This window comes from Gaetbulibacter sp. M240 (assembly GCF_043876815.1).
GTDB lineage: Bacteria > Bacteroidota > Bacteroidia > Flavobacteriales > Flavobacteriaceae > Gaetbulibacter_A.
The window spans coordinates 230686-288356 of sequence record NZ_JBAWKA010000004.1 but is presented as its reverse complement, the minus strand read 5'-3'; the positions used below and the strand labels follow the sequence as shown (position 1 = coordinate 288356).

General features: G+C 35.4%; 59 protein-coding genes (2 of these 59 only partly in view). 29 read left to right on the top strand and 30 right to left on the bottom strand.

What is annotated here, in order from left to right; genetic code table 11:
* Positions 1 to 464: the 3' portion of a DUF2461 domain-containing protein gene (locus V8G61_RS12535; RefSeq protein ID WP_394876114.1), read on the top strand. The gene continues 214 nt to the left of window position 1, outside the view; only the last 464 of its 678 coding nucleotides appear in the window; its start codon lies off the left edge, out of view; its stop codon occupies positions 462 to 464.
* 3 nt (positions 465 to 467) lie between these two features.
* Here V8G61_RS12535 and V8G61_RS12530 read toward each other — a convergent pair whose 3' ends face one another.
* Positions 468 to 884: a glyoxalase gene (locus V8G61_RS12530; protein WP_394876113.1), complete on the bottom strand. Its 417-nt coding sequence runs from the start codon at positions 882 to 884 to the stop codon at positions 468 to 470.
* Between the two features lie 118 nt (positions 885 to 1002).
* Between V8G61_RS12530 and V8G61_RS12525 the strand changes: the two genes are divergently transcribed.
* The 5 genes from V8G61_RS12525 (at position 1003) to leuB (ending at position 6251) form a co-directional block, all read left to right on the top strand.
* Complete coding sequence (locus V8G61_RS12525; RefSeq protein ID WP_394876112.1) at positions 1003 to 1389, top strand: acyl-CoA thioesterase; 387 nt, start codon at positions 1003 to 1005, stop codon at positions 1387 to 1389.
* A gap of 247 nt (positions 1390 to 1636) precedes the next feature.
* Complete coding sequence (gene leuC, locus V8G61_RS12520; RefSeq protein WP_394876111.1) at positions 1637 to 3031, top strand: 3-isopropylmalate dehydratase large subunit; 1395 nt, start codon at positions 1637 to 1639, stop codon at positions 3029 to 3031.
* A 30-nt stretch (positions 3032 to 3061) separates the two neighbouring features.
* The gene (leuD, locus tag V8G61_RS12515; RefSeq protein WP_394876110.1) at positions 3062 to 3658 is read left to right on the top strand and encodes a 3-isopropylmalate dehydratase small subunit; all 597 of its coding nucleotides are present in this window, start codon (positions 3062 to 3064) and stop codon (positions 3656 to 3658) included.
* Between the two features lies 1 nt (position 3659).
* Positions 3660 to 5183: an alpha-isopropylmalate synthase regulatory domain-containing protein gene (locus tag V8G61_RS12510; protein ID WP_394876109.1), complete on the top strand. Its 1524-nt coding sequence runs from the start codon at positions 3660 to 3662 to the stop codon at positions 5181 to 5183.
* Between the two features lie 9 nt (positions 5184 to 5192).
* Positions 5193 to 6251, top strand: a complete 1059-nt coding sequence (leuB, locus tag V8G61_RS12505) for a 3-isopropylmalate dehydrogenase (RefSeq protein WP_394876108.1) — start codon at positions 5193 to 5195, stop codon at positions 6249 to 6251.
* A gap of 57 nt (positions 6252 to 6308) precedes the next feature.
* Here the strand turns inward: leuB and V8G61_RS12500 are convergent, their stop codons facing one another.
* Entirely contained in the window at positions 6309 to 7634 is a 1326-nt protein-coding gene (locus V8G61_RS12500; protein ID WP_394876106.1) for a mechanosensitive ion channel family protein, read from the bottom strand.
* Entirely contained in the window at positions 7631 to 7918 is a 288-nt protein-coding gene (locus V8G61_RS12495) for a DUF3817 domain-containing protein (RefSeq protein WP_394876104.1), read from the bottom strand. Before V8G61_RS12495 ends, V8G61_RS12500 begins: the two co-directional genes overlap by 4 nt.
* A 279-nt stretch (positions 7919 to 8197) precedes the next feature.
* Here V8G61_RS12495 and V8G61_RS12490 point away from each other — a divergent pair, with 279 nt between their 5' ends.
* Together V8G61_RS12490 and V8G61_RS12485 are read left to right on the top strand one after the other, a co-directional pair.
* Positions 8198 to 9907, top strand: a complete 1710-nt coding sequence (locus V8G61_RS12490; protein WP_394876102.1) for a M66 family metalloprotease — start codon at positions 8198 to 8200, stop codon at positions 9905 to 9907.
* A gap of 102 nt (positions 9908 to 10009) precedes the next feature.
* On the top strand, positions 10010 to 10885 hold the full coding sequence (locus tag V8G61_RS12485) for a helix-turn-helix transcriptional regulator (RefSeq protein ID WP_394876099.1): 876 nt from the start codon (positions 10010 to 10012) through the stop codon (positions 10883 to 10885).
* Positions 10886 to 10895: 10 nt separating this feature from the next.
* On the opposite strand, the gene V8G61_RS12480 is transcribed toward V8G61_RS12485, so the two are convergent.
* From V8G61_RS12480 to V8G61_RS12470, 3 genes are all read right to left on the bottom strand, one after another.
* On the bottom strand, positions 10896 to 11276 hold the full coding sequence (locus V8G61_RS12480) for a hypothetical protein (protein ID WP_394876098.1): 381 nt from the start codon (positions 11274 to 11276) through the stop codon (positions 10896 to 10898).
* Positions 11277 to 11376: 100 nt separating this feature from the next.
* Positions 11377 to 11748 carry a rhodanese-like domain-containing protein gene (locus V8G61_RS12475; protein WP_394876097.1) on the bottom strand — a complete coding sequence of 124 codons (372 nt, stop codon included), beginning with the start codon at positions 11746 to 11748 and terminating at the stop codon, positions 11377 to 11379.
* Positions 11749 to 11781: 33 nt separating this feature from the next.
* Positions 11782 to 12150 (bottom strand): DsrE family protein, encoded by a 369-nt coding sequence (locus tag V8G61_RS12470; protein WP_394876096.1) that lies wholly within the window; start codon positions 12148 to 12150, stop codon positions 11782 to 11784.
* A 250-nt stretch (positions 12151 to 12400) separates the two neighbouring features.
* On the opposite strand from V8G61_RS12470, the gene V8G61_RS12465 reads away from it, so the two are divergent.
* From V8G61_RS12465 to V8G61_RS12450, 4 genes are all read left to right on the top strand, one after another.
* Positions 12401 to 12892: a MarR family winged helix-turn-helix transcriptional regulator gene (locus V8G61_RS12465; RefSeq protein ID WP_394876095.1), complete on the top strand. Its 492-nt coding sequence runs from the start codon at positions 12401 to 12403 to the stop codon at positions 12890 to 12892.
* 11 nt (positions 12893 to 12903) lie between these two features.
* Positions 12904 to 13659 (top strand): hypothetical protein, encoded by a 756-nt coding sequence (locus V8G61_RS12460; RefSeq protein ID WP_394876094.1) that lies wholly within the window; start codon positions 12904 to 12906, stop codon positions 13657 to 13659.
* A 10-nt stretch (positions 13660 to 13669) separates the two neighbouring features.
* Complete coding sequence (locus V8G61_RS12455) at positions 13670 to 14065, top strand: RidA family protein (protein ID WP_394876092.1); 396 nt, start codon at positions 13670 to 13672, stop codon at positions 14063 to 14065.
* Positions 14066 to 14135: 70 nt separating this feature from the next.
* Entirely contained in the window at positions 14136 to 14564 is a 429-nt protein-coding gene (locus V8G61_RS12450; protein ID WP_394876090.1) for a peptidylprolyl isomerase, read from the top strand.
* A 114-nt stretch (positions 14565 to 14678) separates the two neighbouring features.
* Here the strand turns inward: V8G61_RS12450 and V8G61_RS12445 are convergent, their stop codons facing one another.
* The 5 genes from V8G61_RS12445 to V8G61_RS12425 all read right to left on the bottom strand — a co-directional run bounded on the left by V8G61_RS12445 (position 14679) and on the right by V8G61_RS12425 (position 18429).
* On the bottom strand, positions 14679 to 15380 hold the full coding sequence (locus V8G61_RS12445) for a LytR/AlgR family response regulator transcription factor (RefSeq protein WP_394876089.1): 702 nt from the start codon (positions 15378 to 15380) through the stop codon (positions 14679 to 14681).
* The gene (locus V8G61_RS12440; protein WP_394876088.1) at positions 15370 to 16428 is read right to left on the bottom strand and encodes a sensor histidine kinase; all 1059 of its coding nucleotides are present in this window, start codon (positions 16426 to 16428) and stop codon (positions 15370 to 15372) included. Before V8G61_RS12440 ends, V8G61_RS12445 begins: the two co-directional genes overlap by 11 nt.
* Positions 16425 to 17090, bottom strand: coding sequence for a hypothetical protein (locus V8G61_RS12435; protein WP_394876087.1), 666 nt, complete (start codon positions 17088 to 17090; stop codon positions 16425 to 16427). The genes V8G61_RS12440 and V8G61_RS12435 overlap by 4 nt, the downstream gene beginning before the upstream one ends.
* 161 nt (positions 17091 to 17251) lie before the next feature.
* Complete coding sequence (locus V8G61_RS12430) at positions 17252 to 17866, bottom strand: hypothetical protein (protein WP_394876085.1); 615 nt, start codon at positions 17864 to 17866, stop codon at positions 17252 to 17254.
* Between the two features lie 53 nt (positions 17867 to 17919).
* On the bottom strand, positions 17920 to 18429 hold the full coding sequence (locus V8G61_RS12425) for a porin family protein (protein ID WP_394876083.1): 510 nt from the start codon (positions 18427 to 18429) through the stop codon (positions 17920 to 17922).
* 270 nt (positions 18430 to 18699) lie between these two features.
* Here V8G61_RS12425 and V8G61_RS12420 point away from each other — a divergent pair, with 270 nt between their 5' ends.
* Positions 18700 to 19446 (top strand): DUF6090 family protein, encoded by a 747-nt coding sequence (locus tag V8G61_RS12420; RefSeq protein ID WP_394876081.1) that lies wholly within the window; start codon positions 18700 to 18702, stop codon positions 19444 to 19446.
* Between the two features lie 2 nt (positions 19447 to 19448).
* Here V8G61_RS12420 and V8G61_RS12415 read toward each other — a convergent pair whose 3' ends face one another.
* On the bottom strand, positions 19449 to 20096 hold the full coding sequence (locus V8G61_RS12415; protein ID WP_394876079.1) for a hypothetical protein: 648 nt from the start codon (positions 20094 to 20096) through the stop codon (positions 19449 to 19451).
* 235 nt (positions 20097 to 20331) lie between these two features.
* On the opposite strand from V8G61_RS12415, the gene V8G61_RS12410 reads away from it, so the two are divergent.
* The 10 genes from V8G61_RS12410 to V8G61_RS12365 all read left to right on the top strand — a co-directional run bounded on the left by V8G61_RS12410 (position 20332) and on the right by V8G61_RS12365 (position 33857).
* Positions 20332 to 23019 (top strand): DUF2339 domain-containing protein, encoded by a 2688-nt coding sequence (locus V8G61_RS12410; protein WP_394876077.1) that lies wholly within the window; start codon positions 20332 to 20334, stop codon positions 23017 to 23019.
* A gap of 152 nt (positions 23020 to 23171) precedes the next feature.
* Positions 23172 to 23501, top strand: a complete 330-nt coding sequence (locus V8G61_RS12405) for a hypothetical protein (RefSeq protein WP_394876076.1) — start codon at positions 23172 to 23174, stop codon at positions 23499 to 23501.
* 77 nt (positions 23502 to 23578) lie between these two features.
* Positions 23579 to 25939 (top strand): TonB-dependent receptor, encoded by a 2361-nt coding sequence (locus V8G61_RS12400; RefSeq protein WP_394876074.1) that lies wholly within the window; start codon positions 23579 to 23581, stop codon positions 25937 to 25939.
* A 22-nt stretch (positions 25940 to 25961) separates the two neighbouring features.
* Positions 25962 to 26513: a type 1 periplasmic binding fold superfamily protein gene (locus V8G61_RS12395; protein WP_394876072.1), complete on the top strand. Its 552-nt coding sequence runs from the start codon at positions 25962 to 25964 to the stop codon at positions 26511 to 26513.
* 206 nt (positions 26514 to 26719) lie between these two features.
* Positions 26720 to 27418, top strand: a complete 699-nt coding sequence (locus V8G61_RS12390) for a hypothetical protein (protein ID WP_394876069.1) — start codon at positions 26720 to 26722, stop codon at positions 27416 to 27418.
* A 161-nt stretch (positions 27419 to 27579) separates the two neighbouring features.
* Positions 27580 to 28962 (top strand): AAA family ATPase, encoded by a 1383-nt coding sequence (locus V8G61_RS12385; protein WP_394876068.1) that lies wholly within the window; start codon positions 27580 to 27582, stop codon positions 28960 to 28962.
* Between the two features lie 3 nt (positions 28963 to 28965).
* Positions 28966 to 29904 (top strand): DUF4435 domain-containing protein, encoded by a 939-nt coding sequence (locus V8G61_RS12380; RefSeq protein WP_394876067.1) that lies wholly within the window; start codon positions 28966 to 28968, stop codon positions 29902 to 29904.
* A gap of 242 nt (positions 29905 to 30146) precedes the next feature.
* On the top strand, positions 30147 to 31202 hold the full coding sequence (locus V8G61_RS12375) for a nuclease-related domain-containing protein (RefSeq protein WP_394876066.1): 1056 nt from the start codon (positions 30147 to 30149) through the stop codon (positions 31200 to 31202).
* A gap of 69 nt (positions 31203 to 31271) precedes the next feature.
* Positions 31272 to 32093 carry a hypothetical protein gene (locus V8G61_RS12370; protein WP_394876065.1) on the top strand — a complete coding sequence of 274 codons (822 nt, stop codon included), beginning with the start codon at positions 31272 to 31274 and terminating at the stop codon, positions 32091 to 32093.
* A 366-nt stretch (positions 32094 to 32459) separates the two neighbouring features.
* Positions 32460 to 33857 carry an ice-binding family protein gene (locus tag V8G61_RS12365; RefSeq protein WP_394876064.1) on the top strand — a complete coding sequence of 466 codons (1398 nt, stop codon included), beginning with the start codon at positions 32460 to 32462 and terminating at the stop codon, positions 33855 to 33857.
* Positions 33858 to 33970: 113 nt separating this feature from the next.
* Here the strand turns inward: V8G61_RS12365 and V8G61_RS12360 are convergent, their stop codons facing one another.
* The 14 genes from V8G61_RS12360 to V8G61_RS12295 all read right to left on the bottom strand — a co-directional run bounded on the left by V8G61_RS12360 (position 33971) and on the right by V8G61_RS12295 (position 47118).
* Positions 33971 to 35263 (bottom strand): HlyD family secretion protein, encoded by a 1293-nt coding sequence (locus V8G61_RS12360; protein WP_394876063.1) that lies wholly within the window; start codon positions 35261 to 35263, stop codon positions 33971 to 33973.
* Between the two features lie 10 nt (positions 35264 to 35273).
* Positions 35274 to 37472: a peptidase domain-containing ABC transporter gene (locus tag V8G61_RS12355; RefSeq protein WP_394876062.1), complete on the bottom strand. Its 2199-nt coding sequence runs from the start codon at positions 37470 to 37472 to the stop codon at positions 35274 to 35276.
* Positions 37473 to 38789: an amidohydrolase family protein gene (locus V8G61_RS12350; protein ID WP_394876060.1), complete on the bottom strand. Its 1317-nt coding sequence runs from the start codon at positions 38787 to 38789 to the stop codon at positions 37473 to 37475.
* A gap of 64 nt (positions 38790 to 38853) precedes the next feature.
* Complete coding sequence (locus V8G61_RS12345; RefSeq protein WP_394876057.1) at positions 38854 to 39672, bottom strand: tetratricopeptide repeat protein; 819 nt, start codon at positions 39670 to 39672, stop codon at positions 38854 to 38856.
* Positions 39673 to 39690: 18 nt separating this feature from the next.
* On the bottom strand, positions 39691 to 40806 hold the full coding sequence (locus V8G61_RS12340; protein WP_394876055.1) for a hypothetical protein: 1116 nt from the start codon (positions 40804 to 40806) through the stop codon (positions 39691 to 39693).
* A gap of 17 nt (positions 40807 to 40823) precedes the next feature.
* On the bottom strand, positions 40824 to 41537 hold the full coding sequence (locus V8G61_RS12335; RefSeq protein ID WP_394876052.1) for a type II CAAX prenyl endopeptidase Rce1 family protein: 714 nt from the start codon (positions 41535 to 41537) through the stop codon (positions 40824 to 40826).
* Positions 41538 to 41549: 12 nt separating this feature from the next.
* Positions 41550 to 42146, bottom strand: a complete 597-nt coding sequence (locus V8G61_RS12330) for a CPBP family intramembrane glutamic endopeptidase (protein ID WP_394876051.1) — start codon at positions 42144 to 42146, stop codon at positions 41550 to 41552.
* 52 nt (positions 42147 to 42198) lie between these two features.
* Positions 42199 to 42405, bottom strand: coding sequence for a hypothetical protein (locus V8G61_RS12325; RefSeq protein WP_394876050.1), 207 nt, complete (start codon positions 42403 to 42405; stop codon positions 42199 to 42201).
* Between the two features lie 137 nt (positions 42406 to 42542).
* The gene (locus V8G61_RS12320) at positions 42543 to 43220 is read right to left on the bottom strand and encodes a hypothetical protein (RefSeq protein WP_394876049.1); all 678 of its coding nucleotides are present in this window, start codon (positions 43218 to 43220) and stop codon (positions 42543 to 42545) included.
* 223 nt (positions 43221 to 43443) lie between these two features.
* The gene (locus V8G61_RS12315) at positions 43444 to 44499 is read right to left on the bottom strand and encodes an NAD(P)-dependent alcohol dehydrogenase (protein WP_394876048.1); all 1056 of its coding nucleotides are present in this window, start codon (positions 44497 to 44499) and stop codon (positions 43444 to 43446) included.
* Between the two features lie 7 nt (positions 44500 to 44506).
* Complete coding sequence (locus V8G61_RS12310; RefSeq protein ID WP_394876047.1) at positions 44507 to 44932, bottom strand: OsmC family protein; 426 nt, start codon at positions 44930 to 44932, stop codon at positions 44507 to 44509.
* Positions 44933 to 44967: 35 nt separating this feature from the next.
* Positions 44968 to 46071 (bottom strand): alkene reductase, encoded by a 1104-nt coding sequence (locus V8G61_RS12305; RefSeq protein ID WP_394876046.1) that lies wholly within the window; start codon positions 46069 to 46071, stop codon positions 44968 to 44970.
* A gap of 134 nt (positions 46072 to 46205) precedes the next feature.
* Positions 46206 to 46784 carry a Crp/Fnr family transcriptional regulator gene (locus tag V8G61_RS12300; protein ID WP_394876045.1) on the bottom strand — a complete coding sequence of 193 codons (579 nt, stop codon included), beginning with the start codon at positions 46782 to 46784 and terminating at the stop codon, positions 46206 to 46208.
* Positions 46785 to 46842: 58 nt separating this feature from the next.
* Positions 46843 to 47118 carry a DUF4834 family protein gene (locus V8G61_RS12295; RefSeq protein WP_394876044.1) on the bottom strand — a complete coding sequence of 92 codons (276 nt, stop codon included), beginning with the start codon at positions 47116 to 47118 and terminating at the stop codon, positions 46843 to 46845.
* A gap of 146 nt (positions 47119 to 47264) precedes the next feature.
* Between V8G61_RS12295 and V8G61_RS12290 the strand changes: the two genes are divergently transcribed.
* On the top strand, positions 47265 to 48266 hold the full coding sequence (locus tag V8G61_RS12290) for a transporter (protein ID WP_394876043.1): 1002 nt from the start codon (positions 47265 to 47267) through the stop codon (positions 48264 to 48266).
* A 29-nt stretch (positions 48267 to 48295) separates the two neighbouring features.
* Positions 48296 to 49417, top strand: coding sequence for a GTP cyclohydrolase (locus tag V8G61_RS12285; protein ID WP_394876042.1), 1122 nt, complete (start codon positions 48296 to 48298; stop codon positions 49415 to 49417).
* Positions 49418 to 49468: 51 nt separating this feature from the next.
* Here V8G61_RS12285 and V8G61_RS12280 read toward each other — a convergent pair whose 3' ends face one another.
* The 3 genes from V8G61_RS12280 to V8G61_RS12270 all read right to left on the bottom strand — a co-directional run bounded on the left by V8G61_RS12280 (position 49469) and on the right by V8G61_RS12270 (position 54152).
* Positions 49469 to 50728: an aminotransferase class I/II-fold pyridoxal phosphate-dependent enzyme gene (locus V8G61_RS12280; protein WP_394876041.1), complete on the bottom strand. Its 1260-nt coding sequence runs from the start codon at positions 50726 to 50728 to the stop codon at positions 49469 to 49471.
* A gap of 237 nt (positions 50729 to 50965) precedes the next feature.
* On the bottom strand, positions 50966 to 52006 hold the full coding sequence (locus V8G61_RS12275) for a PLP-dependent cysteine synthase family protein (protein WP_394876040.1): 1041 nt from the start codon (positions 52004 to 52006) through the stop codon (positions 50966 to 50968).
* A 76-nt stretch (positions 52007 to 52082) separates the two neighbouring features.
* The gene (locus V8G61_RS12270) at positions 52083 to 54152 is read right to left on the bottom strand and encodes a S9 family peptidase (protein ID WP_394876039.1); all 2070 of its coding nucleotides are present in this window, start codon (positions 54150 to 54152) and stop codon (positions 52083 to 52085) included.
* A gap of 135 nt (positions 54153 to 54287) precedes the next feature.
* Here V8G61_RS12270 and V8G61_RS12265 point away from each other — a divergent pair, with 135 nt between their 5' ends.
* Positions 54288 to 54611 (top strand): YbaB/EbfC family nucleoid-associated protein, encoded by a 324-nt coding sequence (locus tag V8G61_RS12265; protein ID WP_394876037.1) that lies wholly within the window; start codon positions 54288 to 54290, stop codon positions 54609 to 54611.
* A gap of 2 nt (positions 54612 to 54613) precedes the next feature.
* Here the strand turns inward: V8G61_RS12265 and V8G61_RS12260 are convergent, their stop codons facing one another.
* Complete coding sequence (locus V8G61_RS12260; protein ID WP_394876036.1) at positions 54614 to 55633, bottom strand: threonine aldolase family protein; 1020 nt, start codon at positions 55631 to 55633, stop codon at positions 54614 to 54616.
* Between the two features lie 200 nt (positions 55634 to 55833).
* Here V8G61_RS12260 and prfB point away from each other — a divergent pair.
* The 3 genes from prfB to arsC form a co-directional block, all read left to right on the top strand.
* A protein-coding gene (gene prfB, locus V8G61_RS12255; protein WP_394876035.1) for a peptide chain release factor 2 occupies positions 55834 to 56944 on the top strand; the annotation gives its coding sequence in 2 pieces (ribosomal slippage) (positions 55834 to 55896 and positions 55898 to 56944; 1110 coding nt in all).
* A complete protein-coding gene (locus V8G61_RS12250; RefSeq protein ID WP_394876034.1) occupies positions 56941 to 57561 on the top strand; it encodes an HAD family hydrolase in 621 nt (206 codons plus the stop codon). Before prfB ends, V8G61_RS12250 begins: the two co-directional genes overlap by 4 nt.
* On the top strand, positions 57558 to 57671 hold the 5' end (the start) of the coding sequence (arsC, locus tag V8G61_RS12245; protein ID WP_394876033.1) for an arsenate reductase (glutaredoxin). The gene runs 228 nt beyond the window's last position; 114 of the gene's 342 nt are visible here — the first part of the coding sequence; its start codon is at positions 57558 to 57560; its stop codon lies off the right edge, out of view. The genes V8G61_RS12250 and arsC overlap by 4 nt, the downstream gene beginning before the upstream one ends.

Here is a 57671-nt window from a genome sequence, read left to right as displayed (position 1 = left end):
AAAATAAAATGCCTTATAAAACCCATTTAGCCTGCTCGTTCCGACGCTTAAAACCAGAATTGCGAGGTGGTTACTACCTTCATATAAAACCAAATAATGAAAGTTTTATCGCAACAGGGTTTTGGGATCCGAATAAAGATGATCTCATGCGGATTCGTAAAGAATTTGAAATAGATGCAACTGAGATCAAAGCGATTATGGAAAAGGAATCCTTTAAATCGGTTTGGGGCACCATTAAGGGCGACGAGCTAAAAACGGCACCCAGGGGTTTTGATAAAGGTCATGAGGCCATTGACCTTATTAAAAAGAAACAATTCGTTTTTACTAAAAAATTTACCGATGAGGAAGTGATGCACCCCGACTTTCTTAAAAATGTGGATGCGTCATTTAAGGCTATTCGTCCTTATTTCGATTACATGAGTGATGTGCTTACGACCGACCTCAATGGTGTATCGTTATTATAAAAACTAAACAGCAGCTAAATAATCCGGCTTTTCAAAAAGTTGAATGTTGCTGATGATGCGGTCCTTTACCAAATTCATCATACGCTTATTTAAAGCCGATGAGTTTTTGATGTACAAAGCGTATTCATCAACAGTAAATTGCCCAATGATCATACCTTTTAAAGAGTTTCGGAATTTCATATCCTTATGGATCGCGTTTTCAATATAATCCAATCGCCTTTCCATCGATAAACCATAAAATACGGCTTTGTGTTTGTTGATGTAGTTTCTGAAAACTATAACAACCAAATCATTCTGAAGCTTAATTACAGGGCGTAAAACGGCGTTCTGAAAATACTCATCGTCGCTCATGTTATCTGTGATTTTTGCTGAAGGGATCTCGGGGCGCATTTGGGATAAATTTAAATCTCGCTGAGTCATAATGTAGATTTTCAATAAAAATATTGATTTAAAAATCCAATATAGCTATTCAAAATTCTAATTATTAACCGGGTTATTAACAAGACGTTTTTGTTACCTTTAAAAAAAGTATGATTTTATGAGATTTCACACCAGAAAATGGGTAAAACCTGAAGACTTAAATCCAAATGGCACCCTGTTCGGCGGACGCTTATTAGAGTGGATCGATGAGGAGGCCGCCTTATATTCTATTATTCAGCTTGAAAATCAACGTGTGGTAACCAAATATATAAGCGAGATCGATTTTAGAGCCACAGCAAAACCTGGCGATATTATTGAAATTGGTATTGAAGTCGTAAAATTTGGCAGGGCTTCGATTACACTAAGTTGTGAGGTTAGAAACAAAATGACCCAAGAAACCATTATTACCATTTCGAACATTGTAATGGTTAATATGGGTGAAGATGGTAAAGCCAAACCACATGGAAAAACCGAGGTGGAATATGTTTCCAAGCGACTTGAATAAAAATTCTTATTGGAATTAATTTTTTTAGTTGACAATCGTAAAATATAGCATTGTACAATTTTCATCAATCCTTGAGATCTATTGAATTTATTAAGATTTTTAATGCGATCATTAAGGATTACATAAAAATGTTGAGCATCGTAGTTTGTCTCTCTTATTTAAGGGCAAAAACAGTCCTTATTTTATAAATTTGCAAGCTATAGATGCCAATAAATTAAAGAAAAATTAAACATAATTATAGATTTTTATGAGCAAGACATTATTTGATAAAGTTTGGGATTCTCATGTGGTACGAAAAATTGAAGGGGGTCCTGATGTATTTTTCATCGATCGCCATTTTATCCATGAGGTAACCAGTCCCGTTGCTTTTCTAGGTCTTAAAAAACGAGGTCTTAGTGTGTTGTACCCTGAGCGTACCTTTGCAACCGCCGATCACAACACACCAACCATTAATCAGCATTTACCTGTAGAAGACCCTTTGTCCGCCAATCAGTTAAAAGCACTGGAGGATAATTCCAACGAATATGGTATCAGTCACTGGGGATTAGGTCATAAAAAGAACGGTATTGTTCATGTCGTTGGACCAGAGAACGGCATTACGTTCCCGGGCGCAACCATTGTGTGTGGTGATTCACATACGTCAACACATGGTGCCTTCGGAGCTATTGCCTTTGGTATTGGAACATCTGAAGTTGAAATGGTATTGTCCACGCAATGTATCATGCAACCTAAGCCCAAGAAAATGCGGATTAATGTTAACGGCAAACTTGGTAAGGGTGTAACCCCAAAAGATGTTGCGCTTTATATTATTTCTCAGTTAAGCACCTCTGGAGCAACTGGATATTTTGTGGAATATGCAGGGGATGTTTTTGAAAATATGACCATGGAAGGCCGTATGACCGTTTGTAACCTTTCAATAGAAATGGGAGCTCGTGGTGGTATGATTGCACCAGATGAGACTACTTTTGCCTATCTAAAAGATAAACCGCTATCACCGAAAGGTGAGGCCTGGGATGAAGCTGTGGCACATTGGAAAACCCTCAAAACGGAAGACGACGCTACCTTTGATAAGGAAATAACCTTTCATGCGGCAGAGATCGAACCAATGATTACCTATGGAACAAATCCTGGAATGGGGATTGGTATTTCACAGTTTATACCAGAAGCAGAAACCTTAGATGGTAATGTTGCAACGTTTAGAAAATCTTTGGAATACATGGGATATGATGAAGCTGAGTCCATGTTAGGAAAAACAGTAGATTATGTCTTTTTAGGAAGTTGTACCAACGGTCGCATTGAAGATTTTAGAGCTTTCGCCTCTATTGTGAAAGGAAAGAAGAAAGCAGATCATGTAACGGCCTGGTTAGTACCTGGTTCGCATGAAGTAGAGGATAAAATTAAGGAAGAAGGTATTTTGGATATTATTACCGAAGCTGGTTTTACCTTGCGCCAACCGGGATGTTCAGCATGTTTGGCTATGAATGATGATAAAATTCCTGCGGGAAAATATGCTGTAAGTACTTCTAACAGGAATTTTGAAGGACGTCAAGGGCCTGGTGCCAGAACTATGTTGGCTAGTCCTTTAGTAGCTGCAGCAGCTGCAGTTACTGGTGTTGTAACCGATCCAAGAGACTTACTTTAATTAAAATAAATTACAGAAAGAAAACATAATATGGCTTACGATAAATTTAATGTATTAACTAGTACAGCAGTTCCATTACCTCTGGAGAATGTCGATACCGATCAAATTATTCCTGCGCGCTTTTTAAAAGCAACAGAGCGTAAAGGGTTTGGTGATAATTTATTCAGAGACTGGCGTTACAATAACGATGGTTCACCAAAAGAAAACTTTGTACTAAACAATCCCATTTATAGTGGTAAGATTTTAGTAGGAGGAAAGAACTTCGGGTCAGGTTCATCCCGTGAACATGCGGCTTGGGCCGTATACGATTACGGATTCCGTTGTGTTGTTTCCAGCTTCTTTGCCGATATCTTTAGAAATAACTGTTTGAATGTAGGGGTATTGCCAGTTCAGGTAAGTCCTGAATTTTCAGAACAGATATTCGAAGAGATTTATAAAGACCCAAATACTCAAATTGAAGTCAATCTTCCAAATGAAACGATAACCATTTTATCTACCGGAGCTCAGGAATCTTTTGAGATCAACAGTTACAAGAAAGAGAACATGTTGAATGGTTTTGATGACATTGATTACTTACAAAACATTAAAGGTGAAATAGAATCGTTCGCTAACGAATTACCTATGTAATATGAGCGCAAAGCGACGTATTGAAATAATGGATACGACACTCCGTGATGGTGAGCAAACCTCCGGTGTGTCGTTTTCTGCTTCTGAAAAGTTAACCATAGCGAAGCTCCTTTTAGAGGAACTTAAGGTAAATCGCATTGAAATTGCATCTGCCAGAGTTTCAGAAGGTGAATTTCAGGCGGTAAAGGATATTACGGACTGGGCTAGCGTAAATGGCTTTATCAATGCTGTAGAAGTACTCACTTTTGTAGATGGCGGAGTTTCCATCGACTGGATGCTAAAAGCAGGAGCAAAGGTTCAGAACCTCTTAACCAAAGGTTCATTAAATCATTTAAAATACCAGCTTAAAAAGACTCCAGATCAACACTTTAAGGATATAGAAGAAAATATTTCCTTAGCGCTGAGTAAAGGCGTGGAAACCAATGTTTACCTAGAAGATTGGAGCAACGGAATGCGTAATTCCAAAGACTATGTTTTTGGTTTTTTAGCTTTTTTGGCAACGCAACCGGTGAAACGTATTATGTTGCCGGATACGCTAGGTGTATTGACTCCAAAAGAAGCTTTTGATTTTATCAAGGAAATTCGCGACACTTATCCGGATGTGCATTTTGATTTTCATGCCCACAATGACTACGATCTGGGTGTTGCTAATGCCGTGGAAGGTATTCGTGCCGGAGCTAATGGGTTACATCTTACCATCAACGGCATGGGAGAACGGGCGGGAAATGCACCTATGGCAAGTACCATCGCTGTTATCAATGATTTTCTTCCTGATGTTGAAACCACTATAAACGAAAAAGGTTTGTTTACAGTAAGTAAACTGGTTGAAACTTTTTCAGGTGTTTTTATTCCGGCAAACAAGCCGATTATTGGAGCCAATGTATTTACACAAACAGCCGGTATTCATGCTGATGGTGATAACAAAAAGAATCTTTATTTCAGTGACCTTATGCCAGAACGATTTGGCAGAAAACGTCAATATGCACTCGGTAAAGCCTCGGGTAAGGCCAATATTCAAAAGAACTTACAAGAACTTGGCCTTAAGTTAAATGATGACGATATTAAAAAAGTAACACAGCGTATTATTGAATTGGGTGATAAAAAGCAGGTTGTAACCAAGGAAGATCTACCCTATATCATTTCGGATGTGTTAGACCGGAATTACGAAGAGAAGGTTAAAGTGAATTCTTACGTATTGACCCACGCTAAAGGTTTAAGGCCTTCAACCTCCGTTTCACTTACGATCAACGGGAACTCGTTTGAAGAAAGTGCGCAGGGTGATGGACAGTTCGATGCTTTTATGAATGCGATCAAATCGGCTTTTAAAAAGCAAAAAATGCAACTCCCCACGCTCATTGATTATGCGGTTCGAATTCCTCCCGGAAGTCACTCCGATGCCCTATGCGAAACTATTATAACATGGAAAGCTAACGACAAGGAATTTAAAACCCGTGGTTTGGATTCCGATCAAACGGTATCTGCAATTATTGCCACAGAAAAAATGCTAAACATTATTACAAACTAAAAAAACAACATGAAATTTAATATTGCCCTTTTAGCCGGAGACGGTATTGGACCGGAAGTTATAGAACAAGCTGTAAAAGTGAGTGATGCCGTAGCCAAAAAATTTGGTCACGAGATCACCTGGAAACCAGCTTTAACTGGTGCGGCAGCTATTGACGCCGTTGGCGAACCGTACCCCGATGAAACACATAACATATGTACAAGTTCAGATGCTGTTTTATTTGGAGCTATTGGTCACCCACGATTCGATAATGATCCTTCAGCCAAAGTGCGTCCAGAGCAGGGTCTGCTTAAAATGCGTAAAAAATTAGGGCTTTTCGCTAATGTTCGTCCAACCTTTACATTTCCGTCTCTAATTGATAAATCGCCTTTAAAAAGAGAACGTATCGAAGGTACTGATTTGGTGTTTTTACGTGAGCTTACCGGAGGTATTTATTTTGGTGAAAAAGGCCGTCGCGATGGAGGGGAAACCGCTTTTGACAATTGCGTATATACCAGAGAGGAAGTAAAACGCTTGGCTAAAAAAGGATTTGAACTTGCCATGACCCGAACTAAAAAATTATGCTGCGTGGATAAGGCCAACGTATTGGAAACGTCACGTTTATGGCGTGAAACGGTACAAGCTATGGAAAAAGATTATCCTGAAGTTACAGTAAGTTACGAATTTGTTGATGCTGTAGCCATGCGATTGGTACAATGGCCAAATAGCTATGATGTTTTAATCACAGAAAACCTGTTTGGAGATATATTAACCGATGAGGCTTCTGTTATTTCCGGTTCCATGGGATTAATGCCTTCAGCTTCGATGGGCTCGGATATCGCTTTATTTGAGCCGATACACGGATCGTACCCTCAGGCAACAGGATTAAATATTGCCAACCCTATGGCAACCGTATTATCTGCAGCCATGATGTTTGAAATGGCATTTAATTTACCGGAGGAAGGAAAAGCTATTCGTGATGCCGTAAATAAAGCACTTGCTGAAGGAATTGTAACCGAAGATCTAGCCAATGGCGATAAATCTTATGGAACTAAAGAAGTGGGAGACTGGCTAGCCGCTAACATCTAAATCATAATCATTTTGAATAAAAAAGGATGCCTGAGTAAAGCATCCTTTTTTTTTATTCTATTTTTTTAAACTAAGATCTTTAAAAGAAGTACTACTTGGTAGTTCAAATATTTCCAGTTCGAAATAAGGTAAAGCAGCAATGAGGTGATCGAAAATATCGGCCATGATGTATTCGTAATTCTCCCATCGCTTATCGCTACTGAAAACATAAATTTCTAAGGGGATGCCTTGAGGTGTGGGGGCCAGTTGCCGAGCCATAATCATCATGTCCTTATTTACCGCTGAATGATTATTCAAATAGGAATCGATATATTTTCGAAACACACCAATATTGGTTAGGTTCCTGCCATTTATCAATAGACTTTTATCAATTTGTTGTTCCGAATTATGAGCTTTAATATCTTCTTGTCTTGATTCGATATAAGCATTTAGTAACTGAATTTTTTTAAGCTTTTCAGCTTCTTCGTCCGAAAGGAACTTAACACTTTCCTGTTTAATAATCAGGGCTCGCTTAATACGTCTACCGCCCGATTCGGTCATACCACGCCAATTCTTGAAAGAATCTGAAATCAGGGCATAGGTTGGAATAGTCGTTATGGTTTTGTCAAAATTTTGAACTTTTACGGTCGCTAAGGTAATTTCAATCACATCCCCATCGGCGCCGTATTTTTCAAAAGTAATCCAATCACCAATTCGGACCATATCATTGATGGACACCTGAATACTGGCAACAAAACCTAAAATGGTATCCTTAAATACCAATATTACAACCGCAGAAATAGCTCCTAAGCCAGTTAAAAAGTGTAAAAATGGAATACCCGTAATAATTGCTATGGCAGATAAAATACCACCAAGCCAAGCAAAGATCATGAATACCTGAATATAACTGTCTATGGGTTTATCCATAAAACGTTCCAGCGTTTTAAGGTAATCTTTAAACGTATTCAGGATACTACGAATAACCCAAAGCGTTAAAAGAATGGCGAAAACCTGTAAAGCTTTCTCCAGAATGGCTTCTGTATGGGGGAAATCTGAGAATACCCCGGGAACAAAAGCAATGGCGATTAATAATGGGATGATATGAGCTAGGTTTCGGGGCGTTTTGTTTTTTACTAAAAGATCATCAAAATTGGTTTTTGAACGTTCCGCGAATCTGGAAAAGGCGCCAATGAGGATTTTTCGAATAACAAAATCAGTAATAAAAATGATCAACAATAAAACGATTATCAATATGGCTATGTTGAGATAAACAGCAATTGTTTCAGAAACTTTCAGCTCTATTAAATAATCATAAATCCAATGTTTCCATGGAAAATCTGATACAGCTTTTGTGTCGATTTTTGTATCGATGTTATCTTGAATTAAAATACTATTGCGTATCATTTCGTTTGTATGTATTTTTTATCAACATAAAAAGTTCCAAAAGGAATAATAGAGGCTACCAATACGATCAAAAAATCTTTTTTCGGCCAATCAAAATCAGGTTTTATCATAATAGCTATAATGATATATCCAATAAATAAGAGGCCATGTGGCATACCCAACATTTTTACATATTGCGGTTCACCAGCGAGATATTTTACAGGTGTTGCAAAAAACAATAACAATATATAAGAAAGGCCTTCAAGAAAGGCAACCATTCGAAATATATTACGGAATGTAAACATGATCTGAAATTTTATACAAAAGTACAATAGAAGAATCAAAGCACCATATAATCTTCGATATGGTTTTTATAAAGGTGATAAAAAAGAAATATTGTTAAAAGTTCGACAAAAGGAAAGAACTAACACCTATTTCAATATTTAAAAACCTATTAATCAATATTTAAAAATTTTTCATTTATTTTCCCTAAGAAAGTTAAAGTTTAGCTAAAAAATTAAACGCTACTTTAATTTTTTCATCATTAATTATCTATTAAAAAAACCCTTAAATCTACCTACATTATGAAACCCCCAATGACCTATTTTAAAGGGCTCATTTTTCTATGCAGCCTCATCCTAATTCAACATTGTAAAAACCAGGATCTTGATGACGCCGTTCTATCGGGTGATCCCATATCAGAAAATGCGCCTTTTGGAGCCGTATTTTTTGCCCAAACTCACGTTCAACAACCGGAAGACGAACTTTTTAAATTAGTTAGCAACAGAGCCACATTAATAAAAGTTAATTTTACGACACATATTGGTGAATCGGCGCCGGATGTTAATGCTATTATAAATTTAAACGGAACAACCGAAACCATTAATTTATCAGGGCCTTCAACATTGACGGAAGCGATCGATCTCCGCTATGGTGCCATTCAACATAAATTCGAAAATAGTTTTGCCGCAATCATTCCTAAAGAATTTGTGCAACCCGGGCTGCGCCTTACTATTCAAGCCGGAAGTGACACTATGGAGTTCAACGATTTAACCATCGGAGCACCAAACCATGTGATCATGAATATGTTTGACGCCCATTTTTTTCAAGATTCACCGGGTGATTATCCAAAAGGTTGGCTTGAAGAGATACGTTCTAAATGGCCGGTTTCCGGAGTTACACTAAGACATTTTCCAAATATGCTGTTCACTGAATTAACCATACCTCCACGAAAAGATGTTGGTGCTCCTGCCTCCAGGGTAAGCTCTAAAGCAGATTACGAAGCTCTTAACGGTATTAAATTTGATGGAGAACAAGCTGCCGCGTCACAGTGGAAAACTGCGTTAAAAGCCGCTGCAGGAACCCAAGGACGTTATGCCTTATTTTATATTAATATTTATGGCGTCAATGCGGGTGGACAAGCAGGTGGTTTTGGTGGCGTTGGAAATGGGACCAGTCTTGGGATTTTTCAACACGAAATTGGTCATGCCTTTTCATTACCCCATTGGGGTGATAATAACAACTACCCCTACAAAGGTGATATGCATGGTATTTCGGCACCAGATAGTTATAATAAAACACACGCCGGTCCAGTTTGGGCTTATGACATGAATACGAACACCTTTATACCACCTACCGTTCAAGAAAACGCCGTTGGCGGGATGCCAGGAACCTATAAACAAGACCCTATGCAAGGTGGTGGTGCAGGCGATCAGGAAACCGGTTTTCTGATGCGACATTTCTCAGATTATTCTCAAAGCCAAATGCAAAGTTATCTCGAAGGCCATATCGCCATACGAAAGGCCGGTAGTTCTGATTATGTGCGTTGGGATGACATCACCGTAACCTATAGTAAACCTTTAGAAAATAATGGTGTAAATTACCCCATTGTAAATGATGTGGAGGTGATTAGCGTTATGGCTGGTGTTAGTTCAACGACTCCTCAGGCGACTATAGTATATCCTCCGATCGGCCCTTATACCAGCGGACTCATCAAGGTCTTTGATCCTAATGTGGAAACCGATCGCCTTGAAGCACAAGTAAAATATTGTCCGGAAGGTGGTTGTGACATTAGTTTACGGGTTGTACAGGGTGGTACAATAAAAACCATGCTGCTACCTATAGCGCTACAATCCGGTATAGACCCCTTAGACGGAAAAAGCTTTAATACGCGAGCTGTAAATTTACCAGCAGGAGATGGCACCGTTAGCAAAATTGAGCTTTTAAGTACACCAGATGCTGAAATGAATGGCATACCTACAAATCCTCAGGTGTTGTATGTCTGGAGTTTGTAATAGATTAACTCAATAATTCTTCGGGGTTTTTAGATATTAAATAGTGAAACGAATTGAAAAAAATATTATCTTTGATTAATAGGTAATAAACTGCGAATCAAGATGTTCGATTCATATAAACACTTTTTAGAAACCCCGGGATACAATAAGTTTATTGGAGAAGACTATTTGATCGTTGAGTTTAAATGCCCGATCAAAGAGGAATTATTCACGGCCTGGTCTGAATGTCATAGTATTGTTTATGTACTTAGTGGTCAAAAGAAATGGATCATGCCTTCGAAGGATTATTTGGTTCAGGAAGACCAATCCATTTTCGTGCGAAAAGGCGCTTTCAAAAACCAGCAATACTTTGAAGAAGGCTTTTGTGTTCTGATGTTCTTTATGCGGGACGATTTTATCCGACGTGCCATCGAGGAGGATATTAACAAGGAAATTTCATCTTTAAAAATCTTAGATAATCCTAATTTTATATACAGAATCGATGTGTCTGAAAGTTTAAAAACCCTTTATCATTCCTTTTTTTCTTATTTAAAACAACCTAAAAAACCATCACAAAAAATCATCGAATTAAAATTTCGGGAAATGCTCCTGAATATTTGTTTGGATGCCAATAACCATTCGGTTCGGGATATGTTGTACACCATTTCAAAAAATACCGATAGTGGTATTGAACAGATCATGGAGGAGCAGTTTATTTATAATTTGAAGATAGAAGATTTTGCAAGACTTTGCGGTAAAAGTGTGTCGACCTTCAAACGGGAATTTAAAAAGATTTATCAAACCACTCCTGGCAAATGGCTCATGCAGAAACGCCTTCATTTAGCGCGTCATCTGATGTTAAACACCGATTTTAACGTGCAAGAGATTTGCTATGATTGTGGTTTTGAAAGTGATTCTCATTTCATACGAAGTTTTAAACAGCAATTTGGTGTTACGCCAAAACAATGGCGAAACACCAAAGTAAATGTTTCTGCATAATCATTTATACTTAAGGGTTTATAATGCCTTTCTCAATTTTTCGCTTTTTCTCTGCTTTTTCTCGAGCCGTCCATGCGTCACCCTTCAAACATACAAACACCGTGTGTATCAAAAATGTGGTTCCGCTGTAAAGCGCTCCCGAAAATAAATAGCTTAAAAAGCTGTTTAAAAATCCTGGGAGGTTCTCATTGCTAACTACCATTGAAGTACCCATCACAAAAGAAACAAATACACCGACCCAAAAGGGTAAACATTGCATACAACTAGTAAGGTATTTCCAAAAATTCGGACTTCTTTTTTCCGCGATATCCCGCAGGGGTTCAAATATTTTGCTGATGGTTATAATAGCTGAAATACCATACACAACCAACACGTTTATTAAAAATTCCATAGTAACAAATATTTAAAAAAGTATGCAAGCTCAGTGTTTCCTTGGGATGAAGAATTCTTTAGCTTGCACTGACTTTTTATAATTGATTGATGATTTTCGATCAGGCTTCTTGTCCTGTTTTTACTTTTAACCATCCGGCATGACCTCCTTCTAAGTTAAAAACCTGCTTAATCCCGGATTCCTGAGCTTTAATTGCAGCCATGTAAGACATCACGCCACCTGTGCAGCAAAACAAGAAGGGACCTTCGTTGTCGAAAACTGGATGGTAATTAGCGTTGCTTTTATCTATAGCTTGATCAACGGTTTCCAAAGGAATGTTTACCGCTCCCGGAAATCCTCCTTGATTTTCAATGGCCTGTGGATTGCGCACATCGATGATGTGGTGGCTTTGTGCTTTTAAAATGGCTTCTACCTGATTTGCTGGGATTTGCGCCACAACTTTGTTTGATACTTTGGTTTGTAATTGATTCATAATATGTTTAATTTTAAGTAATTATAATTTAAGTTATAAAGTAATGGTTTCAGCACCTTCCAGGATTAGCTGGTGCAGGGCTGGAGAACCTACTAATTCAATTTCATCGATAAGATCTTCAACCTCATAACCACGCACAGCGGCACAAGGAGGACATACCATAATGCGACATTTGTTGCTTACTACAGCGTCGATCATGTCTTTCATGGTAGGGTCTTTTGGATTCAAATGGGCATACTTTGCAGCACTTTTTCTAACCCAGTCTACACCGGAACTTACCAGAAAAATACTCACATCTAACCCTGATTTAATACCTCCGTTGGCGATACTCCACGCTACGGAGGCTCTTTCATCGTTTAATCCGTAGCTTATCAACACTACGATCTTCTTTTTTGTACTCATAATTAATTGTTTAAAAAGTTAATAGATTGTTTTGATAAAGCAAATTTAGAGTATGAGTGAGGGTTGGAATGACCTAAAAAGTTCAAAAAATGGACTCTCAGGGCCAAAGACTGATTTCTGACCTAAACACATTAAAAAACAAGTCTTTTTAATACAAATTCATGTAAAAAACTTCTAACGAGAACAAAATATGTAGCAAACTATGTAGTTAACTAACTATTTTTAGTATATTTATATATATCTAAAAGTTATGGATAAAGATTTTATTAAAGCACAGGGGTATAGAGCTCTGGATAATCGATTAAAGCGCATAAGTGACCGGATGGCGCACGACACCAGAAAATTCTTTAAACATATTGATCTGGATGTTGAACCCAGCTGGCATTTGGTTTTTAAATTATTATTGGAATATAACAAATTAACTATGGTCGAAATTGCAGACCAATTAGGGTATACACATCCTTCGATGGTTTCTATGCTAAAAAAAATGGCAAATAAAGGCTACATCGTTTCAGAGCAAGATGAAAGCGACAAGCGCAAACAAAATATTAAATTAAGTCAGAAATCTAAAGATTTACTACCCCAGCTCAAACATATTTGGGATAGTTGTGAAGCGGCTATTTATAAGATGTTAGAAGAAGACCTTACCATACTTAAGTGTCTGGATAACATTGAAATCGCCTTAAAAACAGTTCCTATTAATGATCGGTTTCAAAGCGAATACCAAAAAATAAAATCCTAAAACCAAACACGATGTTACATTTAAAAACGGATTTAAACACCTTGTCAAACACGAGCACGACATCCTCTTTATCACGAAGAGGTATGATTAGAACATTAGGCCTGGGCTTAGGACTTACTGTCCTTCCATCATTTATGGCCAATGCTAAAACAGAAATCTCAAGCGATGCTTTAGATCATGGTGAACGGATTATACCGGTGAACGAGCAAGAATTGATAAACATGCATAAATTTATAGAAGCTTGTATAGAAGCCAATAAAGATGTTGATCCGCAGCAAGCTGTAAAAGAAGTTCTGGCCAAAGCGGTTTCAGATCCCAAGGCCGTGTTGAAAGCGGTTGGAAGTCCAAAAGAGGCGGGACTTAAAGTATTCCTCCGCTCTAAAGACCTTACTATATTCGCGGCAACCTGGACGCCTCAAATGAATTTAATGCCGCACAATCATTTAATGTGGGCTAATATTGGAATTTATTCGGGTCGTGAAGACAATATTCTATGGAAAAAACAAAAGGACGGTCTGGATGCACATGATGTTCGGTGTTTATTTGAAGGCGATGTTGCCACCCTAAACAACAATGCTATTCATTCCGTTACTAATCCTTTACCTCGTTTTACTGGTGGGATTCATATTTATGGCGGGGATTTTTTTGCCACAGAACGAAGTCAGTGGGATCCTGAAACGCTAGCAGAAGAACCATCAAACGGTGATGTGATCCGTAATATATTTAAAAAGGCCAACGAACAAATGCGGCGTTTAGAACTTGATTAAACCATACAACATGAAGATGAAACGACAATTGATTTCCGGCGGCAGTCCCTATGAAGATATCGTGGGCTTTAGTCGTGCCGTTAAAGTAGGTTCTTATATTAGTATAGGTGGAACTGCACCCATTGGTGAAGATGGAAATACCATAGGTAAAGACGATATCAGGAAACAAACTAAACAGTGTCTGGAACTTATTAAAACAGCTTTGGAAAAAGCGGGAAGCAGTTTAAATGACGTGGTGCGAACACGAATGTTATTGCGGGATATTAACGACTGGAAAGCAGCGTCCGAGGTTAGAGCTTCATATTTTAAAACCATTAAACCCGTGGACACCATTATGGAGATTTCCCGATTTATTGACGCAGACTGGCTCATAGAAATAGAAGTAGACGCCATTATCGCAGATTAATGCCCGAATCATTTTCTTAAACGTAACAAGAACCATACCTTTGCAGGAATTTATAAATTAATAAATGATTATGAGTAAAGTAAAGGAAAATGATACCGTAGCGGTACATTATACAGGAAAATTAACAAACGGAGAAGTATTTGACAGCTCGTTAGACAGAGAGCCAATTAAAATCCAACTAGGACAAGGGCAACTTATCCCGGGTTTTGAAAAAGCGTTGATTGATATGGCTGTAAGCGAAAAGAAAACCGTTACAATTGCTAAGGAAGAGGCTTACGGAGAGGTTCGCACGGACCTATTCCAACAAGTTCCTAAAACAGAACTTCCCGAAACTATAAAACCAGAAGTAGGATTAGGCCTTGTAGGATCTAGACCTGACGGTACACAACAGCAATTCAGAATCGCAGAAGTAAATGATGATCATATTGTTATTGATGCCAATCATCCTTTAGCAGGACAAGAATTGGTATTTGATTTGGAATTGGTTAGTATAGACTAACATCAATATAAAGTGAATAAAAAGCCTCAACAGAAGTTGAGGCTTTTTTTATGGTCTTGTTTTTACAAGAATCAATCGAATTACAAAATAAATCACATGCATAATCTCAAAGGTCTATTGAATATTTGGATTATTTACAAAATTTAAAAACTGCTGTTTATACATTTGTCCGATAGGAATTTTGTGCTTGTCTATAGTAATTTGATTCCCGCTCATGCTATTCATTCGTTTAAAATTGATAGCAAAGGATTTATGGGTTCTTATAAAAGTCTGATGTGGTAATAATTCCAAAATAGAGGTAAAAGTAGCATTCGTTAAAAGATACCGCTCTTCTAAATGTACTTTAACATAATCTCCAAAAGCCTCTACAAATAAAATATCTTTATAATTAATTTTATAAAGTGTCTTGTTAGCTTTTATAAATATAAATTCTTCTCCCTTTGGGTTGTCATTGCTGAATCGTTTTTCAAGGACTTTATTCACTGCCTTAAAAAACCGTTCAAACGAAAATGGTTTCAATAAATAGTCAACAGCATTAACCTCAAAGCCATCCACTGCATATTGAGAATATGCTGTTGTAAAAATAACTTCCGGTGGGTTTTGTAATGATTTGTAGAACGTTAGTCCAGAAATTTTGGGCATATTAATATCTAAAAAAAGCAAATCTATATTAGGGTTTTGTGTCAATACCTGAAGACCGTCTATAGCATTATTACAAACCCCTTTAAGCTCTAAAAACTCAACATCCCCTACAAATTTTTTAAGGACGGATTGTGAGGATGGCTCATCGTCTATGATCAAGCAATTAATTTTCATTGGTGAACAATTTTAAGGTTACTCTAAAGAGGTGCTCCTTTTTAAGCATTTCAAATTCATGCTCTTTTGGGTAAACAAGTTCCAGATTTTTTTTAATATTCTTAATCCCAACCCCTGAATGGTTATTGTATTCTGTGGCGATTTCAGAATAATTATTCTCAATTGTAAAAACAAAGTCATTATCCTTAAGTTTTAAATCGATATGAATATAAGGATCATCGACATCACTTCTTAAACCATATTTGAAACTGTTTTCAATCAATGGCAACAATAACATAGGGTAAATAAGGTAGTTTTCATCATCAATTGAATAATTGAACTTAATATTTTCAGTTTCCCGATGACGAAACTGATGAAACTGAATAAAGTTTTTTAATAAGGTAACTTCTTCTTTTATGGCCACACGCTCTGTTCCGGAATCGTAAATAACATATCGCAATATGTCTGACAATTGTACAATGGCGTCCTTAGTTTCCGATTTGTTTTCAATAGCCAGAGCGTAAATAACATTAAGAGAGTTAAATAAAAAATGAGGGTTAATCTGTGATCGCAATAATGTTAACTGCGTTTGAATCTGCTGATTCTGTTTTTTAAGTTTCCTATTCTCATTACTGTTAAAATAAAACCAGTCTACGGAAAGTTTCAGTAAAGTTGAAACAGATAAAAAAACGCCAAATATGGTTAAAAGCCTAATGTTTGAGTGATAACTTATAAAGTAATATTCAGTAAAAAGATAATCAATAAAATATTCGAAAAACCAAATATTCATTTGGGTAAATACAATAATATTTATTACAAAAGCAAGGATATAAAGTAAGTATTTTTCCTTTTTTAACAGAAGGGGAATTAATACATAAAAGTTGATTGTTACAGGAATTATAATTGTAACTAAAAAACTTGCGGTATAAATGTAATCAATGGTTTTTGGCTGTCCATCCTCGGTGAATACTATTAAGAAAAGCAGAAAAGAAAATGTCCATAATATCAGATTAAAAAGCATGATATTACGAAACGTTATATTTCTAAATTGAGCAACTAATATTTTCATAATCGTTTTAAATCAGCCTCTGTGCGTGTTTTCCATTTATCATTATCTTCAGAAGCCATATACTTTTCAATAAATTTTACCAATTCCTGGGAAGACGCGGTAAGCATCGTGGTTTCTCCAAAGCCTACTGTTTCATACTTTATTTTAATTCTGCCGGCATCAAGAAGGGCGGCTAATTTATCAGAGTCAAGCCATTTGATACTTACGCTATCTTTTGAAAAAATATCTAATTTAGCTAAGGAATGTAAATCAACCCTATGCATTTGATATAAGTTATTATCGGCTTCTTCGGTCTCTTTATCTTCAATGGGTGTAAAGTCAAGGAATAATTGTTGCTTAATTTTAAAGGGCATGGCCAGGAATGTTGATTTGGTGCTGTCTTTTTCATAAGTAATGACATAGCCTTTGTTGTAGTCATCATAAAGTTTTCGTTCATCCTGATTTAAATCGGTGACTTTGTTTTTTTTGTTCTCATTCAAAATAACATCTTTAGCAGATTGTACAGTCCAATTACTATCATTCGGGCCTAGCCATTGACCTAAAAGTATTTTCTCAAAATAAAGGATGTCTTTGGTATAAAACGCGTGAAGTGATTTTACGACACATGCATTTAAAAGTAGGGCAATAGTCACTAGAAATACAAAACGTTTCAATGTTTTCATAATTATTGAATTTTATTATTCGGAAACAAAACAAAACGAATATTAAAGTCCGGTCAAAAAATTTCGTCAAACCAGATTCCACAGTAGACAAACAATATAAAAATATAACTTCAATTGGTTGTAAGAAAGGGTTTTTGGCAACTTAAAGTAAACTTAAAGTTTTATTCAATACGTCGGTAGATTTTTTCGTATTTACTTTTAAAAACAGGTTGAAACACAAAAAATAATATCATCCCGCCACTGGTAACTTCAGAGGTTTCAAAAACCAAATTATTATCACTATCCAGTGTCATTCGGCTCCGTTTTAATTTAATCCCACCCAATAAATAGGGAAGTCCTATGATTTTAAAATTCCGGTACCTGAGATACAGGTAACCATCATCTTTTAGGCGGAATCGAATCGTGTTTTGTTTGATGATAATATCATTTTCGTAATAATACATCCGGAGCTTTTTGTTGGTAACACTATGAATTGAAACGCAATACGTTTTTCCGGCATTAACCTTGAATTTTTTCACTAACAAACCATTATTAATCTCATCGAATAAGGTGGGATAGCGCCCGAGATCGGGCTGGGAGAAATTCCAAATTAAAGTAGAATCTTTAGTGGGTCTGGTAGAATAATGTTCCACTCTATAATCACCTTCTAACTGTTTTATGGCGGCGTGATTTAAACCGTCTCTTGGGTCATACTGCTTGGGAAAAGAAGCACAGCTTAAGCCTAATAATGTTGGTAAAATACCACCGATAATAATTCTTAAGCTGATGCCCCTCATAGTTTAATAATTTCAGTATTTATAAACTTTGTTTATTGGGAATTCAGGATTTTTTAGAAAACATACCCAAGGCCCACAAATAAACCGTGTAATTTTAGCTCAACATCAAAATCGTTATCCTCAACGAGGTTCGATAATCCTAAGGAATAACGGGCCTCAATCGAAAGTTGGGATATGATGTCATAAGACAGACCAAAATCTAACCCGAAATTAAACGATTTTTCGCCCTCGTTGGAATCTGTATCTAGCAGAAAACCAAAACTCGGACCGGCTACGAGGTTAAACTTGTCAGAAATACCAATTTCAGCTAAAACAGGAACTTGAATTTGATCCATGTCATTAATACTGATAAAATTAAATTCCGGTCTTAAATTAAAACTTTCGCTCACAGAAAATCGGGCAAAAGCGCCAACATAAAATCCGGTTTCGTCTTCACTAATGCTCAGACCGTCAAATTCAGCTTTGGCAGTTGCAAAATCGGCACCTGCGCGAACACCAAATTTCTGGGCCTGCATGGAAGGAATAAGCCCTAAAAAGAGCAGAAAAATAAAGAAGTTTTTCATAATGAATAATGTTTGGTTTGTGGTTTATTATTGTTACATCATTTGATTACATAAAGCACGACGAAAAACGGGAATATTGAAATAAATTTCGACGAACCATGAGCTGGAGCGGTCAAACACTTAAAATTCAGGGTTATAAATACTGGCATTAAAAAATAAACCTTATTAATAATTGAATTAAAAGATTTTTAAATTTGATTCCTATGATATAAATGCCTTAATGTTTTCAGAGATTTTTTATCTTTAGAACCATAAAAACCAACCACTTAGATGATTAATTTTTTCAGGAATATCCGCCAAAAACTGCTTGGCAGTAATCAATTCAATAAATACCTTCTATATGCCATTGGCGAAATCATCTTGGTTGTTATCGGTATTTTGATCGCCTTGCAGATCAATAATTGGAATGAGAGCAGAAAGGAACGTATAAAAGAAACCTATTATTTAAAAAGTGTGAACACTAGTATCGATCTTTCTCAGAGGGAATTGCTGCGCGTTATAAATGATTCTAAAGAGATCTCTGATAATGCCGATGAACTCCTGAACTTGTTAGCGGAGAAGGAATTTGACCGGCTCAATGGTATTGGTCTGGATTCATTACTTTTTAATGCCGCAGACTGGAGCATTATTTCATTAAATGACGCCGGAATTCGTGAAATATTAAATACAGGAGCCCTGGATGTTATTAAGGATGAAGATATTCGTGTTATTTTGGCGTCCTGGGACGAACGCTTACACAAAATTAAGAAGTTTGAAAACGAGACCGAATACATCGCTCATAATTACGCCGAACATATCTCAGGTTACACGGACGTTTCTCTTATTATTAGCGATAGTTCCAAAAGTGCTGTTATTCCTGAAAAGCGCGAAATGTTGTTACATGACCCGCAACTTCGAAACTATTTATTCCATATAGCCTTTAGTCACCGTGATATGAACGATAAATATATAAAGGAAAAGGTATTTTTAGATTCTCTCCATACCATGATAGATGTTTATTTGAAAGACCGTAATTAAAATTATGATGATTTTTTAAGTCTTCGAAATTTTTTAATCAATGCAAGATCGAGTAAAACAAACCACAAAATACAGACCGTAAATGTTATTTTTTGAATCACGGGAAGCTGCTTTAAAAACAACTCGGATTCGTAGATAAAGTAGTTACTTAAAAATAACAGCAAACACAGACTTCCTAAAAGGAAAAGCCCTTTGTATCCATCCAGATATAGGGCCATTAAAGCTAGGAGTAGGGCTATGCTTCCAAAAACTCCGGCCAGACGTACAATAAAATCATGATTATCACTTCCTAAAAGCATGGTAGTGCCCATGGCTAATATACCGGCCCAACGCATGATTAATAAGGCCTTGGTTTTTCTAAAAAACAGTTTGGGTAAATAAAACCAAAGCACAATTAAACTGATACATAAAAATCCCAGAGCGATTCGTGCATAAAGGCGTGCGGAATTATCCAAACCATTAACCGTCTGCGTATCCAATAAATCGCAGAGATAATTATCTTTCAGATGGAACCCGGTTTGCGAAGGCACATTGTAAGACCCGCCGGGGTAGTGCCATGCCGCGAGACTGTAAAATGCTACAAAAAGCAGCATGCCAACCAGAGTTAACCACACAAAGAAACGATACGTTTTAGCGTTAAAAGAAAACATCGGACTATAATTAAACAATACCTAATGCATTTATAAAAATAGAAATTCAACCTACGAAACACCATGATCTTTATCAGAAATCACAATAATGCTAGAAAGTTAAAATCTCAATAAATCAACAACCAATTTCTCTAAAAGAAGAGCCTGCAGAGCCTTACCTAAATCAAAAAATATTAAAATAAAAGTTATATTGCATAGGTCTGTAAAAATGACATTAACCAACTAAACTAATTTTATGGAAATTGTTCTTTCGATAATAGTGATCATTATTTTGCTAGTTCAAAAGAGTGAATACAGCAAAAACAATGCGGCTCTAAAGCGAGAAATAAATAGTCTGAACGACAAGATTAATAGACTTTACGGATTGCTAAAATCAGAAAAGGAGCCTAACCCCTTAGACAAGGAACCTTTAAAAGTAACGCCTGAAAAAACCATAGAACCCCCTCTAAAAGTACCTGTAAAAGAGCCTACTTCAGTTCATGAAAAACAAGACGATGTTTACCAACCAAAGTATTCCAAGGTGGTTCATTTAACGGATAGGGACATCAGTATCATTAAAAAAATTGTTAGTACTGCAGATCCTGAAGCTTTAAAGAAGTTGCGGCAAAAAATGATTGAAGTCCTTAAGGTCGATGTGGTTAAAGAACATACAGATTTAGAATTCATAAATTCCATATTGAAGGATTATGAGCATTATAAACAACACAAGCCTGTAACAGAATCAACGGCGGCTGAACCGATTACGAAACCAGAAATTCCTGGCAAACCGGAAAAAATGGTAGCCTCGGCAAAAACAGTCATGACTCCGGACTATTCACAAAGAGTAGAGGAGGAGCCCACGCTTTCATATTGGGAACAGTTTAAAAAACGAAATCCTGATCTTGAAAAATTTATTGGAGAAAACCTGATTAATAAAATTGGTATTCTTATTCTGGTTTTGGGCGTTAGTTACTTTGTGAAATTCGCTATTGATAAAAATTGGATCAACGAACCGGCCAGAGTTGGTATTGGTATTTTAACCGGAACCTTAGTGCTTTTTATAGCGCATAAATTGCGGAAAAAATATGCGCCATTCAGTTCTGTTCTGGTGGCGGGAGCCATAGCTATATTTTATTTCACCATTTTTATTGCCTTTCACGAATACAAGTTATTTGGCCAGGAGGTGGCTTTTGCTATCATGGTGCTAATAACCGCTTTTAGCAGTTTCATTTCCTTATCGTATAACCGTATGGAACTCGCCATACTATCACTCATTGGTGGGTTTTTAGCGCCATTTTTGGTAAGCACCGGGGCTGGCAACTATATTGTACTGTTTACCTATATCGCTATTTTAGATGCCGGTATTTTAGCTCTGGCCTATTTTAAAAAATGGCAGTTATTACAAATACTATCATTTGTATTTACTCTGTTATTATTTTGTAGTTGGGTGATCAGTGATATCCAAGATGAAACACCGCATTACCTGGGCGCTTTAATTTTCGGGTTTGTATTCTACCTCATTTTTATAAGTATTAGTATTTTTAATAAGATAAGCTCCAAAGGTCAGTTAAGTAACATACAACTAACCATGCTCACAGCAAACAACTTTGTTTTTTATGGTGTTGGCATGCTCATCTTAACATCTTTTAAACCAGATCTCAGAGGTAGTTTTACAGCATTTTTAGCGGTACTCAATATGGGTTATGCATTTTTCGCGTACAAGAAATTTGGTTTGGGGAAAAACGGACTTTATTTATTAATTGGCCTGAGTTTAACCTTTATCACGCTGGCCATTCCGGTGCAGTTTTCAGGAAATAATATTACGATTTTTTGGGCTGTGGAAGCCGTTTTTCTCATGTGGCTGGCACAAAAAACGCAAATTAAAAATTATCGGTTTGCAGCCGTTATTGTCCAGTTTTTAATGTTGATTAGTTTATTACTTGATTGGGATGTTTATTTCGAAGCAGACACCGACTTCGAAATTATATTAAACCCTGTTTTCATCGCAGGCGTTTTCGGAACGATCTCATTTATGGCTATTAACTATTTACTAAAAGATGAAAAGAAAGAACTTGAACTGTTTAGCATCACATTCAACCCTATATTTTACCGTCGTTTAACAAGTGTTCTCGCGGTAATAACAGGCTATTTTTTAGGATTCTTTGAAGTTATTTATCAATCCAACCAATCGTTTCAATTTGAAGGCGCCTTAGCTATTGTATTGCAGTATCATTTACTATTCACCACAGTGCTCTGTTATTTATTATATAAAAACCGAACAGCTAACCATGATATCATTTTGAATGTTATAGCTGCTTTAAATATTGTTTGCTTTGGTTTATTGTTTTCCAAAATTCCGATCTGGGAATTTACCGAAAATGCACTAGCTGATCAAACGAGCCAAATAGCCTATTATTTGCATTGGCCGTGTTTAATTCTGAGTGTTGTTCAATGGTATTTTATATATCAAACCAATAAAGCACAAAAAGTATCCTCCATTTTGAATCATCAATTAGCGCTTTGGAGTGCTGTTTTTGTTTTGGTATTTGCCGCAAGCGTCGAGGTGATCATACAAGGACTTTATATCATGGAGATTCCTTTTGATCAAGTGCTGTCGTATGAACGCTATGAACTTATCGTAACTGCAAAAAATAAAATAATAAAAACCGGATTTCCCGTGTTATGGGGTGTCCTCGCATTTCTTTTACTCATTTGGGGTATACGAAAACAAGTGAAGCAATTGCGCATAATTGCCTTGTCGTTACTGGGCATCACCATTATTAAATTATTTGTTTATGACATCAGTAATGTCTCTGAAACCGGTAAAATTATTGCGTTCATCCTTTTAGGAATCCTCATTTTAATTATTTCGTTCGTCTATCAAAAAATAAAACTTTTGGTTATTGATGAAGACAAGCCGAAAAAGGAGGATAGGATGAATTAGAGTTTTTGCGCTAGAAATCATACATGATCAATACAAGTATCCATAAAAAAGTTATTTTGAATAAAGAACGGTCAAAAATTATTCTTGTAATATTTTAATTCTATTCCAACAATTATTCTTTATTTTTGCAATCTAAATGGTTTCTCTAAACAATGAATTTTAAAACACAGCTTGGCAAAAATATAACTGCATTATTGCTCTTTGTAGCCGTAATGTTGCCTTCTGCTGTTCAGTTGATTCATGCGTTTGATGGGCACGAGCACGTTGCTTGCACAGAACACACCACACATATCCATCAAACTGTTATAAAGTGTGATGTTTGTAGTTTCCATTTAACCTCTTACAATTACGATATTGCCCAATATCCTAATTTATTAGTACCAGAAATTCCTGTAAAGATAGAAGTAAACTTCGCTTCTTTAAAATTACATTCGTTTAAAATAACCAATACCCAACTTAGAGCACCACCTATTTTTTCTTAATAAACGAGCACTATTTATTATGTTAATTAAGAAATTATATGCAAAAGTTTGCACTATTACTACTGTTATTCAGCAGTATGACATCTTTTTCACAAAATTGTGACAACACACTTTCAGGTACCGTAACAGATCTTCATGATGGTTCTTTGCTTGCTGGCGCAACGCTTATTGTTGCAGGTTCAGAACGAGCTGTAGTTACAGACATTGACGGGAATTTCATTATTTCAAATCTCTGTAATGACACCTATAATATCCAAGTGTCGCATCCGTTTTGCCTGACTACGGGATTTACTGTTAAAGTATCCGGTAATACGACCAAAAATTTTAAGTTGGAGCACCATTTGGAAGAATTAAATCAAATTAGAATTGAAGGAAAAGCCTACGATGTCAAGTCCAAAACAACACTGGAAAACACAATTTCCAAGGATGAATTGGAGCGTTTTAGTAGTGGTACGCTTGGTGATGCATTAAAAAGTTTGAGTGGTGTTTCATCGCTTAATACAGGAAATACTGTTGTGAAGCCTTTGATTCATGGACTGCACAGTAGTCGGGTTGTTATCATAAACAATGGTGTTCGCATGGAAGATCAGGAATGGGGTGCGGAACATGCGCCGAATGTTGACATTAATTCCGCAGGAAACCTAACCTTGATTAAAGGTTCAGGAGCCTTGCAATATAGCGGAGATGCCGTAGGAGGCGTCATCGTTGTTGAGCCTTCAAAAATTCCCGTAAAAGATAGTCTTTATGGAAAGACCATAATCACGGGGGCAAGCAATGGTCGTGGTTCTTCACTCACTTCGCAATTAACCAAAAGTCATCAAAACGGTTGGTATACAACAGCGCAGGGAACTTTAAAACGCTTTGGCGATTTTGAAGCACCTGATTACGTGTTGAGCAACACCGGTATTTTTGAACGGAATGCTTCCTTACGCATCGGTCTTAATCGCTTTGATTACGGTATTGAGGCCTATTATTCGCTTTTTAAAAACGAGATAGGCATATTAAGGGCATCCCATTTGGGTGGTGCGCAAGACCAAGTTCGGGCTATAAACAGCGATAAACCGCTTATTATTAACGATTTTACCTATGATATTAATACGCCTAAACAAGATGTTACGCATCATTTGGCTAGGGTGAAAGGCTTCAAAAGGTTAGATGGCTTAGGAAAGCTGAGTCTGCAATATGACTTTCAACGAAATAACCGTTTGGAATTCGACATCAGGCGTGGCGACGATAAAGATGATGCTTCTTTAGATTTGCAATTGGATACCCATACGCTGATGTTAGATCTGGAGTCGCGTTTAACGAATGCCATGAACTTAAAAACAGGTATCATGGCGAGGTATCAGAACAACTTTGCAGACCCCAATACGGGCGTACGTAGGTTGATTCCTGATTACGACAAATACGATTTAGGCATATACGCTATAACAGATTATCAGTTGAATGACAAACTCCTTTTAGAAGCCGGTGGACGTTTTGATTACACCTATATGGATGTTTTTAAATTTTACCGAACCTCTTTTTGGGAATCTCGCAATTATGACGAGCGCTATCCGGAAATAGTCGTTGAGGAGTTTAACAATCAGATTTTAACCAATCCGGAACTCAGTTTTTATAACGCTTCCGGAACGGTAGGTGCCACATACGCTTTCAGCGAAGTTTATAAATTGTTGTTCAATTACGCATTGGCAGCCCGTGCGCCCAATCCTTCAGAACTTTTTAGTGAAGGTTTGCACCACTCGGCTTCGCGTATTGAGTTGGGTGATCTCAGTTTTAAATCAGAAATCGGTCATAAAGTTGGTATAACGTTTCAACGGGACCATGAAACATTTAGTTTTTCAGTAAGTCCGTTTATGAATACCATTAACGACTTTATTGTTATCGAACCTACTGAAATACAGCAAACCGTAAGAGGCAATTTTCAAGTTTGGGAATATAGACAGACCAATGCGCAACTCTTAGGCGTTGATGTTAATGCTTCCCATGCTTTTGCTAAAAATTTCCGGTTCAACCATCAGTTTTCACTCGTTAAAGGATACGACCGTACACGAGATCAACCCTTAATAAATATGCCACCTGTAAATACGACGAACGAAATTGTTTATCAAAACCCCGATTTTAAAAATCTACGATTAGCATTACAAAGCGAGTACGTGTTTCGCCAAAACGAATTTCCCGATACTAATTTTGAAGTATTTATAGCTGAGACTGAAACTATGGAAATCGTTGATGTAAGCACGCCTCCCGATGCCTATCATTTACTCAATTTTAATTCGAGCATCGATCTAAAAATAAATCAGAAATCAAATCTAACGATAGGTTTTGGAATCACTAATATGTTGAACCAATCGTATCGAAATTACCTAAACCGTCTTCGTTATTATGCAGACGATTTGGGTAGAAACTTTTTATTAAACCTCAAAATCAATTATTAAAAAATTTTAAAAATCAGAAACTATGAAAAATTTAAAATCTTTAGCAGCAGCCATTTTTGCAACGCTATTATTCGTTTCATGTTCAAATGACGATACACCAGAGCAAATAAACGAAGAAGAAGTTATTACCACCATGACGGTAACCCTTGCACCTGATGGAGGAGGATCTCCGATTACCTTACAAACCCGTGATTTGGATGGTGACGGACCCAATGCACCGGAGGTTACAGTATCCGGAAACTTAGCAACTGGTGTTACCTACAATGGGACGATAGTGCTACTGAATGAAACTGAAAGCCCTGCGGAGAATATCACTGAAGAAGTAGAAGCCGAAGCATTGGTTCACCAGTTTTTCTATACGATTGGTGGCGGATTAGACGTAACCACAGAATACGGTAATTTCGATAGTAACCAAAACCCTTTAGGTACAGAATTCACGCTTACTGCAGGCGCTGCGAGTTCAGGGACCTTAACATTTACCATGCGCCACGAACCTGTAAAACCAAATACAGGTCTTGCTGATGCTGGCGGAGAAACAGATATTTCAGCAAGCTTTAACCTAACGATAGAGTAGAGGTGAACAAGTGATCCTTTTACTTTGTTCTAAAATGAATGCCCTTTGTGTATGCTTATATAAAGGGCATTTTTATTTAGATAGCTGAAGTATTCATATCATATATTTGATAATATAGCTCGCATGACGTAAATTACTCAAGAATTTTAATGCATTTTTAAATAGAATGCGTATTTAAAAGACATTGCCCCAAATAACCTGTTTTTATGAAATGTGAAAAGTGTCATCAAACAATTTCTTTCAAAGACATTGATATTGAGAATAATCATGTAAAATGTAAAGCCTGCGGACATGAGTCTGAAGTCTCCCAATTTTTTGCTGACTTTGCCTCCAAATTCCAGGATAATTTAGGTTTTAACCCCAAACAAGTCGATCCCAATTTTGATATCCATAAACCCCCAAAAGGCGCGTGGATTCACAGAAAATTTAACGATACCATCATTGGCGCAACCACGCGATCCCTAAAAGGCGTCATAGTCATCCTTGCCGCTGTATTGTTTACAAGAATAGTCTATAATCTTGTGTATATCGATATCATCCAGAAAAACGACTACAACACAGAAACGGTTATCATAGGCCTTATATTTGTTGTGCTTTTGGGCTTTCTGTATAACTTATCCTTAATGGGGCTTTTTGGAAAAGTAGAAATAACTACGGATCATGATGGCGGTAACATATTTACCGGAATTGGTCCTATTGGGACGGTAAAAACCTTTAAATGGCAAGACGTTTCAAGTATTACAGAAAAATCCCCCAAACACATGAGACCAAGCACCTTCTATAATACGCATATCCAAATATATGGCCAGAAGAAAATAACATTTGGATCACAATTAACGGAGGCTAAAAAGCATTATATCATTAATGCGATGAAGGTGTTGCATTTGAAATATGGGGGTGGGTGATGAGGTAAGACCAGAAATTTAAGAATAAGTTGTGTCTTAAATGGAGTTATTGTTAACACTAATTTGATTTTCATTTTACGAAAGATTTTTATTACATTTACTAAAACTAAACGCGATTATGTTTAGCCAATTGTTAGGCTACATTTAAAACAACAATAATTATGATAAAAAGATTTAGAATAACTAAACTATTTGGATTTCGGAACGTTAATATCCCTTTTGAAAGTAATATTAAAATTTTAATAGGCGAAAATGGATTAGGAAAAACTACCATTCTAAATAGTTTATACTATGTTCTAAACAATAAACTACATAAGTTAAATGAAATAGACTTTGAGCGCATAGAACTTCAATTTGTAGATGGTAACAAAATTCAATTTACCAAAAGAGAACTTTTCACATTTATTAGATTCCAAGGCAGAGGTTCAAGAAAACATATGCCACAAGAGATATTTGAGAAAATAAACTTAGAAGAGTTAGAAAAGTTTATTTCTGATAAAGAAATAAATAGTACTTCTGATTTACAAAACTTTGATAGAAAACTAATTCAATATCTTAGTAAAAATAAAATTCCTAGATGGGCACCTTCTCATATTATGTCGAGAGAAATTCGGCTTTTAATTGACGAACCCATTATTAAAAAGTTCATCGGCTTTAGAGAATTAATTAATTCTTATAATATTAATATTCTCTATTTTCCAACTTATAGGCGAGTTGAAGAAGACTTAAAAAATTTAGGGCGTTTCAAAAGAAAATTTGCACCTGATGAATTTCAAGATGACTTTTTTGAAGAAATTGACGTTGATGAGGATATTGAAATTAGCGATGATACATTAATTCATTTCGGAATGGAGGATGTTGATAAGAGAATTGATAGCGTTATTGAAAAAATAAACAATTCAACTGTAGAAGGATTTTCTAAAGTAACTGGAGAAATTTTATCTCAACTATTGAAAGGTTTTCCTGAGATTAGTAGAGAACAAATAGCAGATTTGGATACACAAACAGCTAAAATAGTATTACATAGAGTTGGAGACAATTTATCTGAGCACGACAGAACTTCCATCCTTACATTATTAGAAAGTCCTCAAGGCTTATTAAAAAAGAGAGAATTAACATATTTTCTATTTAAGCTAATCGATATTTATAATCAACATAAACATTTAGATGATGCATTGAAGAAATTCAGAGATGTTTGTAATAAATATCTTGAGGATAAAGAAATAAGATATAATGAAAGTAATGTTACAATTGCTGTTTATCGAATTGGAACTGAGGATGAAGTTAAGTTAAACAAATTATCATCTGGAGAAAAACAAATCATTTCATTGTTTTCTAAAATTTATCTAGAATTTGCTAAAGATTATATCGTTCTTTTTGATGAGCCCGAACTTTCGCTATCTATTGAATGGCAAAAATTACTTCTTCCAGATATAGTTTCTTCCGATAAATGTAAATTTTTAATTTCTGTAACTCATTCACCGTTTATTTTCAAAAACGAATTAGACGAATATGCTGTTGGAATGAATTCATATATAAAATAAGGTATGGATTTAGCAGAAAAACTAAGACAGGAAAGCTATTCTGAACACGCAGCTTATACAGAATTTATCCTAAAACTTAAAAACAACACACAAGGTTTGTTTTGTTTTTTTGAAGGTAAAGAGGATAATAAATATTACGGAATCAGAATCAAAAATATCACTCAAAGAGAATTTAAAGGAATCGTATGTGGTAATAAAGACAAATTAATAAAATTGGAAAAATTAATATCAACCAAAGAAGAATATAGTGATATTGACAAGCTATATTTCATTGACAAAGATTTTTCCGAAAATTGTTCGTTTGACAACATTTATTGTCTCCCATCCTATTCAATTGAAAATGAATACTCTAAAATAGAAGTGTTAAAAAATATTCTCATAAATGAATTTAGTTTGGACACGGAACATCCTGACTTTCAAAAAGTAATAGACTATTTCAACAAAACTAGAGCAGAATTTCACGCGAATACTTTGCTCTTAAACTCGTGGCTTTCTTGTCAAAATCGCATTAGAGAAGAAACCGAAAATAGTACACGTTTAAATATTGACGGAAAAATAGAAAATTACTTTAAAAACCCAGTTAATACTGATTTAAGTACAATATCTGATTTTAGTGATTTAGATTCAAAAGACAAAATTGAAGCAATTTTTAATGAAGCACCAAAAGTTGATACTGAAGTATTGAATAATGAAATTGCCAAATTTGAGCAATCAGATTATTATTCAACTTTCAGGGGAAAATTCGAGCTTCGGTTTTTCATTTCCTTTTTAACAAGACTTCAAGGAGAAATATGTAAAAAAGAACCTGAATTATTTGATGAAAAACATAAGTGCAGTTTGAAATTTGAATATCCTAGTGCCTTAACTTCATTAAGCATTTATGCTTTAACACCTGAATGTCTTGTTGAATACTTAAACACGCAAAGAAAAAACGTAGCCTAACAACGAATATAAAAAATAGCGGTTTAATCGCTTAATCGATAGGAAATGAATAATAAATTGAAGGTCTGTTATAATTCGAAAAGCTAGTGCATAAAATCCGCTACTTTTCATATACAAGACCGTTGTCAATAATTTGAAATGAAATTATTTTCGGTTTGTATTTGCTAAATTAGGGGCTAAATACACGCAACATACCATATACAAACACTTCGGTAACAAAATAAAAAAGTACTTATCCACAAATGGCAAGAATAATTGGCCAAATAGAATCATTAAAAAGGTTAAGACATGAATTGAATAAGAGAAATATTACTAGATTCAGTTCAATTGGTGACATGAATAGATTTTGTGACGAGTTCTCAAATGAAAAGAAAAAAGTACTTGAGTTTCATGAGAAGGCCTTACGTGAGGAGATAAAGTATAAAACTGAGAGGGTTAGAAATAATGAGAAAAGGATTGAATTCATAAGAAAAGATGAGACTGAAAAATTAGAAAATAATATTGAGATTTATAAAAAGAGTAAGGAAATTTTAGAATTAAAAAAAAGTAGCGCCTCTTTACTTGTGAAATTAATTTTATTTTTTAAAACTAGAAAACTGAACAAAAAGATCCTGTATTTGACAAAAAATCGTGATCTGATTATTAATAATTCGTTGAAAAGTATTAATGAAGAAATACAACGTGATTCTATTTCTCTCTCTTATCTCTCTAAAAACAAACAAAATGTTATTCTTAATAGGAGTAGGGTTGAAATTGATGAATTAGAATATAAAAAAAATACAATTGATGAATTAAGGCCTTTGATAGCAGGAGCTATTGGGGAAAATATGGTAGAAAAAGAGATTTCTAAGTTATCAGATGATTATACACTTATAAATGATTTCAATTTAAAATTTTCCTCACCTATTTATAACAAGCGTACAAATGATAGAATTTACTCTATTCAAATAGACCATTTGCTGATTTCAAGAGCGGGTTTGTTTATCTTGGAGACTAAAAATTGGAGCAAGCAATCAATTAATAAATTGGACTTAAGATCTCCTGTTGAACAAATCAACAGAACTAATTTCGCATTGTATTTTATAGCTAATAATATTAATCTGGATAGTCATCATTGGGGGAAAAAACAAATTCCAATCCGAAATATAATCGTAATGATAAACGCCAAGCCCAAGGTAAAATTTAAATATGTTAAGGTTAAACTTTTAAAAGAACTAAATAATTATTTAGAATTTTTTGAACCAATTTTCACTAATTCTGAGGTAGATAATATTGTGAATTCACTTATTAAAAAATAAAATAAAAACATATTTGGATAGCTAATAGTTTTAGCTATTCAAAAGTGTATTAATTTTTGAGCTAAAGCAATGAAAGTTATATTAAGCAGAAAAGGTTTTGATTCAAGTTATGGAGGACAACCTAGCCCAATTTTACCCGATGGTAGAACTCTACTTTCTTTACCGATACCTCAGAAACAGGACACTTTAAATTTTCATGATTTAAATTATGAGGACAAAACATATTATGAAATAATTAAGGAATTAAGTCCAAAAAACTTTCAAATAAACATTGATACATGTGCCCATTTAGATCCGGACTTAAGAAAGGATATTCATAAAAATAGAAAATCCAACTGGAAACCTCTCTTTGGTCAATCTCATGCAGCACAAGGCCATTTGGTCAATCAGAAAGTTGAAATTGGAGATTTATTTTTGTTTTTTGGATGGTTTAAAGAAACAGAATTTAAAAACGGAAAAATTACTTACAAGGAAAAAGCAGCTGATTTACACGTAATATTTGGATATTTACAAATTGGAGAAATTTATAAATATGGCGATGAATTTCCAGAATATACCAAATATCATCCGCACTGTAATTTTGATTACATAAATGATAACACAAATTGTATTTATGTTGCAAGAGATAAACTCTCTTTCGATAATAATTTTAATGGAGCGGGCACCCTAAATTTTAAAAATAATCTGGTGCTTACTAATCAAAGTGAAGGCATGTCCAGAAGTAAATGGGTATTACCAGAATTTTTTAAAAATTTGAAAATTACATATCACTCTGAAAAATCATTTAAAACGAAATATTTTCAATCAGCAAATATTGGTCAAGAATTCGTTATTCAAGAAAATGAAAAATTAAATGATTGGGTAAAAGAAATCATAACTAATAACCTTTAGAAAAAATCCATTTTAAAACCTTAATGTTTCCAAACCCATAAATTCATTTCACAATTGTTGACGTTACAGGCCTAAAGGCCTTAAATCTATAATTATTTCCAAATAGCCAAGCTACACGCAATTTGCTTTTTTAAATATTTGTTCTATAATTTATATTATGTAAAATAGAAAATAACAAAGCATCCTCCCCAACATATTCCATACACCAAACACATCCACTCTAAGCTTTCTATCCTCTACAATGAATAGTCCATAATACGTTTTCAATTTCTTAATTATGTGAATTGTGTAACTATAAAGCAAGATTATATATCAGCGCTACACAAAACTAGCGTCACCTTTGCCAGCAAACAAAACATACGATATATGACTTTAAGTACATTAATTCTAAAAAAATTACACCTCGCGGTTTTAGTACCACTATTATTATTCGCCAGTTGTAATAAAAACGACACGCCAGCCAATAATGGCGCTAGCGTAGTCGCTTCAAATCCTGCTGAAAACAGCGTTGATGTCGCGGTCAACGCCACTATAGCAGTTCAATTTGATAACGATATGGATCTGGCCACCATAAACGCGTCGACCTTTACTTTAACAAATGGCTCTACTTCCGTAGATGGTATTGTAACCTATGCGAACAAAACCGCTATTTTTACCCCGGTTAATGTGTTACAAGGAAACACCTTATATACAGTGCTTATCACCCGTGATGCGCTTGACGCCAACCAGAATGCGATGGCTTCCGATTATAGCTACACTTTTACTACGGCTGTAAATACGGATGCTACAGCGCCGACGGTAGTTTCAACAGATCCTTTTAGCAATGCCACTAATGTAGCGCGTAATAAAGCTATTGCCATAAACTTTAGTGAACATATGAAGGCCTCTACCTTCACCAATACTTCTTTTACTTTAATGCAAGGCACGAATTCCATCAGCGGTTCCATAGAATACGCGAATATGACGGCTCGTTTTATCCCCGACACAATTTTAGGTGAAGGATTAACGTATACAGCAACCATCACAACCGATGTTACGGATATGGTTGGTAATGCTCTGGTGACCGGAAGAACATGGTCCTTCGTTACCGGTACCACGACAGGCTTATCTGTAGTCAACTTAGGTGCCTCAGGAAATTATGTGATTCTGGCTAAAACAGCTATTAACAACGCACCGACGTCTGCCATTACTGGCGATTTGGGTCTGAGTCCGGCAGCCACCTCCTACATTACCGGTTTTGGACTTACCAATGCTACAGGCTACGCCACGTCACCACAAGTGACTGGTAAAGTTTATGCGGCTGATATGGCAACACCTACCAATACCAACCTGACAACAGCTGTTGAAAATATGCTAGCGGCTTATAATGACGCTGCAGGACGTCCAACTCCTGATTTTTCTGAGTTAGGCACTGGAAATATTGGTGGTATGACTTTGGAAGCTGGTCTTTACAAATGGACCAACACAGTGACTATTCCTTCGAATGTGACCATTTCAGGAAGCGCCGATGATGTGTGGATTTTTCAGATCGCTGGTGATTTAACCATGAGTTCTGCCATAAACATCACCTTAACTGGTGGTGCACAAGCTAAAAATATTTTTTGGCAAGTTGCCGGTGAAGTCGTTTTAGGCACAACCGCCCATTTTGAAGGGGTCGTTTTGAGTATGACGGGAATCACCTTGCAAACAGGAGCTTCTGTTAAAGGTCGATTATTGGCCCAGACAGCGGTTATTTTAGATGCAAATGCCGTTTCAAAACCTTAATACGGTATAACACAATTTAAAAAAAAGACCATCTTACAGTTGTAGGGTGGTCTTTTTTAAATATTGGATATGTGGAATTTGATAATCTCTAATGCATTAGAGCAAAAAACATCTCATTTATTATTCTGCTTGAACAATTCTTTAAACTGATAAAAAAGCCGCTCTATGAGTCTTAAATCTTCGGTAACAATTTCAGCAGAGCCTCGCATTTCCTGTTTGAACTCAATCTCCTTTTTGTAAGTTGTTATTAAATTTATTGGTAGTGAAACATTTATTAAATATAAGCCTTCATTGTTTGGAATTAATGAAATATCCTGAACTTTTCCTTTAAGCACACCATATTCATTATCAGGATATCCGCTTAGTTTAATATTTACGTCTTGTCCAATTTCTATTTTACCTGAGTTTAAAATGGGAGCTTGAACTTTACAGATATAAGCACCACAATTTTTTGGAATTATTGTAAAAACAAAATCGCCACTATTTATAGTTTGATTATTATTCCAAATCTTTATGAATGATACCCTTCCGTCAATATTAGATTTAAACAAATACTTTAACTCCCATTCCTTTATTGATGACTTTAGTTGGTCGAAGGACTGTATTACAGCTTTAAGTAAATTGATTTCCTCTCTTGTATTGGTTATGGTTGTTTGTTGTTTAAGATTATTAGTGTTGCTGATATTTTCTTTTATTTGTGATATAGCCAAGCTTATGTTTTTTAAGCCTCTTTCAGCCTGAAGAAACTCTAATTTCTTGTTTTCATATTCTTGGGCAGAAACAACACCTTTTTTAAATAATTTTTCTATTCTTTCTAAATCTTTTCTCTTATAAATAAGTTCTTCCTCATTTATTTCCTTTTGATTTATTGAATTTTGTAATCTGTATTCAAGTTGTGATAAGGTATAACTATTAGTTAAATTATTGTTTAAGTATGCGTTAGACTCCTTATTCAATTGGTATTGCACATAACTGTTTTCAAACAATGAAAACTGATTTTCTATTTCACCTAAAAAAAGCATGGGCATTTGTTCTAATGGAAAGTTAAAAGAGGATTGATTAACATTTAGGGTGTCCAAAATAGATTTTAAATAAATTACATCCTTGTACTTGGCCGTATTTTCTATAAGAGCTAATGGCGTATTTTTATTTACTTCTTGGTAATTTTCAACAAACAAAGAATCTATTTTTCCTGTTACTCTTGCGAATTCTTTTTGTGGTGGGATTTCAGTGGTTAACATGGCTTGCCCAACAACAATATCCGGGTATTTTATGAGCCATGAAAGAAAAATAATTATACCAATAAATACTAATAGTAATGTATTTCCCCATCTAAAAATGGCTTTTGGAGGGTCCGCTAAAACATCTTTAACTTCCTCACTATAAATATTTAATTCTTCATTCATCTCCTCCATATTATTTACCGAGCTCTAATTGATTTTTAACTAATTCATAATATTTTTCTTTTTTTAAGGTAAGTTCTTCATGATTTCCTTGCTCTACTATTTCTCCATTTTCCAGAACAATAATATTATCTGCATTTTTAACTGTGCTTAACCGATGTGCAACTATAACAGATGTTCTGTTTTTTATAAATCCATTAAGGTTTTTCATAATGATTTTTTCATTATTGGCATCTAATGCACTAGTGGCTTCATCAAAAAATACGAAAAAAGGATTTTTGTAAACCGCTCTCGCGATCATGATTCGTTGTTCTTGTCCTCCACTTAATCGGATGCCAGAAGTTCCTAATTCCGTGTTATATTTGTTAGGAAGTTTTTCTATAAATTCTTCAATATTGGATATAAATGATGCCTTTTTTAATTTTTCTCGGTCAATAATTTCATTTTGCTCAGACTCTGAAATATTTCCTGCTATGGTATCATTAAATATAAAAGTGTCTTGCATAACTGCCCCACAGTTCATTCGCCAATAATCATTATTAACATGATTTAAATTATCAGCATCTATAAGTATATCTCCTTTTGTTGGTTCGTGAAACTTTAGAAGTAATTTAATCAAAGTTGTTTTACCACTTCCACTAGCTCCAACAATAGCCGTGGTTTTGCCTTCTGGAAGTATACAACTGATATTTTTCAGTACAAACGGCGTTGATTTACCCCCATAACGGAATGATAAATCTTTGATAATTATATCTTTCTTTTGAGGAAGTTCTTTAACCTTATTGTCTATTAATTCGTCCTCGTCTTTTTTAGTGTGTACTTGTAAAAGTCGTTCAATACTAATTTTTGCGTCTTGCCAAACCTGAATAAACCCAATAAAATTACTTAAAGGCAAGTTAAGCTGGCCCACGATGTATTGGATAGAAAGCATCATACCCAAAGTAATTTCTCCGTTTACCACAGCTGTTGCTGATAAAAAAGTGATGAATATATTTTTTAATTCATTTATAAATCCAGAGCCAATAGATTGGTATTGTGCCAAAGTAAGTGAGCTTAAAGATGTTTTAAAAAGACTTATTTGGATTTGCTCCCATTTCCAACGGTTTTTTCTTTGTGAATTATTGATCTTAATTTCTTTAACACCATTAATAATTTGAACTAAAGAAGTTTGACTTTGCGAACTTTCATCAAAACGTTTAAAATCCAATTCGGCTCTTTTCTTCAAGAAAAAGAATGTCCAACCCACATAGAATATCGCTCCAACGATAAAAACGAAAAATATTTTTAAATTATAAAACGCCAAGACAAAATTAAAAACCACGAACAACACCAATGAATACACCATGTTAAATGATGAAGAAGACACAAAGTTTTGAATCCTTGCATGGTCTTGTATACGTTGTAAATGCTCTCCTGTATTTCTGGTTTCAAAAAAAGTAATCGGTAATTTCAACATTTTATATAAAAAATCAGAAATCATTTTTATTTGAAATCGACTGGTTATATGTATCAGCAGCCATTCTCTAAATACCCTAACTAATGTTTGAGATAGAAATAAAATTAATTGCGCTATTAGTATTAAATAAATGAACGGGATGTTTTGTGTATTTACCCCGGTATCTACAATAGACTGCATTAAAAAAGGTGTAAGAAACTGTATGATAGTACCAACAATAAGCCCAATAAATAACTGATATATTAATTTTTTATAGGGTTCTATATAGGGGTATAAAAATGAAAAGCCATGTTTTTTAGAGGTGTCTTCTTCTAAAGTATAAAATTTTGTATTTGGCTCTAATAGTAAAACAAAGCCTGTTCCATCTGAAATATTATTAGTCCATGCCTTTAAAAAGTCGTCATGTGTGTACTCCAATAATCCCTGGGCAGGATCAGCCACATAAATTTTGGTTTTGGATGTTTTATAAACAACGACAAAGTGTTTTTGTCGCCAAGGCACAATAAACGGTGTAGGAGCTTCATTTACTAAACTTTCTAAAGAAACACGCATTCCTAGTGTACGCATTTCTATAATTTCAGCAGCATCAGCAATACCTGCCATAGTTACACCTTGCCGGGTAATGCCTGCCTTATCTCTTAAAAACTCTCTGGAAAAACCCTTACCATGAAATTTGGCGATCATTCTTAAACAAGTAGGTCCGCAATCGCGGTAATCCAATTGCCTGTAAAAGGGGAATCTATTTTTCTTGGGCATTTAAATCCGTGATTTAGGGCGTAAAGCCAAACGCATGTCCTGAAGTTGTTGTGAATCTAAAAAGTGATTATTAAAATATAATCCCTCAATGCTTTTTAAGGCATCTAAATTTTGCAATGGATTTTCATTTAATAAAATAAAATCAGCCTTCTGCCCTACCTCTATTTCCCCATAATCTTCCTGAAAATAAGCAGCAAAATTTGTAGTAGCCATTTTTAAAATATCGAAGTTACTTAAATTGGCGTTTTTTAGGAGTTTCATTTCTCCCAATACACTAAATCCGGGAACCATGTATTTGGAAGAGCTATCAGGACTCAACAAAAAACTAATTCCCATGTCATGGGCAACTTTAATTATTAAATACTTGGTCTTTAATATATTTAGCTCGGAATCTACTTCTGCTTTATACGCCTCCTGTCCCAATTTCTCTCTGTATTTTTTGGTTCCTATAATCCAATCATTAATAGTTGATTCTGGCACATAATCCATTCCTGGTAACTGGCGTAATTCCTCATAAGAGTATCTGCCTGAACCAATACTATACCAGCTTAATGTTGGACATAAGGCCATGTTATGTTTTTTAATAGCTAAAAGCCTTTCCTTTAAAGTATCAATTGAAATGAGAAGTCCCCCTAAATGTTCTAATGAACTATAATTTGATTGAAAAAAAATACTATCGTTTACGTTACTTGGAAAATGCCCGGTTAATGGTAAATCGAATTTTTTACTGTATAAATCTATGTTCTCAAAAACATCTTGGTTTTTAACGCTTAAAATTTTTATAAAATCGAAACCACTTTTTTTCCAGTATTCAATGGAATCTTTTAATAGAGCTGGTGACCAATCCTGTCTTCGGGAAATGGGTGGTGTGGCAAGATATAGCTTAGGATAAATAGAAGTTGACGTATTATATTTTTTTCGCAAACCAAGTTGTTTAAAATCACCACGCATAGAACGTAATTTAGTAACACCATTAATAAGGTATAATTGCATCATTCTTCTGAATTCATCTTCAGATTCAGGTAAATGCACATGAGCATCGGCCAAAGTTGGCATAACATATTTTCCCGTCCCGTCTACAACTTTAAAATCCTTTGTATCCTGAATTTTTGATGTTGTCATTAATTTTATTCGACCATCTTCCACCAGTATGTTCTGGTTTTTTAAAATGGTGTCTTTTGCCATACTCACCACGAAAACATTTGAGATTATTAAGTTCCCAGTGTCTTGAAGATTTTCTAATGTGAAATTCTGCGCGTTATTGTCGCAATTAAAAAGTGTACTAACTATAATACATAATAAAGGTAATTTTTTCATTGTAGATTAGTTTAGGATTAATTTGGGTAATTTGGTTTTTATTTGATTGGAAAAGATTTATGAATTACCATACGATCTGATAAGGATAATATTCATAAACACTATTGTCTTCATTAATAGAATATCCATTACTTCTATCAAGCTTTGATTCTTCAAATAATAGCCTAGCTTCTTCAAATTGTTTTAATCTCACCAAACAAAGCGCTTTATAATATTTTACATCTGAAAATTGCTTATACTGCTCTAATGATTTATCAAACTCAATAATGGCTACTTGCCACTTTCCCAGTTCATACTTACTAATTCCGTAATAAAACAAATCTAAATAATGAGCTTCACCCCACTCCTTTTCTTGTTCCTCTGTATCTTTTTTAAAAATCGATTCGGCTTTTTCAAATTCATTGAGCTGTAAATAACCTAAGGCTATGTAAAACTGATAGGTATGATCCATCACATAAGTATTGCCTTCATTTTTAATACATGTTTCAAAATCCTTGATAGCGTCTTTATACGTTTTAGCAAAAATGCATTTGATAAATGCTCTATAGCTGAGCCATCTTGATTCGTTATACAAAACGGCTTTATCCAGATATTTCATACCAACTTCGTACTTACGAAATTTAAAATATGGCATGGCTTTTTGTTGCCAAAAATAGGCCACGGTACTATCTTGCTCTAAACCTTTATCAAGGCAGTGTTGCCATTCTTTTAGTTGATATCTGTAATTATAATTTTTAGAACAGTTGGTAACATAGGTTTCAACAAGTGAATCATGTCTTTTTCTTTTGTTTTCAGGAGTTTCGTTGGATATTTTGGTTTCATGCTTACATTGGATAAAAAAAACAGATAGAAAAATTATAATTACACTATGGATTTTTGACATTTAAAAATTTACTTTAATTTAAAATTGATAATAATTAAATTCGTCCTTCTTTTGAAACGTTTCAAACGGATTTAATTCACAAAAATCCTTATATCTAAAATCTAAATCGCGATTACTCAAATCAAATTCATTTTTGAGAGATTTATATTTTTCAAGAATGGCGTAACAATTTGAATCTAATTCTTCGTAAAACTGAACGCCTTTAGGCGTAAACACATCGTTCAAATCCAGTAACTCCAACCCTGTTCTAAATCTTGAAAACTGATCCGCTAATCGCCCAAGTAATTCATGTTTATACGGACCTGAAAATACATTTTGAGACAGGAGTTTATCAAAACACTTTACACGCTGTTTAACTGTAAATAATCCATGGAACGCTCCATAAATAGTTCTATAATCCCAATCTTTATTGTTGAAATCTCGCATTACTAAATTTTCAACGTCTATCTTAAAAAAATCCCTTTTATTATGAATTATGTAATATAAATAGTTATGTGATCCTTGATGAATGAGTTCCTCTATAAAATACACGAGATTTTTCTTCCCTACGACATAGAAATAAAGCATTCCTAGGGTTTCAATTGTCGTGAAATTTAAAATCTTTGGATTGTCGTGTAGGTATATTTTTTTGTTAGCAAATTTAAGTTCATCGTAAAATTCAGGAAGATAGATTTTGATAGTTAAAATGGCTTCTTTTAACTCATCGTAATGTTCTTTCCAAACAGATTTAAACGCTGGAGAATTATTTACAATATGTCCTTTATAGAACTCAACAAAATATTTTTTTAGTAATGGGTGAATTTCCTTTAAAACCTCAAAATCTTCAAGCATGAGTATGGGTTCAAAAGGTGTGATCTCTCTCTCTTTAAAATAACCGAGTTTAGGAATATAGGCTACACCATTTTGGTTAAAAGAGTATTTTATTTTCAATGGTTCTTTTTTAAAAAAATAACTTTGTAAAATTTCTTTTAAAACAGCCTTTGGAAAAAGGTTGTTTTTTTTGTTATTAAAGTAGGCGAAAACTAAAGGTTCAGCAAAAAATTGATCACCATTATTCAAAACATTTAAGTTTTCGCGATATATTAAAAGTTGAATAATATCAGAATAAGGATTATTAACGAAATCTAAGTTCATTTTATAGTAAGTAAATATCAAAGAAAATTCAAAAAAAGTATTAATAAGAGATTATCTATGGAATGTATTAAAATTGATGCGTAAATAGAATCCTTAAGTCGAACATAACTGTAAATAATACCAGACAAAAATTGAGATATTAACAATAATGGAGAAAATAGTAAAACTCGAAGTGAAATGTCATAATTTAACAAATGTAAAAAAGTGAATAAAAACAAGGATACATAAAAAATAACTCTAGGACTGCTATTCCAGAACGCATTCAATTTCAAAAATAAATTTCTATGCTTATATGTTGACAGAAGGATTACCGCAGATATTATTATTGGGATTACGATCATCATTTTAATCATAAAAACAATCCTAAGAACAAAAAATAAAGCTCCAGCTATAGTGATAACTAAATTATTTTTTGAAAACCTCAACCCCTTTCGAAAAGTTAACTCTTCAAAGACAGGTGCAACTATAACCGCAATAATTAGATTGTGAATCGAGCTCAAACTATAATCTCTATCGCGGTCTATTTTTTCTGGTAAATCAAAATGAAAAAATTCCTGAGAATAAAACGTCAACAAAATCGAAAACACATTTGTAATAACAAGTATTAATAAAATATTTAGAAAAAAAAGTATTCGCCTTTTTAAAGATGTGTCGATCGTAGGGGGTACAAACCCCGTCAAAAAAAACAAGTATATTTTATTAATTTCTTTCAAAATGTTGATTAAATCCATAAAAAAATAATATCACAAATAATTGAAAACAACTATGAATAAATTGTATTGAAAATGTATTAAAATCACTTGTAGAATACTTTTATTCTTATAATAAACCCATGAAGTAATTAATCCAACAAAAAGATGAGTCATATATATTTCAGGAAAATGAAGAATAGCAAAGTAAATTGAAGGAATTAAAATCACAAATATTTTTTTATAACCAATTAAAATTAAATTATCCAAAATAACTTTCTTTACGAATAACTCCTCGACAATGGGAAGACATAAAACAATTGAAAAAATCATTAAAATTGATATAGGCGATTTTATATATACATCAAATAAAACTTTCTCAAAATAAAAAATGATGAATAGAAAAATTGCCAGAATTGTGGCAATTAAAAATTCTTTAAAAATAAATTTCTCTCTTCCAAAATTTAAAAGAAAAAATCTCTTTGAGATTATAAGTACTATTACAAATGAAATAACTATTACTATAGAATTATAATTATCAAAGTTCTCAGACTTTCCAAAGAAAAAGGCAGCAAAAACTAAATTTAATATCACCAAAACAGGTAATAAAACAGAAAGTATAATAACTTTTCTAATTAGGTTTATCTTCATATTATATCTTAAAAAATAGGCTATCTTAATCTTAGACAGCCTATTATGTAAATTAATTCCATCCGAAATATTCAGCAATCGCTGCACCTGCTCTAAGGAATCCACCCGCGGCACCATCTCCCGGAGCACTATAGTCTGGCTCAATACAATCACCATCATGACAAGCATTCTCAGTACCACCTGAAATAGACTTCAATAAATCTTCTGTAGCTACAGAATCAGCTCTTTGTTGTAAAGCATCTAATGTTAATTTACTCATAGTAATAAAATTTAAAATAATACCTACTCTCTAAGCTTTTCGGCATCCGCTTGAGTGCAAGCTAAAAAACTAAACCTCTTACAAGGTGTTCATTTTCCATACAATTAGTGTTCAAAATGAACACATTTCAATTTATACTACAAAAATCCATTTTCGCGGGCCGCTTTAACTAATTCTCTATCACTATCGGTATCAACGTTAAAATATAATTTGAGTTGTCGCTTTCTTTTTTCAATTGCTGTTTTTGACAATGGAATTAATTCCTGTAACTCCTTCATCCTAGATCCTTGTGCCAATTCCATTAGTATTTGAGTGTCATAAATATCCAAAACAAAGGGAGAGATTGTTCTTTTTCTTAATAAACTAATAACTGTTTTACTGTAATAAGTTTCGTTTTGAATAACTTTATTGATGCTTAAAACCAATTCATTAAAGTCAATATCGCATTTAATAATAAGACTATCCGGGTTAACTTGTTTTATAATATTTAGTATTCTGCTATTTTGATTAAGACTAGTACAAATTATAATTTTAGATTTTGGAAAACACGCTTTTATTTTTACTCCTAAATCCTCACCAGAGTACAATTTATTTTTTTGGTCAGGTTTTAATTTAATATCAATAAGAAATATTTTATTCCCCTTAGTATTTGATATTTGCGAAATTAAGTTCCATGCTTGTTTACAACATTGAGCCTGCCGAAAATTAAAATTGATGTTTCCATTTCGTTCTTGAATAATATTAAAAGCCCTATGAAAACTGTCTATTACTATTTGATGATCTTCAAATAAAAAAACATCATAATTTTCGTTCATAAATAAATTGAATTTGAGGGTAATTCATTATTAATGGTGAAGTTGAAAATTTTATTAATGTTCTACCTTCTAAAGCATTAAATTTCTAACCAAAAAAATGATTTCCTCTAATTCCTAATCGACAAACGGTATTTTCATTTACAAAAAAAACCGGTATCCAAAAGATACCGGTCTAACACAGCTATTAATCAGTAAAGCTATTAATCAATTAAAGGAGGCTGTGTTACTTCTTCAAAGATTCCATATCAATAACGAATCTGTATTTTACATCACTTGAAACCACACGGTCGTATGCTTCATTAACATTCTGCATATCGATCATTTCGATATCACTCAAAATATCGTGTTCGCCACAGAAATCAAGCATTTCCTGAGTTTCTTTAATACCACCTATTAAGGATCCGGCAATGCGTTTACGTCCCATAATGATATTCCCGCCGTGGAATGGTTTTAAGGGTTCTACAGCCCCTACCAGACACATCGTGGCATCAATCTTAAGCAAACTCAGATATGGATTCATATCGTGGCCTACCGGAATGGTATTCAAAATAAAATCGAAACTTCCGGCGTGGGCTTTCATGGTATCTTTATCCGTGGATATTAATACCGCATCAGCACCCAAATCTTTGGCATCATTTGCTTTTTCAGGTGAACGGGTAATCATCACAGTTTGTGCGCCTAAAGCATGGGCGAACTTAACACCCATGTGGCCCAAGCCGCCTAATCCAACAACGCCTACCTTATCCCCTTTTTTCACATTCCAGTGTTTTAAGGGCGACCAGGTGGTGATTCCCGCACATAATAAAGGTGCGGCTCCCGGCTTATAAATATTTTCAGGAACATGCAATACAAATTGTTGGTCGACCACAATAGATGTGGCATAACCGCCATAGGTTTGCGTTCCGGGGATGTGTGGATTCGGACTGTTATACGTGAACGTGGCGCCGTTTTCACAAAACTGCTCCAAGTCTCTTTTACAAGACTCACATTCTTGGCAGGAATCTACCATGCAGCCTACGCCAACATGGTCGCCTACTTTAAAATGGCTCACGTTTTTACCCACTTCCACGACTTTTCCAATAATTTCATGGCCGGGGACCACGGGATATTTCGTGCCGCCCCATTCGTTTCGTGCTGTGTGTATATCACTGTGACATACACCACAATAAGTTATTTCTATTTTAACATCATCAGCTTCGGGTGCCCGACGCTCAATCTCCATGGATTTTAAATCCGCCTTTGCGGCCTCGGTTCCGTATGCTTTAATTGTTTCACTCATATATAAATTATGCGTTTTTTAGGTTTATTTTTAAATCTATCTGGGCGTTTAATAGTTTTGAAATCGGACAAACTTCTTTCGCTTTTTGAGCGATCTGCTGAAATTTTTCCGCATCAATACCGGGTACATCACCTTCCAGATTTAAAGTAATATTGGTAACGGCGCCGTCCTCAAAGGTTACGGTTGAATCTACATCCAGAGTGTTAGCGGTGAAATCGTCTTCATTTAATAAAAAACTCAATTGCATCGCAAAACATCCGGCATGTGCCGCACCTACTAATTCCTCAGGGTTTGTTCCTTTATTACCGTCTTCAAATCGGGTATGAAAGGAATACTGGGTGTTTTCAAGCACTTTACTTCCTGTGGTTAATGCGCCTTTTCCTTCTTTGCCACTGCCCTTCCAGACAGCTTTTGCTTTTCTTGTAAATTTCATTTTATTTCTTGGTTTTTAAGTTAATAGTTCGTTTTCTAAGCCTCTTTTAATTCGGCTGTCGGATAATCAATATAGCCTTTTTTTCCGGGTGTATAAAAGGTATCGCTATCCCAATCGGCAAGTTCTAAATCGTGTTCAAAACGTTCTACCAGATCCGGATTGGAAACATATAATTTTCCAAAGGATACTAAATCGGCATGACCGTCTTCAATCACCTTATTCCCTTTCTCTTGATCGAAACCAGCATTGATCATCAGGGTTCCGTTGTATAAGGGACGGAAATGTTTTGCAATTTCGGTCACCGCAAACGGAATATCAGAAACATCATTAAAGGGTTCTGACAAATGGATATAGGCCAGATTATAATCGTTTAATTTTTTAATAATGTATTCGAATGTCGGAATTGTTTCCTCATCCATCGTTGTTCCAAAGATGCCATTAAGCGACGGATTAAACCGCGCTCCTATTTTTTCTTCAGGAATAACGGCTTTCACAGCGTCCAGAGTTTCAAAAAAGAATCGCGCTCTGTTTTCAATACTACCGCCATACTCATCGGTTCTATGATTTGAGGTGGCATTGAAAAACTGATGAAATAAATAGCCGTTCGACGAGTGAATTTCTACTCCGTCAAACCCGGCTTCCACAGCATTGGCCGCTGCATTTTGAAAGTCTTTAATGGTTGTTTTAATCTCTTCTTTAGTCATCGCCTTTGGCGTTACTGTATCTTTAAATCCATCGGCAGTATAAGCCTGCGCTTCAGGATTTATAGCAGAAGCTGATAAGGGCAATTCACCATCATGGAAATCGGGGTGCGACATACGCCCCACATGCCACAACTGGATAAAGATTTTTCCTCCTTTATCATGCACACGTTTCGTTACTTTTTTCCAACCTTCTACTTGAGCATCCGAATGAATTCCAGGGGTATTAATATAACCTACAGCACGCTCAGAAACCTGAGAACCCTCAGTTATTATAAGGCCTGCAGAGGCACGTTGTTCGTAATAAACACCATGTAACTCATCAGTAGGCACGTTGCCTTCATTATCCGCTCTGTTTCTGGTCATGGGAGCCATAACGACACGATTTCTTAGATTAAAATTATTTCGGTACGGTATTAATAGGGGTTGTTTACTCATTCTTATATTTATATTTAAAAATTAGGATTAATATGGAAAGACTCTTATTAGCGTCACGAGCTTTCCTTTTGTTCAATTATAAAGATAAGTGTCAAAGAGCGGAAATCAATTGATGTATGTCAATTAGGAAAAATTTAACTTTTTAAGGAACGTCTTACGCGACTTAAGTTTTCAGGAGAAACGCCCAGGTAATTAGCGATATCGTAATTGGGAACACGATTTTCAATATTTGGATAAGAGGTACAAAATTCTAGATACCGGGCTTTGGTATCTTTTTCTAGGGTTGATAAAATCCGTTTACGTTGTGAAATAAAGGCATTGGTAATCAATAGACGAAAGTACCGTTCGTAAACAGGGGATTTTTCATAGAGAATTTGAAGATTCTCATAGCTAATGGAAAGCAATCTGGAATTCTCAATAGACTCAATATATAAGCGTGAAGGGATTTCATTGAAGTAAGCGTCAAAATCTCCAATCCACCAATCTTCTACAGCAAATTGAATGATGTGACTACTACCGTTTTCATCAAGGTAATAGGCTTTTAAACACCCTTCCACAACAAAATATTCGTGTCTTACGTGTGTGCCCGGCTGCAATAAAAAGGTTCCTTTGTCCATAGAAACCTCGTTTAGAAACGACTGTAACAAATCTATATCCTTCGGTTTAGGAGAAACATAACGTTTTACGTGCTCAGCTATAACGGGATACTTCATAAGTAAAATTAGAGTGATTTCCGGCACAAGGGAATACCTGAAAAGGAATTAATCAAATTTATTCAATTTCTTCATAATCGATATAATCCCCGACTTTATCATTGGATGCTTTTCCTTTGTTGGGCATTTTATCTATGGTTACTTCGCCTTCTTTTTCAGTTTTCTGGTTTTGTTGTCCCTGATTGTAATTCCCGCCAAAACGCTCCTCAGCTTTTTTGGCAACGAATTTAAACAATATGGGCGCAAACAAGCGGCTTAATATTTTGATACCGAAATAGATCAGCATGATGATAAGAATCATGCGAACAAATCCGGTTACAGATGCATATTGCATAATGTTTAATTTTTCACAAATTTACAACAGATTGTGTTTAAATGTGACTGAAAAACCCTAAAAAATCTTTAAAATATCTATATTTGACTAGTGCCACTACCCAGGCACGCATACAGTATAATTGAACAGTTTTTAAATATATACCTATGAACCCACTAAAATCTACGTTAATTTTCCTACTCAGTTTATGGTCCGGTACGGTCCTGGCCCAATACACAGATGTGATAAACTCCAACCGCCCGGGGGTCTCAAAAAGTGCTTTTTCTGTGGGCACCGGTGTGCTGCAATTTGAATTGGGCCCTTACCTAATAAAAGAAGATCGAAGCCCTGCTCCTGCTTACAATGTGGATGGTTTTGGAATTGATTTTGCTGCACGTTATGGTTTTTTATTTGAAGAACTTGAGTTGAAAATTGAAGGGACCTATCAAAATGATGAAAAAGTGTTTAAGTTGAATCCAACCTCAGTAAATGACAGAGCCAATTTTAAAACTTTAACGGTTGGAGCAAAATATTTGCTATATGATCCTAATAAGAATGAAGAAGCCAATAAGCCCAATTTATACAGTTGGAAGGCTAATCATGGGTTTCGATGGCGCTCTTTAATTCCAGCTGTGGCTATTTATGCCGGAGCACATTACGATACTGATAACAACCCGTATACCGCAGGAGGTATTGAAGGGTTCAGTCCGAAAATCATGATCGCCACGCAACATAATTTTTCCGGGGGCTGGGTTTTAGTTACCAATTTAATTAAAGAACGTATTGGAACCGATCAGTCTGATTTTTCATATGTGATCTCCCTAACCCATGCTTTAAGTCCGAATTGGGTGATTTTCGGGGAAACACAAGGAATTCAAAGTGATTTCTATGCTGATAATCTATTTCGATTTGGTGGCGCTTATTTATGGACCAAGAATTTTCAGCTGGATACAGCCGTAACCTTTAACACGAAAGATACCCCTGCGGTTTTCAGTGCTAACTTAGGAATGTCGTACCGCTTCGATTTTCATCAGGATAAAGAAATTGATAACGGTACTTCGGCAAAAGATGAAGGAAAACGCAGGAAACGTGGTAAAAAACGACGCAAAAAAGATGAGATCCCACCGCATTTGCAACAAAAGCGTGATGCACAGGAATTCGATAACTAAAAAACCACTTTACAATTTAGTATAGTCATATGATAACAATTAAAGAAGTTCATTCTAAATCCGACTTAAAAGCTTTTGTAAAATTTCCTTTTAAGCTTTACAAGGATAATCCCTACTGGGTCCCTCCTATTATAAGTCAGGAAATGAATTCTTTTAATAAAAAAGAAAATCCTGTTTTTGAAACCGCCGCTGCCCGTTTATTTCTGGCCTATAAAGGAAAAGAAATGGTTGGTAGAATTGCAGCTATTATCAATTGGTCTGAAGTGAAAGATCAGCAACTTAAAAAGATGCGTTTTGGCTGGTTTGATTTTGAGGATGATCTAGAGGTCTCTAAAAAATTATTGGAGGAGGTTGCCATTATTGGTAAAGCTAATAATCTGGAATTTATGGAAGGCCCGGTGGGCTTTTCTAATCTGGATAAGGTTGGTGTGATGACCGAGGGATTTGAGAGTAAATCGACCATGGTAACCTGGTATAACGCAGCCTATTATCCAAAACACTATGAAGCACACGGTCTGAAGATCGAAAAAGGTTATATTGAAAGTGAGTTTAAGTTCAGTAATGTACACCCGGAGGCTTTTGAGAAGGCCCAGGATTTAATTAAAAGGCGCTACAAGCTAAAAGCCTTAAGTTTTACCAAAACCAGTGAGGTGATGCCTTATGTGGATCAGATGTTCGATTTGTTCAATAAAAGCTATGCAAAACTTTCATCTTTTGTCGCTATTAGCGATATCCAGAAGGCTTATTTTAAAAAGAAATTTATAAGTTTTGTGAATCCGGAGTACATAAAATTTGTTCTAGATGAAAACGAAAACATGGTTGCATTTGCTATTGTTATGCCCAGTTTTGCTGATGCCTTACAAAAAATGAATGGTAAATTATTCCCGTTCGGATTTATACATTTATTGCGGGCCAGAAAGCATAGTAAGAAAGTTATTTTTTATTTGATTGGGGTTGCCCCGGAATATCAAAATAAAGGGGTTCACGCTATTATTTTTAATGAATATTATATAACCTTTACTGAAAAAGGTATAGAAACCTGTTACCGAACACCGGAACTGGATGAAAACGAAGCCATTCATAAGATTTGGAAGCGCTTCGATCCGAAAATATCCAAACGTCGTAAAACTTATCGTAAATCATTAGCATAAAAAAATCCGATGTTTAAAAGCATCGGATTTTTTATTTTGTTTATGGTTTTTTTATTCACCCATTGAGGCCATTACAGCGGCAGATAAGCGTTTATACGTACCGTTATCTAGACGCTCTCTAATAGCATCAAACGCATCCAGAGTTTGCTCAACGTCTTCTAAGGTATGCGTTGCTGTTGGAATCATTCTTAGTAAAATTAATCCTTTAGGTATCACAGGATAAACTACTATAGAACAGAAGATTCCGTAATTTTCTCTAAGATCTCTTACTAAGGCCATAGCTTCCGGAATACTACCTTTTAAGTAAACCGGGGTTACGCAACTTTGCGTTGTTCCGATATCAAAACCACGGGATTTTAAACCGGATTGTAAAGCGTTAACGATCTTCCAAAGGTTTTCTTTTAACTCCGGCATGGTCTTTAACATCTCCAAACGTTTTAAGGCACCAACGGTTAACACCATTTGCAGCGACTTGGCAAACATTTGAGACCGTAAATTGTATTTTAAATAGTCGATAATCTCCTGATCTCCGGCAATAAAAGCTCCTGTACTGGCCATAGATTTTGCAAAGGTTGCAAAATACACATCGATGTCGTCTTGAACACCTTGCTCCTCACCTGCTCCAGCACCTGTTTTACCTAAGGTTCCAAAACCATGGGCATCATCAACTAAAAATCTAAAATTAAATTTCTTTTTAAGTGCAACGATCTCTTTTAAACGCCCTTGCTCACCACGCATCCCAAACACACCTTCAGAGATCACTAAAATCCCTCCACCGGTTTGTTCAGCCATTTTTGTAGCACGCTCCAGGTTCTTCTCTAAACTTTCAACATCATTGTGTTTGTAGGTAAAACGTTTTCCCATATGTAAACGCACTCCATCAATAATACAGGCATGAGCATCCACATCATAAACTATGATATCATCTTTACCAACCAAAGCATCAATGGTAGACATGATTCCCTGGTATCCAAAATTTAAAAGATAAGCGGCCTCTTTGTTCACAAAAGCTGCCAATTCCTTTTGAAGTTTTTCGTGAAGATCCGTGTGACCAGACATCATACGAGCACCCATAGGATAGGCTGAACCATATTCCTTTGCAGCCTCAGCATCAACTTTTCGAACTTCAGTATGGTTAGCCAAGCCCAAATAATCATTGATACTCCAGGTAATAACTTCTTTACCCTGAAATTTCATTCTATTTGATATTTGACCTTCCAATTTAGGAAATACAAAATAGCCCTCAGCTTGAGACGCCCATTTCCCTAGTGGCCCTTTATCCTTATAAATTTTCTCAAATAAATCTTTCATTTAAAATAATCTTATGCATTAAAATAAGTACTGATGGTAGAAAAAACACCCCGGTGTTTATTGGCTTTAATATACAAATTAAACATAAACGGTGGTTCCCCGCAAATCAGCTCCGCAAAATTAAATATTTCTATCATTTGAGCATAATTTTTATGCCCCAAATATTAACAAATAAGCAAAAGAAAAGCGCTTTTAATGCTTAATTAAAAACGCTTTTATCAAATTTATTAGTTTATTTTACTTTATATACTGAATGGCTTGTGTAGCTTGAGCATTAACGCTGTCGAAAAAGCCTTGTTCATTCATCCATTTGTCACTGTATACTTTACTCATATATCGAGATCCGTGATCGGGGAAAATAATCACGACGTGATCACTTTCTTTAAATCGATTTTCTTCCCCCAATTGCGCTAAAGCCTGCATCGCAGCTCCAGAGGTATACCCTACAAAAAGGCCTTCTGCCTTCGCAATAGCTCTGGCCATATGAGCACTTTCCTCATCGGTAACTTTCACAAATTCATCAATCGCATCAAAATCGGTTGCTGTAGGAATTAAATTTTTACCCAGACCTTCAATACGATATGGATAAATTTCTTTTTCGTCGAATTCTCTGGTTTCGTGATATTTTTTGATCACCGACCCAAAAGCATCTACGCCTATGATTCGAATATCGGGATTTTGCTCCTTCAAGTATTTCGCTGTTCCTGAAATGGTTCCACCGGTACCGCTACAAGCGATCAAATGGGTTATTTTTCCCTCCGTTTGATTCCAGATTTCAGGACCTGTAGTTTTATAATGTGCATCAATATTCAACTGATTGAAATATTGATTGATATACACAGAACCTTTTGTTTCTTCATGAAGACGCTTAGCTACTTGATAATAGGAACGCGGATCGTCTGCACTAACATGTGCCGGACATACATAAACCTTGGCTCCCATGGTTTTGAGCATATCAATTTTATCGGCTGATGATTTTGAACTTACAGCCAAAATACACTTATATCCTTTAATGATACTTACCATCGCAATACTAAAACCTGTATTACCTGAGGTTGTTTCAATAATGGTATCGCCTGGGGTTAGAATTCCTTGCTTTTCAGCTTGTTCAATAATGTAAAGGGCTATTCGGTCTTTGGATGATTGTCCGGGATTGAATGATTCTACTTTTGCGAAGAAATTCCCCTTGAGTTCTGATGTAATACGATTTAGTCTTATGAGAGGTGTGTTACCAACTAAATCTAGTACATTATCAAAAACTTGATTAGTGTGTTTCATAAAAGCTATTTAAAAGCAGCATTCTATCAAAAAGAATACGTCCTAAAACCTGACAAAAATAAGACAAATTTTTTTATTAGCATGAAATTCCTTCTAAATCTAGTAAAAAAGCATATTCCATAGCCACTTCCTTCAAACTTTCAAAACGCCCTGAAGCCCCGCCATGACCCGATTCCATGTCGGTATGAAGGAGCAGAATATTATCATCTGTTTTAAGATCTCTCAATTTAGCTACCCATTTTGCTGGTTCCCAATATTGTACCTGTGAATCATGTAAACCAGTTGTTATCAGCATATTAGGGTAAATCTGTGGTTTTACATTATCATAAGGAGAATAGGACTTCATGTACCTGTAATAGGTCTCATTGTTTGGATTTCCCCATTCATCATATTCTCCTGTCGTTAAAGGAATTGTATCATCTAACATTGTAGTAACCACATCCACAAAAGGTACTGCCGCCAAAATACCATGATATAATTCAGGGCTCATATTTACAACAGCTCCCATCAAAAGGCCTCCGGCAGAACCACCGTAAGCATATAAATGTTTTTCGGAACTGTATTTTTGTTCAATCAGAAATTTCGAACAATCAATGAAATCGGTGAAAGTGTTTAACTTTTTTAATAATTTACCATCCTCATACCAATGACGTCCCAGGTATTCCCCTCCCCGAATATGCGCAATAGCAAATATAAATCCGCGATCTAGCAAAGTTAGACGTATGGATGAAAAGGATGGATCGGTTGTGGAACCATATGACCCGTAGGCATATTGAAGTAGCGGACTACTTCCATCAAGTGGGGTATCCTTTCTATACACTACAGAGATCGGAACCTTAACCCCATCTCTTGCTGTTGCCCATAGACGTTCTGATACGTAATTATTTTTATCAAAGGTCCCTCCCAGAACTTCCTGTTCTTTTTTAACCTCCTTGGTTTTAGTGGAAAAGCTATAATCTATTACTGAGCTTGGTGTGGTTAGCGAATTATAACCATAGCGCAATACATCACTTTCAAAATCAGGATTATTACCAATAAAAATATTGTAGGTCTCTGACTCGAAATACAAATAATAATCCTCTAAACCACTCCAACTCATAATCCGGAGTCTGTTAAGGCCGTTTTCGCGTTCATTGACAACTAAATAATCCCTGAAAATCTCAATATCCTCTAGTAAAACCGAACGTCGATGGGGAATAACATCAGTCCAATATTTTTTATGTGTTTTATTCTCAGGTGTTTTGGAAAGCTTGAAATTTTGAGCCCCGTCCGCATTCGAAATCACATAGAAAACATCATTATAATGTGCAATACTGTATTCGAGATCCTTTTCTCGTTCCTGAAAAACGGTAAAAGGTTCCTTCGGTGTATCAGCATTTAGAATGCGATACTCGGTAGACATGGTGCTGGACGACCCGATAATGATATATTTTCTGGATTTAGATTTGTAAACGAAGGTGTGAAAAGTGGCATCACTTTCTAGGTAAACGATGTCGTCATCTTTATTATCGGTTCCCAGGTTGTGTTTGCAAATTTTTTCAGAACGCAGTGTCACCGGGTCCTTCATGGCATAGAACAATGTAGCATTATCATTCGCCCAGGTAGCGCTTCCGGTGGTATTAATGATCTTATCCGGCAGGATCTCGCCTGTCATTAGATTTTTAATTTGAATGGTGTACTGCCGGCGACTCACCACATCGGTAGAGAACGCAGCCAAGGTATTATCCGGACTGATAGCGATACTTCCCAAGTTAAAATAAGAATGCCCCTCAGCCATATCATTACAATCGAACAATAATTCTTCAGGAGCCTCTAAAGTTCCCTTTTTACGCACATAAACCGGATAATCCCTTCCTTTTTCATAGCGCGTTATGTACCAATACCCGTTAAGTTTATAAGGCACCGTAGAATCATCTTCTTTAATACGACCCTTCATTTCTTCAAAAAGTGCCTTCTGAAAATCCTCTGTGTGCGACAGCATGGCTTTTGTATAAGCGTTTTCACTTCTCAAATAATCTAAAACAGATTCATTATCGCGTTCATTTAACCAATAATAATCATCCGTTCGTTCGTCATTATGGATGCGTAACACCTTGGGGTGTTTTTCAGCTTTGGGAGGTTTTACTGTCTTTGTTTGCAGACTCATAGAGCTATTAATCGTTTAAGCGTGGGCAAAAATAAAACTTCGAAATAGAATTTCGTCTATTTTTTAATTTTTTGATGCATGTATTTTAATTTTTCAATAATGTAATATCTTTGAATAACCTTAAAAAATAATGTTATGTTTGGAGATATGATGCAAATGATGGGCAAGCTTAAAGAAGCCCAGAAAAAAGTTGAAGATACTAAAAAACGCCTGGACACAGTATTGGTTGATGCTTCCAGTTCTGATGATAAGCTTCAAGTAACGCTTACCGCCAACAGAACGATTAAATCGATTACGATCGCGGATGACCTTTTAGAGGATAAAGAACAACTTGAGGATTATTTAGTAATGACGCTCAATAAAGCTATCGAAAAGGCTACAAAAATTAATGAAGCTGAATTAGCGAGTGCAGCCAAGGACGGTATGCCAAATATTCCGGGTATGGATATGTTCAAATAAGCTTAGGTTAAACTTTTCAGAGCTTTTAAAAGCACCTCATGCATATCATTGGTGTAATCCATATGGGTAGTCATGCGCAATTTACCTCCGCCCATACTGATGATTTTAATATTTTTTTCAACCAGTTGATCAATAAATTCGGTTTCATTGACCTGGCTTTCTAATTCAAAAATAACAATATTCGTTTCAACAGGCTCAACTTTATTAACCATAGGCAATGTGGCAAGTACTTTCCCGATGTCTTTGGCTTTATCATGATCTTCTTTTAAACGATCTATATTGTTTTCCAGAGCAAACAATCCTGCTGCTGCCAAATACCCGGCCTGACGCATATTTCCGCCAAAAACCTTTCGAATACGGAGGGCATTTTCCATAATGGCCTCATCCCCTATTAATACAGATCCAACAGGACAACCCAACCCTTTACTTAAACATACCGATATGGTATCGAATATTTCACCATATTGTTTCGGTGTTTCATTTTTAGCCACGAGGGCATTCCATAAACGCGCACCGTCCAGATGATAACCAAAGTTATTAGAGTCGCAAATCGTTCTTATTTTTTTAAGCTCTTCATAATCCCAACAGGCTCCACCGCCTTTGTTCGTGGTATTCTCCACTTCAACAAGCGTTGTTTTGCTGTAATAATAAGCGTCCGGATTAATGGCATCAATCACTTGCTTTGCCGTGAACATGCCCTTGTCGCCATCAATTAATTTACAAGAAATTCCGCTATTGAAAGAGGCTCCTCCAGATTCATAATTATAAATGTGCGCATACTTATCACAAATAACCTGCTCTCCGGGCTGCGTATGCAATTTAAGAGCCGTTTGGTTGGCCATCGTGCCACTAGGGAAAAATAAGGCTTTGGGTTTTCCAAAAAGTTCAGCAATATGAGATTCAAGACGATTTACAGTAGGGTCTTCACGAAAAACATCATCACCTACTTCGGCTTGCATCATGGCTTCCAACATCTCTTTTGAAGGCTTGGTTACCGTATCACTACGCAAATCTATTATCATTCTTTAAAATTATATGGAGCTTGTCACTCGGGTTATTTTTCAAAAATAAATGAAATTTTAGGAATTGAGCTTGCTATTTTGTTTCAATTATTTTGAATCATTCAATTTATCTGTACTATATAAGTAAATAGTAAATTAACAGGTCTTTTGTTTTTAGAAGCAGGATTAAATCTTATTTTTGTTTCAAAATTTTTCACCCTATGATTACTTCCGATCAGATAAAAGATCTTAATACCCGCCTTGACAAACTAAGGCACTATCTTTGACATCGATAAGAAAAAGATAGAAATTCAAAACGAAGAAGAACAAACTTTCGACCCCAATTTTTGGAATAATCCACGCGAAGCAGAAACCATCATGAAATCCCTTCGTGTCAAGAAGAAATGGATTGAAGATTATCAGGCTGTGAAAACACTTGTAGAAGATCTCGAAGTGATTTATGAGTTCTTCAAAGAGGGTGAATCTACAGCCGAAGATGTTGAAAAGCGTTACGAAAAAGCCATAAACCTTTTAGAAGCCATTGAATTCAGAAATATGCTTTCTGATGAAGGTGACAGTTTGAGTGCCGTACTACAAATAACAGCCGGTGCCGGTGGCACAGAAAGTTGTGATTGGGCTAGCATGCTGATGCGCATGTATTTAATGTATGCCGAAAAGAATGGCTTTAAAGTGAAGGAACTTAACTTCCAGGAAGGCGATGTGGCCGGCATTAAAACAGTAACTCTTGAAATAGACGGCGATTTTGCGTTTGGCTGGTTGAAAGGTGAAAATGGGGTACATCGTTTGGTACGCATATCCCCTTTTGACAGTAATGCGAAACGCCATACCAGTTTTGCTTCGGTTTACGTATATCCTTTGGTAGACGACTCTATAGAAATAGAAATAAATCCGGCTGATATTGAGATCACCACAGCCCGTTCTAGTGGTGCCGGCGGACAAAATGTTAATAAGGTAGAAACGAAAGTACAACTTACCCACAAACCAAGCGGAATTCAAATATCCTGCTCAGAAACACGCTCACAGCATGATAACAGGGCGCGGGCCTTGCAAATGCTTAAATCGCAATTGTACGAGATTGAACTTGAAAAGCAATTGTCCCAGCGTGAGGATATCGAGGCCAATAAGAAAAAAATTGAATGGGGTAGCCAAATCAGAAATTATGTGATGCACCCTTACAAATTGGTAAAAGATGTGCGTTCAGGCCATGAAACAGGTAATGTTGATGCTGTTATGGATGGCAATATTGATGGCTTTTTAAAGGCTTATCTTATGATGATGGGACAACAAACGGAAGAGGACAATCAATTATGAAACCAATAGACAGCATTATTTTCGATTTGGGTGGGGTGTTGATAGATTGGAATCCTGAATATGTTTTTTTAGAAGCCTTTGATGGTGATCGTGAAAAAATGACCTGGTTTTTAAATACTATTTGCACCAGCGATTGGAATGAGCAACAGGATGCTGGTTACCCACTACAAAAAGCTACTGAAGATCTGGTAAAACAGTTTCCGGAATACGAGAAATATATACGTATGTTTTATGGTGATTGGCCTAAAATGTTGGGTGGCTCAATAACGGAAACCGTGGATATTTTAAAGGCATTAAAACAAACAAAAAAGTATAAACTGGTAGCACTGACCAATTGGAGTAGCGAGACCTTCCCGATCGCCAAAAAGCGTTTTGAATTTTTAAACTGGTTTGAAGGAATTGTTGTTTCTGGCGAAGAAAAAACCAGAAAACCGTTTAAAGAAATTTATGAGATCTGTTTGAACCGCTTTAAAATTCATCCGGAACATGCCCTTTTTATTGATGATAACCTAAGAAATATAAAAGCGGCAGAAAAGTTACATATCAACGCTATTCTTTTTGAAGACCCAAAACAATTACGAAACGATTTAGAACAGTTTAATATTTTAATATCATGATCACAATATATCACAATAACCGTTGTAGAAAATCAAGAGAAGGCCTTGCCCTTATTGAGGATTCCGGAAAACCCTATAAGGTTATTACGTATCTAGAAAACACACCTTCA

Bases quoted from the DNA above. Each gene is read 5' to 3' on its own strand.
- leuB (WP_394876108.1), top strand. From the start codon at position 5,193: ATGAAATTTAATATTGCCCTTTTAGCCGGAGACGGTATTGGACCGGAA.
- V8G61_RS12350 (WP_394876060.1), bottom strand. From the start codon at position 38,789: ATGAAAAAATTACCTTTATTATGTATTATAGTTAGTACACTTTTTAAT.
- V8G61_RS12325 (WP_394876050.1), bottom strand. From the start codon at position 42,405: ATGAGTAAATTAACATTAGATGCTTTACAACAAAGAGCTGATTCTGTA.
- V8G61_RS12405 (WP_394876076.1), top strand. From the start codon at position 23,172: ATGAATTTTAAAACACAGCTTGGCAAAAATATAACTGCATTATTGCTC.
- V8G61_RS12490 (WP_394876102.1), top strand. From the start codon at position 8,198: ATGAAACCCCCAATGACCTATTTTAAAGGGCTCATTTTTCTATGCAGC.
- V8G61_RS12285 (WP_394876042.1), top strand. From the start codon at position 48,296: ATGATAACAATTAAAGAAGTTCATTCTAAATCCGACTTAAAAGCTTTT.
- V8G61_RS12310 (WP_394876047.1), bottom strand. From the start codon at position 44,932: ATGAAATTTACAAGAAAAGCAAAAGCTGTCTGGAAGGGCAGTGGCAAA.
- V8G61_RS12510 (WP_394876109.1), top strand. From the start codon at position 3,660: ATGAGCGCAAAGCGACGTATTGAAATAATGGATACGACACTCCGTGAT.
- leuD (WP_394876110.1), top strand. From the start codon at position 3,062: ATGGCTTACGATAAATTTAATGTATTAACTAGTACAGCAGTTCCATTA.
- V8G61_RS12495 (WP_394876104.1), bottom strand. From the start codon at position 7,918: ATGTTTACATTCCGTAATATATTTCGAATGGTTGCCTTTCTTGAAGGC.
- V8G61_RS12430 (WP_394876085.1), bottom strand. From the start codon at position 17,866: ATGAGGGGCATCAGCTTAAGAATTATTATCGGTGGTATTTTACCAACA.
- V8G61_RS12470 (WP_394876096.1), bottom strand. From the start codon at position 12,150: ATGAGTACAAAAAAGAAGATCGTAGTGTTGATAAGCTACGGATTAAAC.
- V8G61_RS12455 (WP_394876092.1), top strand. From the start codon at position 13,670: ATGAAGATGAAACGACAATTGATTTCCGGCGGCAGTCCCTATGAAGAT.
- V8G61_RS12330 (WP_394876051.1), bottom strand. From the start codon at position 42,146: ATGAAGATAAACCTAATTAGAAAAGTTATTATACTTTCTGTTTTATTA.
- V8G61_RS12400 (WP_394876074.1), top strand. From the start codon at position 23,579: ATGACATCTTTTTCACAAAATTGTGACAACACACTTTCAGGTACCGTA.
- V8G61_RS12340 (WP_394876055.1), bottom strand. From the start codon at position 40,806: ATGAACTTAGATTTCGTTAATAATCCTTATTCTGATATTATTCAACTT.
- V8G61_RS12410 (WP_394876077.1), top strand. From the start codon at position 20,332: ATGGAAATTGTTCTTTCGATAATAGTGATCATTATTTTGCTAGTTCAA.
- V8G61_RS12345 (WP_394876057.1), bottom strand. From the start codon at position 39,672: ATGTCAAAAATCCATAGTGTAATTATAATTTTTCTATCTGTTTTTTTT.
- V8G61_RS12370 (WP_394876065.1), top strand. From the start codon at position 31,272: ATGAAAGTTATATTAAGCAGAAAAGGTTTTGATTCAAGTTATGGAGGA.
- V8G61_RS12530 (WP_394876113.1), bottom strand. From the start codon at position 884: ATGACTCAGCGAGATTTAAATTTATCCCAAATGCGCCCCGAGATCCCT.
- V8G61_RS12380 (WP_394876067.1), top strand. From the start codon at position 28,966: ATGGATTTAGCAGAAAAACTAAGACAGGAAAGCTATTCTGAACACGCA.
- V8G61_RS12480 (WP_394876098.1), bottom strand. From the start codon at position 11,276: ATGGAATTTTTAATAAACGTGTTGGTTGTGTATGGTATTTCAGCTATT.
- V8G61_RS12275 (WP_394876040.1), bottom strand. From the start codon at position 52,006: ATGAAACACACTAATCAAGTTTTTGATAATGTACTAGATTTAGTTGGT.
- V8G61_RS12320 (WP_394876049.1), bottom strand. From the start codon at position 43,220: ATGAACGAAAATTATGATGTTTTTTTATTTGAAGATCATCAAATAGTA.
- V8G61_RS12385 (WP_394876068.1), top strand. From the start codon at position 27,580: ATGATAAAAAGATTTAGAATAACTAAACTATTTGGATTTCGGAACGTT.
- V8G61_RS12475 (WP_394876097.1), bottom strand. From the start codon at position 11,748: ATGAATCAATTACAAACCAAAGTATCAAACAAAGTTGTGGCGCAAATC.
- V8G61_RS12265 (WP_394876037.1), top strand. From the start codon at position 54,288: ATGTTTGGAGATATGATGCAAATGATGGGCAAGCTTAAAGAAGCCCAG.
- V8G61_RS12485 (WP_394876099.1), top strand. From the start codon at position 10,010: ATGTTCGATTCATATAAACACTTTTTAGAAACCCCGGGATACAATAAG.
- V8G61_RS12450 (WP_394876090.1), top strand. From the start codon at position 14,136: ATGAGTAAAGTAAAGGAAAATGATACCGTAGCGGTACATTATACAGGA.
- V8G61_RS12375 (WP_394876066.1), top strand. From the start codon at position 30,147: ATGGCAAGAATAATTGGCCAAATAGAATCATTAAAAAGGTTAAGACAT.
- V8G61_RS12435 (WP_394876087.1), bottom strand. From the start codon at position 17,090: ATGAAAACATTGAAACGTTTTGTATTTCTAGTGACTATTGCCCTACTT.
- V8G61_RS12440 (WP_394876088.1), bottom strand. From the start codon at position 16,428: ATGAAAATATTAGTTGCTCAATTTAGAAATATAACGTTTCGTAATATC.
- V8G61_RS12390 (WP_394876069.1), top strand. From the start codon at position 26,720: ATGAAATGTGAAAAGTGTCATCAAACAATTTCTTTCAAAGACATTGAT.
- V8G61_RS12445 (WP_394876089.1), bottom strand. From the start codon at position 15,380: ATGAAAATTAATTGCTTGATCATAGACGATGAGCCATCCTCACAATCC.
- V8G61_RS12500 (WP_394876106.1), bottom strand. From the start codon at position 7,634: ATGATACGCAATAGTATTTTAATTCAAGATAACATCGATACAAAAATC.
- V8G61_RS12420 (WP_394876081.1), top strand. From the start codon at position 18,700: ATGATTAATTTTTTCAGGAATATCCGCCAAAAACTGCTTGGCAGTAAT.
- V8G61_RS12260 (WP_394876036.1), bottom strand. From the start codon at position 55,633: ATGATAATAGATTTGCGTAGTGATACGGTAACCAAGCCTTCAAAAGAG.
- V8G61_RS12270 (WP_394876039.1), bottom strand. From the start codon at position 54,152: ATGAGTCTGCAAACAAAGACAGTAAAACCTCCCAAAGCTGAAAAACAC.
- V8G61_RS12305 (WP_394876046.1), bottom strand. From the start codon at position 46,071: ATGAGTAAACAACCCCTATTAATACCGTACCGAAATAATTTTAATCTA.
- V8G61_RS12425 (WP_394876083.1), bottom strand. From the start codon at position 18,429: ATGAAAAACTTCTTTATTTTTCTGCTCTTTTTAGGGCTTATTCCTTCC.
- V8G61_RS12295 (WP_394876044.1), bottom strand. From the start codon at position 47,118: ATGCAATATGCATCTGTAACCGGATTTGTTCGCATGATTCTTATCATC.
- V8G61_RS12250 (WP_394876034.1), top strand. From the start codon at position 56,941: ATGAAACCAATAGACAGCATTATTTTCGATTTGGGTGGGGTGTTGATA.
- V8G61_RS12360 (WP_394876063.1), bottom strand. From the start codon at position 35,263: ATGAATGAAGAATTAAATATTTATAGTGAGGAAGTTAAAGATGTTTTA.
- V8G61_RS12395 (WP_394876072.1), top strand. From the start codon at position 25,962: ATGAAAAATTTAAAATCTTTAGCAGCAGCCATTTTTGCAACGCTATTA.
- V8G61_RS12460 (WP_394876094.1), top strand. From the start codon at position 12,904: ATGTTACATTTAAAAACGGATTTAAACACCTTGTCAAACACGAGCACG.
- V8G61_RS12355 (WP_394876062.1), bottom strand. From the start codon at position 37,472: ATGCCCAAGAAAAATAGATTCCCCTTTTACAGGCAATTGGATTACCGC.
- V8G61_RS12415 (WP_394876079.1), bottom strand. From the start codon at position 20,096: ATGTTTTCTTTTAACGCTAAAACGTATCGTTTCTTTGTGTGGTTAACT.
- leuC (WP_394876111.1), top strand. From the start codon at position 1,637: ATGAGCAAGACATTATTTGATAAAGTTTGGGATTCTCATGTGGTACGA.
- V8G61_RS12315 (WP_394876048.1), bottom strand. From the start codon at position 44,499: ATGAGTGAAACAATTAAAGCATACGGAACCGAGGCCGCAAAGGCGGAT.
- V8G61_RS12280 (WP_394876041.1), bottom strand. From the start codon at position 50,728: ATGAAAGATTTATTTGAGAAAATTTATAAGGATAAAGGGCCACTAGGG.
- V8G61_RS12290 (WP_394876043.1), top strand. From the start codon at position 47,265: ATGAACCCACTAAAATCTACGTTAATTTTCCTACTCAGTTTATGGTCC.
- V8G61_RS12300 (WP_394876045.1), bottom strand. From the start codon at position 46,784: ATGAAGTATCCCGTTATAGCTGAGCACGTAAAACGTTATGTTTCTCCT.
- V8G61_RS12365 (WP_394876064.1), top strand. From the start codon at position 32,460: ATGACTTTAAGTACATTAATTCTAAAAAAATTACACCTCGCGGTTTTA.
- V8G61_RS12525 (WP_394876112.1), top strand. From the start codon at position 1,003: ATGAGATTTCACACCAGAAAATGGGTAAAACCTGAAGACTTAAATCCA.
- V8G61_RS12465 (WP_394876095.1), top strand. From the start codon at position 12,401: ATGGATAAAGATTTTATTAAAGCACAGGGGTATAGAGCTCTGGATAAT.
- V8G61_RS12335 (WP_394876052.1), bottom strand. From the start codon at position 41,537: ATGGATTTAATCAACATTTTGAAAGAAATTAATAAAATATACTTGTTT.